General features: G+C 66.3%; 61 protein-coding genes and 1 tRNA gene (2 of these 62 cut by a window edge). 35 read left to right on the top strand and 27 right to left on the bottom strand.

Going from position 1 to position 54,387, the window contains the following annotated elements; all coding sequences use genetic code 11:
- A protein-coding gene (locus tag HF690_RS12275) for an asparaginase domain-containing protein (protein ID WP_113063540.1) crosses the window boundary here: on the top strand, window positions 1-330 show its 3' portion. It extends 165 nt beyond the left edge of the window; only the last 330 of its 495 coding nucleotides appear in the window; its start codon lies off the left edge, out of view; its stop codon occupies window positions 328-330.
- 185 nt (window positions 331-515) lie between these two features.
- Here the strand turns inward: HF690_RS12275 and HF690_RS12270 are convergent, their stop codons facing one another.
- The 4 genes from HF690_RS12270 to sufT form a co-directional block, all read right to left on the bottom strand.
- On the bottom strand, window positions 516-2,879 hold the full coding sequence (locus tag HF690_RS12270; protein WP_168609628.1) for a protease pro-enzyme activation domain-containing protein: 2,364 nt from the start codon (window positions 2,877-2,879) through the stop codon (window positions 516-518).
- Window positions 2,880-3,390: 511 nt separating this feature from the next.
- Window positions 3,391-5,592, bottom strand: coding sequence for a M4 family metallopeptidase (locus tag HF690_RS12265; RefSeq protein WP_168609627.1), 2,202 nt, complete (start codon window positions 5,590-5,592; stop codon window positions 3,391-3,393).
- Window positions 5,593-6,005: 413 nt separating this feature from the next.
- On the bottom strand, window positions 6,006-6,431 hold the full coding sequence (locus HF690_RS12260; protein ID WP_113063543.1) for a hypothetical protein: 426 nt from the start codon (window positions 6,429-6,431) through the stop codon (window positions 6,006-6,008).
- Between the two features lie 59 nt (window positions 6,432-6,490).
- The gene (gene sufT, locus HF690_RS12255) at window positions 6,491-7,048 is read right to left on the bottom strand and encodes a putative Fe-S cluster assembly protein SufT (protein ID WP_113063544.1); all 558 of its coding nucleotides are present in this window, start codon (window positions 7,046-7,048) and stop codon (window positions 6,491-6,493) included.
- 122 nt (window positions 7,049-7,170) lie between these two features.
- Between sufT and HF690_RS12250 the strand changes: the two genes are divergently transcribed.
- On the top strand, window positions 7,171-7,650 hold the full coding sequence (locus HF690_RS12250) for a hypothetical protein (protein WP_240151739.1): 480 nt from the start codon (window positions 7,171-7,173) through the stop codon (window positions 7,648-7,650).
- A gap of 4 nt (window positions 7,651-7,654) precedes the next feature.
- Here the strand turns inward: HF690_RS12250 and HF690_RS12245 are convergent, their stop codons facing one another.
- Window positions 7,655-9,076, bottom strand: coding sequence for an NAD(P)(+) transhydrogenase (Re/Si-specific) subunit beta (locus tag HF690_RS12245; protein WP_168609626.1), 1,422 nt, complete (start codon window positions 9,074-9,076; stop codon window positions 7,655-7,657).
- Window positions 9,073-9,384 carry an NAD(P) transhydrogenase subunit alpha part 2 gene (locus HF690_RS12240; RefSeq protein ID WP_168609625.1) on the bottom strand — a complete coding sequence of 104 codons (312 nt, stop codon included), beginning with the start codon at window positions 9,382-9,384 and terminating at the stop codon, window positions 9,073-9,075. Before HF690_RS12240 ends, HF690_RS12245 begins: the two co-directional genes overlap by 4 nt.
- Before the next feature lie 229 nt (window positions 9,385-9,613).
- Between HF690_RS12240 and HF690_RS12235 the strand changes: the two genes are divergently transcribed.
- From HF690_RS12235 to HF690_RS12225, 3 genes are read left to right on the top strand one after another with little or no spacing between them, the layout of a single operon-like run.
- Window positions 9,614-10,132, top strand: coding sequence for an RNA polymerase sigma factor (locus tag HF690_RS12235; protein ID WP_168609668.1), 519 nt, complete (start codon window positions 9,614-9,616; stop codon window positions 10,130-10,132).
- Window positions 10,129-10,524, top strand: a complete 396-nt coding sequence (locus HF690_RS12230; protein ID WP_113063547.1) for a hypothetical protein — start codon at window positions 10,129-10,131, stop codon at window positions 10,522-10,524. The genes HF690_RS12235 and HF690_RS12230 overlap by 4 nt, the downstream gene beginning before the upstream one ends.
- 4 nt (window positions 10,525-10,528) lie before the next feature.
- The gene (locus HF690_RS12225) at window positions 10,529-11,050 is read left to right on the top strand and encodes a DUF3106 domain-containing protein (protein ID WP_168609624.1); all 522 of its coding nucleotides are present in this window, start codon (window positions 10,529-10,531) and stop codon (window positions 11,048-11,050) included.
- Between the two features lie 27 nt (window positions 11,051-11,077).
- Here HF690_RS12225 and HF690_RS12220 read toward each other — a convergent pair whose 3' ends face one another.
- Entirely contained in the window at window positions 11,078-12,181 is a 1,104-nt protein-coding gene (locus HF690_RS12220; protein ID WP_168609623.1) for an NAD(P) transhydrogenase subunit alpha, read from the bottom strand.
- Between the two features lie 115 nt (window positions 12,182-12,296).
- Here HF690_RS12220 and cdd point away from each other — a divergent pair, with 115 nt between their 5' ends.
- From cdd to HF690_RS12200, 4 genes are read left to right on the top strand one after another with little or no spacing between them, the layout of a single operon-like run.
- The gene (gene cdd, locus HF690_RS12215) at window positions 12,297-12,698 is read left to right on the top strand and encodes a cytidine deaminase (protein WP_240151738.1); all 402 of its coding nucleotides are present in this window, start codon (window positions 12,297-12,299) and stop codon (window positions 12,696-12,698) included.
- A gap of 25 nt (window positions 12,699-12,723) precedes the next feature.
- A complete protein-coding gene (locus HF690_RS15150) occupies window positions 12,724-13,293 on the top strand; it encodes a nitroreductase family protein (RefSeq protein WP_168609621.1) in 570 nt (189 codons plus the stop codon).
- Window positions 13,281-14,207: a 5'-3' exonuclease gene (locus tag HF690_RS12205; RefSeq protein WP_168184653.1), complete on the top strand. Its 927-nt coding sequence runs from the start codon at window positions 13,281-13,283 to the stop codon at window positions 14,205-14,207. The genes HF690_RS15150 and HF690_RS12205 overlap by 13 nt, the downstream gene beginning before the upstream one ends.
- Window positions 14,204-14,755 carry an NUDIX hydrolase gene (locus HF690_RS12200; protein WP_168609620.1) on the top strand — a complete coding sequence of 184 codons (552 nt, stop codon included), beginning with the start codon at window positions 14,204-14,206 and terminating at the stop codon, window positions 14,753-14,755. The genes HF690_RS12205 and HF690_RS12200 overlap by 4 nt, the downstream gene beginning before the upstream one ends.
- A 15-nt stretch (window positions 14,756-14,770) precedes the next feature.
- Here HF690_RS12200 and HF690_RS12195 read toward each other — a convergent pair whose 3' ends face one another.
- The 6 genes from HF690_RS12195 to rsmD all read right to left on the bottom strand — a co-directional run bounded on the left by HF690_RS12195 (window position 14,771) and on the right by rsmD (window position 18,835).
- On the bottom strand, window positions 14,771-15,784 hold the full coding sequence (locus tag HF690_RS12195; protein WP_168609619.1) for a TMEM43 family protein: 1,014 nt from the start codon (window positions 15,782-15,784) through the stop codon (window positions 14,771-14,773).
- A gap of 61 nt (window positions 15,785-15,845) precedes the next feature.
- Complete coding sequence (locus HF690_RS12190; protein WP_113063553.1) at window positions 15,846-16,709, bottom strand: MBL fold metallo-hydrolase; 864 nt, start codon at window positions 16,707-16,709, stop codon at window positions 15,846-15,848.
- Between the two features lie 60 nt (window positions 16,710-16,769).
- Window positions 16,770-17,027 (bottom strand): YfhL family 4Fe-4S dicluster ferredoxin, encoded by a 258-nt coding sequence (locus HF690_RS12185; RefSeq protein WP_113063554.1) that lies wholly within the window; start codon window positions 17,025-17,027, stop codon window positions 16,770-16,772.
- Window positions 17,028-17,096: 69 nt separating this feature from the next.
- On the bottom strand, window positions 17,097-17,603 hold the full coding sequence (locus HF690_RS12180) for a hypothetical protein (RefSeq protein WP_113063555.1): 507 nt from the start codon (window positions 17,601-17,603) through the stop codon (window positions 17,097-17,099).
- 50 nt (window positions 17,604-17,653) lie between these two features.
- Entirely contained in the window at window positions 17,654-18,166 is a 513-nt protein-coding gene (coaD, locus tag HF690_RS12175; protein WP_168609618.1) for a pantetheine-phosphate adenylyltransferase, read from the bottom strand.
- 81 nt (window positions 18,167-18,247) lie between these two features.
- On the bottom strand, window positions 18,248-18,835 hold the full coding sequence (rsmD, locus tag HF690_RS12170) for a 16S rRNA (guanine(966)-N(2))-methyltransferase RsmD (protein ID WP_168609617.1): 588 nt from the start codon (window positions 18,833-18,835) through the stop codon (window positions 18,248-18,250).
- 100 nt (window positions 18,836-18,935) lie between these two features.
- Here rsmD and ftsY point away from each other — a divergent pair, with 100 nt between their 5' ends.
- The 5 genes from ftsY (at window position 18,936) to HF690_RS12145 (ending at window position 22,581) form a co-directional block, all read left to right on the top strand.
- Complete coding sequence (gene ftsY / locus HF690_RS12165) at window positions 18,936-20,030, top strand: signal recognition particle-docking protein FtsY (RefSeq protein ID WP_168609667.1); 1,095 nt, start codon at window positions 18,936-18,938, stop codon at window positions 20,028-20,030.
- 3 nt (window positions 20,031-20,033) lie between these two features.
- Window positions 20,034-21,095: an AsmA family protein gene (locus HF690_RS12160; protein ID WP_168609616.1), complete on the top strand. Its 1,062-nt coding sequence runs from the start codon at window positions 20,034-20,036 to the stop codon at window positions 21,093-21,095.
- Complete coding sequence (mutY, locus tag HF690_RS12155) at window positions 21,092-22,138, top strand: A/G-specific adenine glycosylase (RefSeq protein WP_168609615.1); 1,047 nt, start codon at window positions 21,092-21,094, stop codon at window positions 22,136-22,138. The genes HF690_RS12160 and mutY overlap by 4 nt, the downstream gene beginning before the upstream one ends.
- Window positions 22,135-22,413: an oxidative damage protection protein gene (locus tag HF690_RS12150; RefSeq protein WP_168609614.1), complete on the top strand. Its 279-nt coding sequence runs from the start codon at window positions 22,135-22,137 to the stop codon at window positions 22,411-22,413. Before mutY ends, HF690_RS12150 begins: the two co-directional genes overlap by 4 nt.
- Window positions 22,414-22,505: 92 nt before the next feature.
- A tRNA-Phe gene (locus tag HF690_RS12145) sits at window positions 22,506-22,581 on the top strand.
- A gap of 455 nt (window positions 22,582-23,036) precedes the next feature.
- Here HF690_RS12145 and HF690_RS12140 read toward each other — a convergent pair.
- The 3 genes from HF690_RS12140 to HF690_RS12130 all read right to left on the bottom strand — a co-directional run bounded on the left by HF690_RS12140 (window position 23,037) and on the right by HF690_RS12130 (window position 27,272).
- Window positions 23,037-24,773 carry an endonuclease gene (locus HF690_RS12140; RefSeq protein ID WP_168609613.1) on the bottom strand — a complete coding sequence of 579 codons (1,737 nt, stop codon included), beginning with the start codon at window positions 24,771-24,773 and terminating at the stop codon, window positions 23,037-23,039.
- Between the two features lie 182 nt (window positions 24,774-24,955).
- Complete coding sequence (gene recQ / locus HF690_RS12135) at window positions 24,956-26,809, bottom strand: DNA helicase RecQ (protein WP_168609612.1); 1,854 nt, start codon at window positions 26,807-26,809, stop codon at window positions 24,956-24,958.
- Window positions 26,810-26,933: 124 nt separating this feature from the next.
- Window positions 26,934-27,272, bottom strand: coding sequence for an MGMT family protein (locus HF690_RS12130; RefSeq protein WP_113063990.1), 339 nt, complete (start codon window positions 27,270-27,272; stop codon window positions 26,934-26,936).
- Window positions 27,273-27,318: 46 nt separating this feature from the next.
- On the opposite strand from HF690_RS12130, the gene HF690_RS12125 reads away from it, so the two are divergent.
- Both HF690_RS12125 and HF690_RS12120 read left to right on the top strand, forming a co-directional pair.
- Window positions 27,319-27,723 carry a hypothetical protein gene (locus tag HF690_RS12125; protein WP_113063991.1) on the top strand — a complete coding sequence of 135 codons (405 nt, stop codon included), beginning with the start codon at window positions 27,319-27,321 and terminating at the stop codon, window positions 27,721-27,723.
- Window positions 27,724-27,807: 84 nt separating this feature from the next.
- Window positions 27,808-28,503 (top strand): SDR family oxidoreductase, encoded by a 696-nt coding sequence (locus tag HF690_RS12120; protein WP_168609611.1) that lies wholly within the window; start codon window positions 27,808-27,810, stop codon window positions 28,501-28,503.
- Between the two features lie 76 nt (window positions 28,504-28,579).
- Here the strand turns inward: HF690_RS12120 and HF690_RS12115 are convergent, their stop codons facing one another.
- The gene (locus tag HF690_RS12115) at window positions 28,580-29,704 is read right to left on the bottom strand and encodes an inorganic phosphate transporter (RefSeq protein ID WP_193568477.1); all 1,125 of its coding nucleotides are present in this window, start codon (window positions 29,702-29,704) and stop codon (window positions 28,580-28,582) included.
- Between the two features lie 10 nt (window positions 29,705-29,714).
- The gene (locus HF690_RS12110) at window positions 29,715-30,344 is read right to left on the bottom strand and encodes a DUF47 domain-containing protein (RefSeq protein WP_113063569.1); all 630 of its coding nucleotides are present in this window, start codon (window positions 30,342-30,344) and stop codon (window positions 29,715-29,717) included.
- A 177-nt stretch (window positions 30,345-30,521) separates the two neighbouring features.
- On the opposite strand from HF690_RS12110, the gene HF690_RS12105 reads away from it, so the two are divergent.
- Complete coding sequence (locus HF690_RS12105; protein ID WP_113063570.1) at window positions 30,522-31,850, top strand: hemolysin family protein; 1,329 nt, start codon at window positions 30,522-30,524, stop codon at window positions 31,848-31,850.
- Window positions 31,847-32,446 (top strand): exopolysaccharide biosynthesis protein, encoded by a 600-nt coding sequence (locus HF690_RS12100; RefSeq protein ID WP_168184627.1) that lies wholly within the window; start codon window positions 31,847-31,849, stop codon window positions 32,444-32,446. Before HF690_RS12105 ends, HF690_RS12100 begins: the two co-directional genes overlap by 4 nt.
- Before the next feature lie 13 nt (window positions 32,447-32,459).
- Here HF690_RS12100 and HF690_RS12095 read toward each other — a convergent pair whose 3' ends face one another.
- On the bottom strand, window positions 32,460-33,215 hold the full coding sequence (locus tag HF690_RS12095) for an RNA methyltransferase (protein WP_168609610.1): 756 nt from the start codon (window positions 33,213-33,215) through the stop codon (window positions 32,460-32,462).
- A 402-nt stretch (window positions 33,216-33,617) separates the two neighbouring features.
- Here HF690_RS12095 and HF690_RS12090 point away from each other — a divergent pair, with 402 nt between their 5' ends.
- Window positions 33,618-34,421 carry an inositol monophosphatase family protein gene (locus tag HF690_RS12090; RefSeq protein ID WP_113063573.1) on the top strand — a complete coding sequence of 268 codons (804 nt, stop codon included), beginning with the start codon at window positions 33,618-33,620 and terminating at the stop codon, window positions 34,419-34,421.
- A gap of 48 nt (window positions 34,422-34,469) precedes the next feature.
- Here HF690_RS12090 and hda read toward each other — a convergent pair whose 3' ends face one another.
- From hda to HF690_RS12070, 4 genes are read right to left on the bottom strand one after another with little or no spacing between them, the layout of a single operon-like run.
- Window positions 34,470-35,180: a DnaA regulatory inactivator Hda gene (hda, locus tag HF690_RS12085; protein ID WP_240601713.1), complete on the bottom strand. Its 711-nt coding sequence runs from the start codon at window positions 35,178-35,180 to the stop codon at window positions 34,470-34,472.
- Window positions 35,176-36,315, bottom strand: a complete 1,140-nt coding sequence (locus tag HF690_RS12080) for an AI-2E family transporter (RefSeq protein ID WP_113063575.1) — start codon at window positions 36,313-36,315, stop codon at window positions 35,176-35,178. Before HF690_RS12080 ends, hda begins: the two co-directional genes overlap by 5 nt.
- Entirely contained in the window at window positions 36,305-36,901 is a 597-nt protein-coding gene (locus HF690_RS12075) for a CDP-alcohol phosphatidyltransferase family protein (RefSeq protein WP_113063576.1), read from the bottom strand. The genes HF690_RS12080 and HF690_RS12075 overlap by 11 nt, the downstream gene beginning before the upstream one ends.
- A 24-nt stretch (window positions 36,902-36,925) precedes the next feature.
- Complete coding sequence (locus HF690_RS12070) at window positions 36,926-37,612, bottom strand: DUF2066 domain-containing protein (protein WP_113063577.1); 687 nt, start codon at window positions 37,610-37,612, stop codon at window positions 36,926-36,928.
- A gap of 127 nt (window positions 37,613-37,739) precedes the next feature.
- Here HF690_RS12070 and purM point away from each other — a divergent pair, with 127 nt between their 5' ends.
- Genes purM through HF690_RS12055 form a run of 3 tightly spaced genes read left to right on the top strand, consistent with a single transcriptional unit; the run spans window position 37,740 to window position 40,262 of the window.
- The gene (gene purM, locus HF690_RS12065; RefSeq protein WP_193568476.1) at window positions 37,740-38,825 is read left to right on the top strand and encodes a phosphoribosylformylglycinamidine cyclo-ligase; all 1,086 of its coding nucleotides are present in this window, start codon (window positions 37,740-37,742) and stop codon (window positions 38,823-38,825) included.
- A 25-nt stretch (window positions 38,826-38,850) separates the two neighbouring features.
- Window positions 38,851-39,519, top strand: a complete 669-nt coding sequence (purN, locus tag HF690_RS12060) for a phosphoribosylglycinamide formyltransferase (RefSeq protein WP_168609608.1) — start codon at window positions 38,851-38,853, stop codon at window positions 39,517-39,519.
- 35 nt (window positions 39,520-39,554) lie between these two features.
- The gene (locus HF690_RS12055; protein WP_168609607.1) at window positions 39,555-40,262 is read left to right on the top strand and encodes a DUF3108 domain-containing protein; all 708 of its coding nucleotides are present in this window, start codon (window positions 39,555-39,557) and stop codon (window positions 40,260-40,262) included.
- A gap of 104 nt (window positions 40,263-40,366) precedes the next feature.
- Here HF690_RS12055 and murA read toward each other — a convergent pair whose 3' ends face one another.
- Window positions 40,367-41,626, bottom strand: a complete 1,260-nt coding sequence (gene murA, locus HF690_RS12050) for a UDP-N-acetylglucosamine 1-carboxyvinyltransferase (RefSeq protein ID WP_113063581.1) — start codon at window positions 41,624-41,626, stop codon at window positions 40,367-40,369.
- Window positions 41,627-41,710: 84 nt separating this feature from the next.
- Entirely contained in the window at window positions 41,711-41,971 is a 261-nt protein-coding gene (locus HF690_RS12045; protein WP_113063993.1) for a BolA family protein, read from the bottom strand.
- A 209-nt stretch (window positions 41,972-42,180) separates the two neighbouring features.
- Between HF690_RS12045 and HF690_RS12040 the strand changes: the two genes are divergently transcribed.
- The 12 genes from HF690_RS12040 to ptsP all read left to right on the top strand — a co-directional run bounded on the left by HF690_RS12040 (window position 42,181) and on the right by ptsP (window position 52,274).
- A complete protein-coding gene (locus HF690_RS12040) occupies window positions 42,181-43,197 on the top strand; it encodes a KpsF/GutQ family sugar-phosphate isomerase (RefSeq protein ID WP_168609606.1) in 1,017 nt (338 codons plus the stop codon).
- A 77-nt stretch (window positions 43,198-43,274) separates the two neighbouring features.
- Window positions 43,275-43,823 (top strand): KdsC family phosphatase, encoded by a 549-nt coding sequence (locus tag HF690_RS12035; protein ID WP_113063583.1) that lies wholly within the window; start codon window positions 43,275-43,277, stop codon window positions 43,821-43,823.
- Entirely contained in the window at window positions 43,820-44,404 is a 585-nt protein-coding gene (lptC, locus tag HF690_RS12030) for an LPS export ABC transporter periplasmic protein LptC (RefSeq protein WP_338042914.1), read from the top strand. The genes HF690_RS12035 and lptC overlap by 4 nt, the downstream gene beginning before the upstream one ends.
- A 1-nt stretch (window position 44,405) precedes the next feature.
- Window positions 44,406-45,023 (top strand): lipopolysaccharide transport periplasmic protein LptA, encoded by a 618-nt coding sequence (gene lptA / locus HF690_RS12025; protein ID WP_240601682.1) that lies wholly within the window; start codon window positions 44,406-44,408, stop codon window positions 45,021-45,023.
- A gap of 7 nt (window positions 45,024-45,030) precedes the next feature.
- On the top strand, window positions 45,031-45,750 hold the full coding sequence (gene lptB, locus HF690_RS12020; protein ID WP_113063585.1) for an LPS export ABC transporter ATP-binding protein: 720 nt from the start codon (window positions 45,031-45,033) through the stop codon (window positions 45,748-45,750).
- 102 nt (window positions 45,751-45,852) lie between these two features.
- Window positions 45,853-47,304, top strand: coding sequence for an RNA polymerase factor sigma-54 (locus HF690_RS12015; RefSeq protein WP_168609605.1), 1,452 nt, complete (start codon window positions 45,853-45,855; stop codon window positions 47,302-47,304).
- 219 nt (window positions 47,305-47,523) lie between these two features.
- Window positions 47,524-47,844: a ribosome hibernation-promoting factor, HPF/YfiA family gene (hpf, locus tag HF690_RS12010; protein ID WP_113063995.1), complete on the top strand. Its 321-nt coding sequence runs from the start codon at window positions 47,524-47,526 to the stop codon at window positions 47,842-47,844.
- Between the two features lie 114 nt (window positions 47,845-47,958).
- The gene (hprK, locus tag HF690_RS12005) at window positions 47,959-48,909 is read left to right on the top strand and encodes an HPr(Ser) kinase/phosphatase (protein WP_113063587.1); all 951 of its coding nucleotides are present in this window, start codon (window positions 47,959-47,961) and stop codon (window positions 48,907-48,909) included.
- 8 nt (window positions 48,910-48,917) lie between these two features.
- A complete protein-coding gene (gene rapZ / locus HF690_RS12000) occupies window positions 48,918-49,796 on the top strand; it encodes an RNase adapter RapZ (RefSeq protein WP_113063588.1) in 879 nt (292 codons plus the stop codon).
- A gap of 4 nt (window positions 49,797-49,800) precedes the next feature.
- Complete coding sequence (locus HF690_RS11995) at window positions 49,801-50,193, top strand: PTS sugar transporter subunit IIA (protein WP_113063589.1); 393 nt, start codon at window positions 49,801-49,803, stop codon at window positions 50,191-50,193.
- Window positions 50,186-50,455, top strand: coding sequence for an HPr family phosphocarrier protein (locus HF690_RS11990; protein ID WP_168609604.1), 270 nt, complete (start codon window positions 50,186-50,188; stop codon window positions 50,453-50,455). Before HF690_RS11995 ends, HF690_RS11990 begins: the two co-directional genes overlap by 8 nt.
- Window positions 50,456-50,528: 73 nt before the next feature.
- Window positions 50,529-52,274, top strand: a complete 1,746-nt coding sequence (gene ptsP, locus HF690_RS11985) for a phosphoenolpyruvate--protein phosphotransferase (protein ID WP_168609603.1) — start codon at window positions 50,529-50,531, stop codon at window positions 52,272-52,274.
- Here ptsP and HF690_RS11980 read toward each other — a convergent pair.
- On the bottom strand, window positions 52,249-53,148 hold the full coding sequence (locus HF690_RS11980; RefSeq protein ID WP_168609602.1) for a LysR family transcriptional regulator: 900 nt from the start codon (window positions 53,146-53,148) through the stop codon (window positions 52,249-52,251). The genes ptsP and HF690_RS11980 overlap by 26 nt on opposite strands.
- 91 nt (window positions 53,149-53,239) lie before the next feature.
- On the opposite strand from HF690_RS11980, the gene HF690_RS11975 reads away from it, so the two are divergent.
- Entirely contained in the window at window positions 53,240-54,283 is a 1,044-nt protein-coding gene (locus HF690_RS11975; RefSeq protein WP_113063593.1) for a YeiH family protein, read from the top strand.
- Between the two features lie 71 nt (window positions 54,284-54,354).
- On the opposite strand, the gene HF690_RS11970 is transcribed toward HF690_RS11975, so the two are convergent.
- Window positions 54,355-54,387, bottom strand: the 3' end of a protein-coding gene (locus tag HF690_RS11970; protein WP_168609601.1) for a S9 family peptidase. It continues 2,079 nt past the right edge of the window; the window shows 33 of its 2,112 coding nt (coding positions 2,080-2,112); its start codon lies off the right edge, out of view — the gene reads right to left on this strand; the stop codon is at window positions 54,355-54,357.

Genomic DNA, 54,387 nt, shown 5'->3' with positions numbered 1-54,387 from the left:
GACATGACCGATGACGACCGCCAGCTGATCCGCCGCACCATCGAGGCGCAGCCGCATCGCCACGTACTGGTGACGCACGGCACCGACTCCATGGTCGACACCGCGCGCATGCTGCAGGGCATCGAGGGCAAGACCATCGTGCTGACCGGCGCCCTGAATCCGGCGCGGTTCCAGGGCTCGGACGCGGTGTTCAACATCGGCTGCGCGGTCGGCGCGGTGCAGAGCCTGCCCGATGGCGTCTGGATCGCCATGAACGGCCGCGTATGGGATCCGATGCGCGTACGCAAGAATCGCGACGCCAACCGCTTCGAGGAAATCCCCGCCGCCTGAGACCGACACGCGGACAAAAAAATGCCCGGCTGCGTGGGCCGGGCAACAAGCGTCCTCCATGACGCATACATCCATGTAGCAGGTCTGGGGGTAGACCCGGCGTCCTTGCCGATGCACGCCGGACGGCGTGCAATTGCTCGATAACCCGGGCCGGCGTCATCGCGCGCCGACCCGGGGTTGTGCGCTTACTGCGTGGTCAGCGTGATGTCATCCAGCACGAACGAGGTCTGGTTGGAGTAGTCCTCGGTGCCGGTGAACTTCACGACCACCGTCTGTCCCGCGTAGGAAGACAAGCTGGCGGTGTGAGCGGTGTATCCTGACGCCGCATTCAGGTTCGAATACGTCGCCAGCGTGCCCAGCAGGCTTCCCGACGTGTTGTAGACCTGCACCTTCAGCGTGTCGTAGGCGTACGAAGACGTGCCTTCGGCCGTGTCGATGTGCAGGTAGTACTTCAGTGTCGCCGAGCTGATGCCGGACGGAATCGAAACGGTCTGCGATACGGTGTCGGTGTGCGAGGAACCGTAGCCGTCCAGCCACGCGAACCACGAACCGGCATGCGCGGACTGGCCCGAGCAGGTGCTGTTGCTGCACAGCACGCCGGAGCTCAGCGACCACGGCGAGGCCGAGCCGCTCTCGAAGCCGGTGTTGCCCAGCAGCTGGCTGGAACCGCCACCACCGCCCGACACCGTGACCGAAGCCGTCTTGGTATCCGTCGCACCACCGTTGTCCGTCACCGTCAGGGTCACCGTATAGGTGCCGCCCGCGGAGTAGGTGTGACTCGGATTGGTGGCGGTCGAGGTCGAGCCGTCGCCGAAGTTCCAGGAACGCGAGGCGATCGAACCATCGCTATCGCTGGAAGAATCGGTGAAGTTGACGGTCAAGCCGTTCACGGAATCACTGAAGTTCGCGGTCGGTGGGTTGTTGCCACCGCTGCTGCCACCGATGTCATTGATGGCGTTGCTCAGGATCAGGCTGCCGCGGCCGCTAGCCAGGTCATAGCCAGTGCTGGCCGTGGAACCGCCGTTGTTGCCCGACGTGATGTCATGGAAGTCGGAAGCCGGCAGGTTGTACAGCAGCGGACCGGCAAAGCCGACGCCGGTGCCCTTGGTCGCGATCACGCGGGCCCACAGGCCCGAGAAGATCGGTGCCGAGAGGCTGGTGCCGCCGACCTGGGTCGTGCTGCCGTTGACGATGATCTTGGCGCCCGAATTCGGATCGCCGTCGAAGGCCACGTCAGCCACGCCACGATAGGTGCCGCTGTACAGCGTCTGCCAGCTCGGCTTCGGCTCGAAGGTGCTCTCGCTGCCGCCGCTGCTGCTCCACACGGTCTCACTGTTCCAGGTCGTGGTGGACGCATTCAGCGTCGTGCCCGCCACCGCGATGACATACTGCGAGGCAGCCGGCCAGCTTGGCGTAGTCCCACCGTTGCCGCACTCATCCGCACCGGAGTCGCCGGTCGAGATGGAGAAGGTCTGCCCCTGCGCCACGGCCTGCTGGAACGCTTGGTCCTGCGCCGCCGCCGAGCCGTCGCTCTTCGCCGAGGTCTCGCACTCGCCCAGCGACACATTGATGATCTTGGCCGCGTTGGCGCTGACCGCCGTGTTGATGTCCGCGGTCAGATTGGTGTTGGACAGGGTCGGGATGTTGTAGAAGATCAGCTTGCCGACCTGACCGCCGGCCGCGCCGACGACGTCCTGGCTGTCCAGATTCCATTCGTCGACACCGCTGGTGTCGGTGCTGGTGCCGTTGGTGTTGACCGTCTGCGTGGTCACCGTCGGCAGACCGTTGTTCGACGTGAAGGTGTTCAGGTCGGTCTTGGTCTGAGCCAGGCTGCCCTGGGTGATGATGCCGACCGTCACGCCCGCACCGGTGGCGACACCGGTGCCGCCATAGATGGCGGAGAAATCGGTCGGGTTGTGGCCGGTCACGCTCTGCGTGCTGGCACCGGCCATGACATGCGCGAACGTGTGCGGACGATAGACGTCCTGCAGGCCGATCACGGACAGCACCGAATCGCTCAGCGAAGCCGGGATGTGCACATCCGAGGAGTTCGCGAACGCGAGACGACCGCTCTTGGTACGTACGCGCTGCAGCGAGGTGTGAAACACTGCCTGCACGGTGCTAGCTGGCGCATCACCCGAGACCAGCATGTTGTTGCCGGCGATGGTGACGTTCTGGAAGCCGTAGCGACGCAGGTAGTTCGCCACCTTGTTCGCCTGGGCCGTGGTCGGGCCGTAGCTCTGCATGAACTGCGCCTTGCTCAGACGCGTATGCGCCAGCGGCGACAGGTGTTCGTGAGCGGCGGCGATGAAGTTCTTCAAGTCCTGGTGGTTGCGCAGCTTCAGCGCCACCGAAATATGCATCATCTGACCGGAGTCCATCGCACCGATCGCCGCCTGGTGGGCGTTCAGGTGCATGGCATGACCGACCACCGGCGACTGCGCGGTCGCCATGTCCGAGGCCTGACCACTGGCGGCCATGGCCGTACCAGCTGCGGCCAGTCCGACTGCGGCCGCCAGCATCTTCAATCGTGGAAAACTGCTTCGCATTGCTACTCCTCCGAATATAGAGCACGAGCGAACCTGCAGCGGCCCGTGCGTGCCACTCTGTAATGAGCTCAATCGCTCTCGACTTATCTACCCACCCAAATTCCCGCGACCCGATTCATTGCCACTCCCCCAGCCTCCATGACTGAAGCAATGCACGGGCACTGATGCCATTCATTGATGCATCGCGGAACATGTCGCCAACATCCCTTGGCTTATTTAAAAACGCTTATCCTCAGCATGAGGATTTAATAAAGATAAAAATATGCGTTAATTCGCATTTTTTATCCCGCGAGAAACCAAGTATTAATTCTTCCTGCACTTGCCTTTATTGTTGTATCACGCAGCAAATATGTCGAATACACGAATTCGGCAAACCACTGTCAGAATAGAAAGACCCGACCGCTAACCGCGGCCGGGTCTTCATGCGAAACGCCATGTAAGGGCTTCGCCGGCAGGTCTCAACCCACCCTTGCCTCGAACGAAACCCGCACCTCCCTGTGCGGGCGGAGCCTCAGAACTGCAGGCTCCAGTCGTCGATGTAACCGGTATCGCCGGCATAGACATCGTCGACCTTCAGACGCCACTGACCGTTCGGGTTCAAGCTGGACGCGTTGACCGTGTAGGTCTGATCGACGTTGTCGGTGCCGTCCGAACCGCTGGGGCTCTTCAGCACGACGCTGGATCCGCTCGGCGAGTACAGCGTGATGCGCAGATCGCCACGGTAGGTATGGACGATCTTCACATGCACCTGCAGGTCGCTCGGACCCGGGTTGGCTTCACCGCTGACGCTGATGTAGCTGCTCGCGGTGCTCTGGTCCGGGATGTTGACGTTGGTCGAGTTCTCATAGAACCCACCGCCGCCACCGCCACCGCCGCCGCTCGGCTCGGTCCAGGTCGCCTTCAGGGAGACGCCCGAGTAGCTGCTGTAGCCATACAGCTTGACGTAGTAGGTGCTGGTCGACGGCGACGAGAAGCTGCAGCTCTCGCTGTTGCCGTTCTTGTACGGGCGGCAGTCGTAGCTGCTCAGGGTCGGCTCCGAACCCAGTTTCACGTAGAGGTCAGCGTCACCGCTGCCGCCGGAGGTGGAGATCACCAAGTTGCTGGAACCCGAAGGCACCTGCACGGTATAGGTGTTGCTGAAGGCGCCCGAGCTGCCGGACAGCGATACGGCAGTACCGTTCTGCAGCGAACCGCCGGTGCCGCCACCACCGCCGCCGCCACCGCTCGGGCAGCTCACGCCGACAGCATTGAAGGCGCTGACCACGTCGCTGGTGGTGTAGCCCAGATCGTCCGAGGCACTCTCGACGCCGCAGGCGCCGCTGTTGAACGTCGCGGTCGAACTCCAGTACAGCGCATTGGCGCGCTCGAACACCTCGAAGGCCTTCTTGGTGTTCCAGCCGGAGGTCTTGGCCAGGGTGCAGAACGCCTTGTTGTAGACGCCGCTGGAGTAGTGCACGTTCAGACCGCTGTAGTAGTCCGCCGCGTTGTCGATCGACGAACCGTCCTGGGTCGGATTGCACATGTAGCGCAGCGCGGTGCCGCTCTTGATGATCTCGGCGCCCACCAGCCAGTCGTTGCTGCCGCGGTCGTAGTACTCGGCCGCTTCACCGGCCATGTCCGAGAACGCCTCGTTCATGCCGCCGGACTGGCCGGAATACTGCAGGTTAGAGTGCTGCTCGGTGAAACCGTGGCTGATTTCGTGACTGGTCACATCCAGCGAGGTCAGTGGGTAGAACGTGCTGGCGCCGTCGCCGAAGTTCATCGCCGAGCCGTCCCAGTACGCGTTCTCGTAGTTGCTGCCCAGATGCACCTTCATGACCAGCGTGAAGTTCAGCGGCGGTGCGCCGAACCAGTTGTTGTACATGTCATGCACGACCTGGCCGAAGTGATGCGCGTCGTTCTCCGGCGAGTAGGCGCCGTTCACGCCATCGCCCGTGTGCGTGTAGCACGGGAAGCTGACCAGCGTGCCCGAGCCGGACATCGCGTTGTTCATGTCGTAGGTCTTCACATCCGAGTTCGACAGCGAGCAGGTGCTGCCGGACGCGGTGACGACCAGCGCCGGATAGTCGGTGCCGTACTGATACTGACCGGTCTTCTGATTGCCGCCCGGGCCGTAGCCGTCGGCGGTGGTCAAACCGTCCCACTGCTCGATGATCTCGCCGGTGTTGGCATCGATGATCGCGGTCGGACGCGCCGGCTGGTTACCCGCCGCGAAGTACGAGGTTAGATAGACCAGACGCGCCTGCCCCTGCGACTCGGGATACACGTACAGGTCGGCCTTGGCGTTGTGGATCGACTGCCCCGGCGCCATGAACGGATTGTGACGCCCGCGCAGGACTTCCACCGCACGATCGCCGGTGAGCTTGGCGCGCATGTCCGAGGCGCTCAGGTTGAAAGACTGGGCGACGGGACCATTGGCCACCAGGGCCTGTCCCTGCGCGTTCTGCTCCACGGCGATGCTGCGGCCGTAGACGGGAACGCCGTTGTACATCTGCTGCATGCGAACCGTGTCGGTGCCGTGACGCGTCGGACGGCTGAAGCGCGCCTTGAACGACATGCCGTTGCCGAGACCGAGCGTGTGCGCGAGCTGGCTGGCCGGCGTGACGCCGAGCGTCCGTGCATGCAGATGCTCCGTGGTCGCGGCATTGGCCGTCGAGAACGCGGCCAGCCCCATGGCTGCGACCAGGATGTTCAAACGAAAAGTACCAGGCATTGGGTACAACCTCCTCCTAGGTGCCCGATGGCGCAACGCGTCCTCGTGACGGCATGGCCATCAAACGTGAGTGAACCGCGATTGCCGCGGTCGATTACCTTGCTGCCCCGAAGTCGTTCGAAATGCATAACGCGCTCTCCCCCTGCATCCCCGAGAGAGCGTTACTGAACGTTGGTTACATCGGTGACGGCATCCCCCAAGACGCCGTTTCGGAGCACCGCATTTACGTCTCCCCACGAAATGCGGCAAGGACAACCTAGAGCAGCCGGGAAAATGTCGTCAAGCCGGCTTTAGGAGTTTTTCCGATTTCATATTCATGAGTGATTAATTATTCATGAATCACACGCCGATGACTTCACATTATCGAAGCCACCGCGAAATGTTTTCCGATTATGTGTATCTAAAATGCCGATTCAATGATTGCCCGAACCCATCACATGAACCCGGCGCGGACGAAGCGCATAACCGATCGCGGCCAGCAGCAGGAAAAGCGGCGCCCCCCAGTACATGGGCGCGAGCAAGGCGTGCACCACGCCATGCGATGCGTCCCCGAGTTCGTACAGCGCCAATTCGGGATGTTCGCGAATCGGGACGAACGCGTCACCCCATACGGATTCGGCCAGGCGCATCGCCGGATCGCGCATGAAGGGCGTCCACTGCAATGCATGAGCACCAGCGACCAGATAGGTGTGTCGAAGCGGAGCCTGCAGACGCGCCTGGGACGCAACCGCTGCGCCGACAACAGGCTGCGCGCGCAGACCGGCGTGCGCGTAGACCTCGACCAACAACATCGCAACGCCGAGCATCGCAGCCCAGGCGTACCAACGGATCTTCTTCATGGAGGCCTCCAGTCAGATACCGGCAGTGTCGAGCCGCCGAACCGGGACCGCGCATCGAATCAGAGCATGCCGGTCTCGAGCTTGGCGGCGTCTGACATCATGGACTGATTCCACGGCGGATCAAACACCATATCGACATCGGCCTCGGACACGGTGGGAATCAGTTCCAGCTTGGTGCGCACGTCATCGACCAGGATGTCGCCCATGCCGCAGCCGGGCGCGGTCAGGGTCATCTTCACATAGACCTTGCGCGAACCATCCTCGTCCGGATCCAGGCTGACGTCGTAGACCAGCCCCAGTTCGACGATGTTGACCGGGATTTCCGGATCGAAGCAGGTGCGCAGCTGCGACCAGACCAGCTTCTCCACATCCTCATCGCTGGCGTCCTCGGCCAGCTCGATCGGTGCCGGAGGCTCCTTGCCCAGCGCCTCCGCGTCCTGGCCGGCGATGCGGAACAGATTGCCTTCCACATACACCGTGAAGCTGCCGCCCAGAGCCTGGGTGATGTAGCCGATCTGCCCCGCGGGAAGCGTGACCGTCTCGCCGACGGGCACCATCACCGCCTCGCAATCGCGCTGCAGGGTGAAAGGTTCGCTGCTGAGACTGAAACCGGACATGAGAATCGATGCGTGGAATGGATCGGTCATTATGACATGCGTCCGGCTCGCGCCCATGCCAAGGCGAGGATGCGCGTTTCGACACAGGCGCTATCATGCGCCCCTTGCCGAGGAGGATGCCCATGGGCCGAGCCACACCCGACCCGATGTCGAACCATTCCCGCGCCGTCTCGATGACGACGCTGCTGTTCTCGACGTTCAGCGCCGCCATGATCGCGCTGGCCGCAGGCGCACTGTGGCTGCTGCTCAACCTGTTTATGCCGAGCTGGCATACCGCCGTCTGGCTGGCGCTGCCAATGGGCCTGTTGATCGGCCACGTCATGCGGCACTGGGTCATCGACGAGCCGCTGCCCGCTGCCGTGCTTGCCGCCCTGGCGACGTTGCTGGCCTGTGCCTACATGCGCTTCCTGTTCGCTGCCGCCGATCTGGCCGGCACCTTCGGCATGAGCTTCATGCAGGCCCTGCGCCGCGCCGGCAGCGGCATGCTGGCGCATCTCGCATGGGCTTCGCTGAGCGCAGGCGCGATTGCGATCTACATCTTCGCCGCCCTGCTCGCCGCCGTGCTGGCATGGCGAGGGCGTCGACGACGCGGCGCGGACTAGCGCCCTAGGCGTCCAACCCCTTCAATTCGCTGACCAGTTGGGCGGCCATCGCCTGACCGTCGCCAAACAGCATGCGCGTGTTGTCGGCATAGAACAGCGCGTTCTCGATGCCGGCAAAGCCCTTGCCGCGGCCGCGCTTGATGACAATGGTCTGCTTTGCGGCCACCACGTCCAGCACCGGCATGCCGTAGATCGGCGAGGACGGGTCCGTCTTGGCCACCGGATTGACCACGTCGTTGGCGCCGATCACCAGCACCACGTCGGTGTTGGGGAATTCCGGATTGACGTCCTCCATGTCCACGATCAGGTCGTAGGGCACGCCGGCCTCGGCCAGCAGGACGTTCATGTGACCCGGCATGCGACCGGCGACGGGATGGATGGCGAAGCGCACCTTCACGCCGCGCTCGATCAGCTGATGCGCGAACTCCCAGACCTTGTGCTGCGCCTGCGCCACGGCCATGCCGTAGCCCGGCACAATCACCACACGCTCGGCGTAGGCCATCATCACCGCGGCGTCGGAGGCCTCGATCTCCTTCTGCGCGCCATCGATGGCCTGCCCCTCACCGGTCGCCGCACCGAAGCTGCCGAACAGCACATTGCCCAGTGAGCGATTCATGGCCTTGGCCATCAGTTGCGTCAGCAACGTGCCCGCGGCGCCAACGACTGTGCCGGCGATGATCATGGCTTCGTTCTGCAGCACGAAGCCCTCGAAGGCCACGGCCAGACCGGTCAGGGCGTTGTACAGCGAGATCACCACCGGCATGTCAGCACCGCCGATCGGCAGTGTCATCAGCAGACCGAACACCAGCGCCGCGAGCAGGAACCCGCCGATCACGGCCATCGCCGGCGGCGCGAAAATCAGCACGCCGCCGAGCACGATCGCCAGCAGCAGGATCAGCACATTGAAGACCTGCTGGCCCGGAAACACGAAGCGACGGTCCATCCAACCCTGCAGCTTGGCGAAGGCGATCAGCGAACCGGAAAACGACACCGCACCGATCAACACGCCCAGCACCGCCAGCACCAGCGCTGCCGGCGCCATGGGCGGTGCGCTGTCGAGCATCGCCTCGCGCGCGGCGACCACGAGTTCGAACACGCCGATGGCAGCAGCCGCGCCGCCACCCATGCCGTTGTACAGCGCCACCATCTGCGGCATGTCGGTCATCGCCACGCGCTTGCCGGACCACCAGGCGAGCCCGCCGGCCACGACAATGCCCAGCACGACCAGGCTTCGATGATGCATGTCCGGCAGCAACATGGTCGCCAGCACCGCCACCAGCATGCCCACGCCGGCCCAGACCACACCGCCACGCGCGGTGCGCGGCGAACTCATGCGCTTGAGCCCGAGAATGAACAACAGCGCCGCCAGCAGATAACAGGCGCGAATCACGCCCGGAAGCCAGCGCAGCAAGAGATCGGCGCTCATGAGCGTTTCTCCTCGTTCGCGCCGCCCGGCCGACTGGTCTTGAACATCTCCAGCATGCGCTCGGTGACCACATAGCCGCCGACCGCGTTGCCGGCGGCGAGCAGAACCGCAATGAAGCCGATGGCGATATCCAGCGGCCCGTCGGCGTGTCCCAGCGCGACCATCGCGCCGACCAGCACAATGCCGTGAACGAAGTTGGAACCGGACATCAGCGGCGTGTGCAAAATCACCGGCACGCGCGCGATGATCTCGTAGCCAGTGAACGCCGCCAGCATGAAGATGTACAGTGCTACAAACCCGTCGATCATCGGTGCCCCCGGAGCGTGGATGCGGATCGGACTGCCGGACCATCATACGGAAACCCGCCCATCGGGCCAGCCCAAGCGGCGTTTCGCCAGTCAACCCCGATCGCGCCTCATGCGTTAACGGATACAAGCAGTGAACACGGATCCAAAACATGATGCCGAGGAGCTCGTGGACGTGAACGCATCGGCCTCGCTCGCCGCGGACGACCGCGCACCGTCGACACCGGTGTCGATGGATGCCTTCCTGGTGCAAATCGAGCGCCGGGCCTGGCGCATGGCGAAACTCGCGCTGGGCGACCCGGAAGAGGCTCACGACGCGGTGCAGGACGCCATGCTGCGCCTGGTGCGCAGCTACCGGAACAAGCCAGCGGACGAGTGGACACCGCTGTTCTGGGGCATCCTGCGGCGACGCATCACCGATCTGCAGCGCCGTCGCAAGGTGCGCTCGATCATGGTGAACTGGCTCAGCGGCCGTCGCGACGACCACGGCGAAGACATGCCCGCCTGGGAGCCGCCTGACCACGGCCCGGGACCGCAGCGCCAGGTCGCCGACCGACAGGCCTGGGACGCGGTCAGCGAAGCCGTGAAGCAACTGCCGCAACGCCAGCGCGAAGCCTTCATGCTGCGTACGCTGGAACAATTGAGCGTGGCCGAGACCGCCGCGGCCATGGGTTGCTCGGAGGGCAGCGTGAAGACCCATCTTTCCCGCGCCCTGCACAGCCTGAGAGATCAACTGGAGGACTGGCAATGAGTCCGCAAACCGAACGTGAATTCCAGGATCGGCTGCGTGCGCTGTACCGGCGCACCGGCGACGAGGTCGACACGGCCACCGCCGCCCGTCTCCGCGACGCGCGCCGCAAGGCCCTGGAGGCAGCGGAACGCCCGTACCTGAGCCGCTGGCTGGTGCCGGCTGGTGCTGTCGCCGCCTGCCTGCTCGCGGTCGTGATGATCTGGCCTTCCGCCCCCCATCCATCGCGGCACGCCGTCACGCCCACCGCGGTGACGGCCAGCGACAACGACCCCAGCGACGCCCTGCCGCCGGACCCCGACAGCACCGATCCGGCGCTGTACGAGGACATGGATTTCTACGCCTGGCTGGCCCAGCAACCGGCCACGGCCTCGCACACCCCTCGCGGAGGCTGACCCCATGCTGCGCACGACCTGGATACTCGCGGCCCTGCTGCTGATCGGCTCAACCCCGGTCCTGGCCGCACGCGGGCCGCTCCCACCACCACCGCCGCCAAACCATGCGGATGCGCCGTCCCCGGCGCGCCCCGTGCCGTGGAGTCGCCTCGACCCCGACACCCGCCGAATGCTCGCGCCGATGCGTCCGCGCTGGGACCGCATGTCGCCGCGCCACCAGCAGCACTTGCTGCGCCGGGCCGAGCGCTGGAAGCATCTGTCGCCGGAACGCCGCGAACGCATCCGTGAACACATCGCACGCTGGGAGCGCATGACGCCCGAACAGCGCCGGGAGGCCCGCGCCAATCACCGTCGCTATGAACACATGTCCCCGCAGGAGCGTCGTGCACTGCATCATGCCTACGAGCGTTTCCAGTCGATGTCGCCGCAACAGCGAGACAAACTACGGCGCGAGTGGCGGCGCATGACGCCCGAGCAGCGCAAGCGCTGGATGCACGACCACCCGCCTTCTTCTGGCGGTCGCTGAGCAATCGCAGCGCGCGGCTGTCTCGTTTCAGCCGGCGGTGAAGCGAACCTCGCCGCCGTGCGCCACGCAGCTGCGCGCCAGCAACTCGTCGTCGAAATCGAGAAGCACGCCGTCCTCGCCGAGCAGCAGCGCCGAGAAATGCTGCAGATTGCGCGCGAACATCTGCGAAGCGTGAAAGGCCGCGCCGGACGCCAGGTTCAGCGGACCGATGACAGTGCGTCCCCGATGATCGATCTGTTCGCCGGGATGGGTCAGCTCGCAGTTGCCGCCACCCTCGGCGGCCAGATCCACGACCAGCGCGCCCGGCTTCATGCCCTCGACCATCGCCTGCGTCAGAATGCGCGGCGCCGGACGCCCCGGCACCGCAGCCGTGGTGACGACCACATCGATGCCGGCCAGATGATCGGCCAGCGCCTGCTGCTGCGCCGCCCGCTCTTCGGCGGAAAGCTCACGGGCGTAGCCGCCCTTGCCGGCCGCGTCGACACCCAGTTCGAGAAACTTCGCGCCGAGCGACTGCACCTGCTCGCGGGTCTCGCTGCGCACGTCGTAGCCCTCCACCTGCGCACCCAGCCGGCGCGCCGTGGCAATGGCCTGCAATCCGGCCACGCCGGCGCCGATCACCAGCACCCGGGACGGGCGGATGGTGCCCGCTGCCGTGGTCAGCATGGGAAAGAATTTCGGGCAATGCTCGGCCGCGATCAGCATGGCCCGGTAACCGGCCACCGCCGCCTGCGAACTGAGGATATCCATGGCCTGCGCGCGCGTGGTGCGCGGCAGCAGCTCCAGCGCGAACGCGGTGACGCCCTGCCCGGCCAGTCGCTGCAGGGATTCGGCATGGCGATGGGGCTGCAACGCGCCGATCAGCACGCTCCCCCGCCGCAAGCCGGCCAGACGCGAAGCCTCCGGCATCTGCAGGCACCACAGCAGGTCGGCGCGCGCCAGAACCGCCTCGGCATCGTCGAATGTCGCGTCCTCGTAGGCATCATCCGGAAATCCCGCGGACACGCCGGCGTCGCGCTCGAGCAGGACCTCAACGCCACTCGCGCGCAGCTTCTTCACCACTTCAGGAACGATGGCCACGCGACGCTCGCCGGCAGCGGTCTCGCGCAGGGCCGCAACTGTGACAGTCATCCTCGCCTCCCGTACGGTCTTGCCGCATCGTACACGATGCCGCGATGCCAACACGCAACGGCAAGACATTGCCGATACACTGGCGGGACAAGACCACTTCGGGGGCGGGAAGCCGATGAATCCAGATCAACTCATGCAGCAGGCGCGGCAGTCACGGGATCGGGCCTACGCGCCCTACTCGAACTTTCACGTCGGCGCCGCCGTACTGACGCATGACGGCCAGGTGTTCGGCGGCTGCAATATCGAGAACGCTTCCTACGGCTTGTGCAACTGCGCCGAACGCACGGCGCTGTTCAGCGCCATCGCGGCAGGCTGCAAACCCGGGGATTTCGCGCACATCGCCGTCATCAGCGACACCGAAGCGCCCGTGACTCCGTGCGGCGCCTGCCGCCAGGTCATGGCCGAACTGGCCGCCGCCGATACGCCGGTCACCCTCGCCAACACAAAGGGACAGCAGCGCCGGACCACGGTCGCCGCCCTGCTGCCCGACGCCTTCCGTTTCGACGGAGGCGCCTGAACCACTTTCCAGGAATCAACGATTCATGTCCGACGACGCCCTCCACGTTCTGCTGAACCGCTGCTCCGTGCCCTCGCGCCAGCTCGAAGCTCCCGGCCCCGACGCGAGTGAGCTGGAGCATCTGCTGACCGGCGCCATCCGCGTGCCCGATCACGGCAAGCTCGAACCCTGGCGGCTGGTCACGCTGCAGGGCGATGCGAAACTGGAGTTCGGCCGCCGTCTGGCACAGCGCGCCGTGGAACGGGACCCGGATCTGCCTCCTGCCAAGCGCGAGAAAGAGACGCTGCGCTATACCTTCGCCCCGCTCGTGGTCACGGTGATCGCCCGCATCCAGGAAGGCCGCATCCCCGAACAGGAACAACTGCTGTCGGCCGGTTGCGTCGCCTACAACCTGCTGCTGGGCGCACAGGCCATGGGCTACGGCGCGCAATGGCTGACCGGATGGGCCGCGTACGATCCCGAAGTCGCCGGCATCCTCGGGCTCGCCGCACACGAACGTGTGGTGGGTTTCGTGCACATCGGCACGCCGAAGCTGGACGTTCCTCAGCGCGACCGCCCCGACCTCGCCGACATCGTCAGCGCCTGGACGCCGTGAACACCGCAGCCCGCCGCGCCGCTCCGGCCTACCTGATCGACGGCAGCCTGTATGTGTTCCGCGCCTGGCATTCGATGCCGGACGACTTCGTCGACCGCGAAGGCCGGCCGGTCAATGCCGTGCACGGCTACACGCGCTTCCTGTGCGACCTGATCGAACGCGAACGCCCCCTGCACCTGATGGTGGCCTTCGACGCCGCGTTGACCACGTCCTTCCGTAACACGCTCTATCCGCCCTACAAGGCGAACCGCGAGTTGCCGCCACCCGACCTGGAGCGACAGTTCGAATTGTGCCGCGCCGTAACCGAGGCCATGGGCGTCACCGCACTGGCCCATCACAGCTACGAAGCCGACGACCTGATCGGCTCGATGCTGTGGACACTTCGGGCGCAGGGGCTGGACAGCATCATCGTCTCGGCGGACAAGGATTTCGGACAGCTCCTCGGCGAGCGCGACCGGCAATGGGATTTCGCGCGCAATCGCCGTTGGGGGCCGGAAGGCGTGCAGGAAAAGCTCGGGGTGCAGCCGCACCAGGTCGCCGACTATCTGGCACTGACCGGCGATGCCGTGGACAACATCCCCGGCGTCCCGGGTGTCGGCGCCAAGACCGCCGCCGCGCTGCTGAGCCACTTCGGCGACCTGGAAAGTCTGCTCGAACGTGTCGACGAAGTACCCTACCTGCGTCTGCGCGGTGCCGCCGCCTGTGCGACACGATTGCGCGAACATGCCGAATCCGCACGCCTGTTCGCACGCATCACCCGCATCGCCCTGGATGCGCCCGTGCCCGAGACCGCGGCCGAACTGCATCGCGAACGCTGCGATGCGGAACGCCTGGATGAACTTTGCGACCAGCTGCGCTTCGGTCCGCTGACGCGCTCGCGCCTGAAGGCGCTGGATGGAGAACCGCACGCATGACTCGAACCGCCGAAGACACAACGGCGCAGACGCTGTATCACGGCCAGTGGCTGACCCTGCGAAAACGCGGCCGCTGGGAGTTCGTCGAGCGCAACAATCCAGGCGGCGCTGCGATCATCATTGCAGTGACAGACGAAGACAAAGTGCTGTTCGTCGAACAGTACCGCGAGCCCATCCAGCAGCAGACCATCGAGATGCCGGCCGGCCTGATCGGCGATCTGAAGGAGCACGACGACGAAGACGCTTGCCTGGCGGCCCGACGCGAACTGGAAGAGGAAACTGGCTACGCGTGCGAACACGTGCACGTCATCCACGCCGGCCCTTCCTCGGCCGGCATGAGCACGGAAATGATGATCTTCGTGCGCGCCACCGGACTGCGCCGCACCGGACCGGGCGGCGGCGACGAGAGCGAACAGATCGTGGTCCACGAAGTGCCTCGACAAGAAGCCGGCGCATGGCTGCTTCGCATGAGCCGCGAGGGCTACTCCATCGACCCGAAGCTGTTCGCCGGGTTGTGGTTCCTCGAACACCCCGAAGCCTTCGGCTGAAGGCGTCGCCGGGATTCAGGCCGGCGACGACCGCTCGTACATCTGCCAGGCGGTCACACCGAGCGCCAGCACCGCGATGCCGAGCAGCACGCCGCCCAGGTCGGTGCGTTCGGTCACCCACATCACACCGCCCAGCCCGGAGGTCAGCGCCACACCCACGCCGAGCGCGGCCAGCGGCGCGCCTCGCCGGGACGGAGACATGCCGTGCAGCAGGACATACGCACCGACCGTGGCGACCACCAGCGAGAGCACGCGCCAGAGCCACGGCAGCCACGGCTGCGGCGGCATGTCCGGCTGCAGATCCATCACCTCGCGCTGTCCCACCTGCAATTCGAAGCCCGGGTTGTCCTCGACGCCCTCCGCCGGCACCAGAACGCCATCGCGATTACGCGCAATCACGGTCACCTCCTGCAACGGTGCACTGCGCCAGCTCACGCGCAGATCGCCGAGCTGGGGTGAGTTCGGATCCTCGCTGGTCATCAGCGTGTCGTTCACCACCCGGAAGCTGGCAGCCATGTTCGGGCGAAGCGTTCCGAAATCGGGCGCGTAGTCCGTGCGTCCCGGCATCGCAGCGACGATTGCTGGACTCAGCGTGAAACCACCCAGTCGCACTTCACCGGCCAGGTAGCGCGCGCCGCCGAACGGCAACGCGGAAGGATTCTCGTGTCGCGCGCGTTCCCTGAAGATGTTCGAATTGACCGGATGATCGACCCACTGCAACTCGTAGCTGGCGCTGCCGCCGTAGTCGATCTCGCGCCACTGGAACATTTCGGTCACGCGCCACAGGATCGGCACGTCCGCGCGAATGCCGAACTGCTTGTCGACCGCCGGCTTGACCACGCGCGGCGTACCGGCGACCCGCACCATGTCGCCGTCATTGGCTGCTGTCGGACCGCTGCGCGTGGCATCGACCACGACGCCGCCGTGCCGCGCCGCGGCTGTGCGGTAGGTCATCACGCTGCTCTCGTTGCTGGCGAGCATGGCCATCGCCAGCAGCAGCAGCAGACTGCCGCCCAGCAGCTTCCACATGGCCGTTCCCCTTTCCTGCATCATCGAAGCGTCTGCCTGCCCGGAGCCTCCGGTCTTCCGATCACCATACCTCGCCGACCAGACGCTCGCGAGCGTCCGTGCACACAAAGCGGCCGCGCTCGTCACGATCCACGCTGGCCATGGCGCAAGCGTGGTCATGCGTGAAGTACAGACGCACGCCGCGTGCCAGCATGTCCTCGAGGAACGCACGCTTCTCGTCGATCACGCATTCCGGATAGCGGTCGTAGCCCATGCTGATCGGCACGTGCACCCAGGCTCGCCCCGGAATCAGATCGGCACAGAACACCAGCCCGCCGTTGTCCGCCACGACCTCGGCCAGCATCAGGCCTGGGGTGTGACCCTGCGAATAGTGGAAGCGCACGGACTCACCCAGGCACTTGGAATACTCTCCTTCGACGAGTTCCAGGCGTCCGCTCTGCTCAAGCAGTCCGGGCAGTTCGGGGATGAACGAGGCGCGATCGCGCGGATGCGGATGGCAGGCCCGCTTCCAGTGCTCGGCGCCGACCAGGAAGGTCGCGTTGGGAAACAGCAGCTCCGGCTCGTGGCCTTCCCGCCACGGCGCGAGTAGACCGCCGGCATGGTCGAAATGCAGGTGTGACAGAACCACCGCATCGATATCCTCGTGGCGGACCCCAGCCTCTTCCAGCGACTGCAGCAGCACGTGCTCGGACTCGACCACACCGTAGCGTTCACGAAGCTTCGGTTCGAAGAACGCGCCGATGCCCGTTTCGAAGAGCACGGTCCGCCCGTTCAGATCCTTCACCAGCAAACAGCGGCAGGCCAGCGGGATGCGATTGTGTTCATCCGCCTCGACCCAGCGCGTCCACAACGCCTTGGGCGCGTTGCCGAACATCGCGCCACCGTCGAGTTTCTGGGAATTGCCTTCGATCGACCAGAGCTGCATGAAAAGCCTCGAAAATTGCCGTGTGAACCACGAGGCCTGCAGCGGCGAGTCCGGATCGCGTCAGTCGTCGGACTTGCGCATCAGCGCCTCGTATTTGAGCTGCAACTGATCGGTCGTCTCGACGTGGTCGGGATCCTTGGGGATGCACTCGACCGGACAGACTTCGACGCACTGCGGCTCGTCGAAATGACCCACGCACTCCGTGCACAGGTCGGGATTGATCTGGTAGTACTCCTCGCCCAGCGAAATCGCATTGTTCGGACAGACCGGCTCGCACACATCGCAGTTGATGCAGGTGTCGAGGATTTTCAGTGCCATGGGATCTCGTCGGAGCGGATGCCGTCGGCGCCGCGGAGGCGAATCCGCCGCGGCGCCGGGGCATGGAACTTACATCTGCGCGAAACGGAAGGTCGCGCCGGTCGGCTTGATGACTTCGGCCACACGCTGCTCGTCGGCCTGATCGCCGATGAACACCACGATGACCTTGTCCAGCGAACCCGCCTTGGTGTCCTGGAACGCGGAGATCATCAGATCAGCGGTCTTGGACGAGTCAGGACCGGCGAAAGCCATCAGATTGCCCGGCAGGACGCCACGGGCCAGCGTGTCGCTGACGTTGTCCAGCTGACGCTGACGCTCGGCGGTGTCGTTGTCGTCATCGGAGGGCGACACGTAGTACACGTACGGACGATCGCCCGTCATGCCCTTCATGTTGTCGCCGCTCTGCAGCACCTGCACCAGATAGGCCTGCCACGCGGACTTGTTGCTCATGTCCGTCGGGCGGGTCAGCTTGGCTGCCTGCTGGGTCTGCTGCCCTTCATCGCTTTTCTTGCCACAGGCCGTCAGGCCCAGCGTACCGGCCAGGGCCAGCATTGCGATGATTGCCAGTTTGCGCATTGTCGTCACCTTGGATTGTCGAACACAGTGGGCAAGCATAGCGCGACTGTTCAGCTCGCGGTATGCCAACGCGCCCGCATGGCCTTCTGCACCGAAGGATGCACGAAGCCGCTCACATCGCCGCCCAACCGCGCGATCTCGCGCACCAGCGACGAGGAAATGAAGCTGTATTGCTCCGCGGGCGTCAGGAACAGGGTCTCGGCCTGCGGAATCAGATGGCGATTCATGCTCGCCAACTGGAACTCGTACTCGAAGTCCGACACCGCGCGCAGACCGCGCAGAATCACCCCCGCGCCGATTTCCTTCACGAAGTGCGCGAGCAGTGTGTCGAACCCGCGCACTTCGACATTGGGCAGGTCCGCCAGCGCCTCGCGCGCCAGCCCGATCCGCTCCTCCAGGTTGAAACTCGGCCCCTTGGTGTGGCTGTCGGCCACAGCCACCACGACACGATCAAACAGCGGCGCGGCACGCGCGACCAGATCGGCGTGGCCGTTGGTGATCGGATCGAAAGTACCCGGATACACGGCCACGCGGGCCGCGGCGGGATCGGTTTTGGCAGTCATCGGATGCACCTTGCGGCGCGCGGCCGCGTTGGCGTGAGGTTGATCGACGGCGCGGCGCGGGCGGCTGCCGTACGGCTCTTTTCAGTCTAACGGATCGGCTGCAGCGCGGCGATAAAGCGCATGCCGCACCTGCCCGGCGCAACGCTCACGGTGCAATTGCCAATTCGCCGGCAGCGCGGGCATCTGCTCCACGGGGGACTCGACATGGATCAGCGCATTGCGGGCCAGCCAGCCTCCCGCCTCCAGCTGCCGCGCCGCATCGTCCCACAGCGCCTGTGCGAACGGCGGATCGAGGAACACGATGTCGAACGGCGAGGCCGTACCGCGCAGGTAATCGAAGGCATCGGCACCCCGCACGTCGCCCTTGTCCTGGTTCAACCGTTGCAGATTGGCCTGCAACGCCCGCGCGGCGGCGGCGTCGCGCTCGACGAACGTCACCGCACGCGCGCCGCGCGACAGCGCCTCCATGCCCAGCGCACCCGTGCCCGCGAACAGGTCCAGGCAACGCGCGCCGGCAATGAACGGCTGCAGCCAATTGAACAGGGTCTCGCGCACGCGGCCCGGCGTGGGCCGCAGACCCGGCGCATCCGCCACGCGCAGCACCGAGCCGCGCAGCGAACCGCCGATGATGCGCACCTGCCCGGCCGCAGCGCCTTTCGCACGCTTCATGCAGCGTCTCCTTGCCGGTGCGCGGCGCCGCCGCGCTCAGCTCTGGTGTGGGTTGCGGGTGATACCATGATGGCCTGAATTGTCCTCATTTCCGCGCCTCATGCTCAAGTTCTGGAAAAAGAAAAACGACCCCACCGCCCCCAAGCGCGAGGCCGCACAAGACGATGTCGACGCCAATGCGCCGCAGAACGCCGATGCGCCTGCGGAATCTGTAGCGCCGGAACCCACGCGCGAAGCGCCATCCGCCGCGCCGGAAGAAATCGCCGCGCCGGAGGAAAAAGCACCGCGCAGCTGGCGCGAGCGGCTCGGCGGCAGCGGCATCGCCCGCGGCCTGGGCGGTCTGTTCAAGCGCAACCCGCAACTCGACGATGCGCTGCTGGACGAACTCGAGACCATCCTCATCACGTCCGATGTCGGCGTCACCGCCAGCACGACGCTGGTCGAGTCGCTGCGCCAGCGCGTGCGCAAGCGCGAATTCGCCGACGCCGCAGCCCTGCGCAATGCGCTGCGCGAGGCGCTGATCGAACAGCTCCGCCCCGTGCAGCAGTCGCTCGACGTCACCACGCACACGCCGTTCGTGATGCTGGTAGTCGGCGTCAACGGCGTCGGCAAGACCACCACCATCGGCAAGCTCACCCACCATCATCTGGCCGCCGGCCGCAAGGTGATGCTGGCCGCCGGTGACACCTTCCGCGCCGCCGCCGTCGAGCAGCTCAAGACCTGGGGCGAACGCAACCAGGTGCCGGTCGTGGCGCAGGGCCAGGGCGCGGATTCGGCCAGCGTGATCTTCGATGCTCTGCAAGGCGCGCAGTCGCGCAAAGCCGACCTGCTGATCGCCGACACCGCCGGGCGTCTGCACACCCAGGGCGGTCTGATGGACGAACTCGGCAAGATCGCCCGCGTGCTGAAGAAGCTCGACGCCGATGCGCCGAATGAGGTGCTGATGGTGATCGACGGCACCACCGGCCAGAACGCCGTCAGCCAGGTGCGCCAGTTCCACCAGGCCATCGGCGTCACCGGCCTGGTCGTGACCAAGCTCGATGGCACCGCGCGCGGCGGCGTGGTCTTCGCGCTGGCGCGCGAATTCGGCCTGCCGATCCGTTACGTCGGTCTCGGCGAGGGCATCGCTGACCTGCGTCCCTTCGACGCCGAAGCCTACGTGGACGGCCTGCTGCCCGTGGAAACGGACGCCTGACGCATGTCGCGGCGCCTGCGCATCACCCTGCTCTCGGTCGCCGGCGTCGCGCTGGCGCTGGTGCTGGCGGCGCTGGTACTCACCTACGTGATGCTGCGCCCGGCACGCTTCACCGAAACGCTGCGCAGCGCGGCTCGCAATGCCGGCCTCGAACTGACCCTCACCGCGCCCGCGCGCCCCACACTGTGGCCGCGTCCGGGCGTCCAGTTGCAGGGACTGCAGGTCTTCGCCAAGAACCAGGCCGACCCGATCCTGATCGCCGATCACGGCCAGATCGTGGTGCCCTGGCGCGCCCTGTTCGGCGGCCCCACCGCCATCAACAAGCTGGAACTGGATTCGCCACGCCTGGATCTGGACCAACTGCAGTATGCCCTGAACGAGCTGCCGACCAAGAGCACCGGCCAGCCGAGTCTGCCCAGCATCGACGCAGGCGTTTCCATCCGCAACGGCACCCTGGTGCGCGACAACAGCGTGCTGCTGCAGGACGTCAGCCTGCAGACCGGCGCACTGTCCTCGGGGCGCACCTTTTCGCTGAATGCCTCGGGGCAATCGGCGTCGGGCAAGAATCTTCGCCTGACGCTGATGTTCACCCCACTCGAGACGGCGCGGGGCGCCATCGAACTGAAAGATCTGAAGCTGAGTGGATATGGCGGAAAGGATTCGCGCATCCAGCTCGCCGGCAACGCAACGTGGCTCGGCGGACCGAAGCTGGCCATCGCGCTGCATGGCGAGATGGCCGTCAAGGGCAGCGATAGCTACCGCATCGATGTCGGCTCCGATACTCCCGACGCCCGCCTCGGCGGCCGCCTGCACGTGAAACTCGAAGGGCCGCAGACATCGGCCGACCTGCACCTTTCGCCGCTGGAGCTGGCCGCGTGGTGGAAGCGCATCGCCGGCGACCATGCGCCGGGTCCGCTTCCGCCGCCGCCGATCGATGGCACCGTCGATGCCGATGCGCTGACGTTCGGTGACGTGCAGATCAAGGGACTCAAGCTGCGCTCCGGTTCGGCCCTCCCGGCCGCCGCGAGCAGCGCGGCGCAAGCTGAGCAGAACGAAGTCAAGTGACGCCGCTCGCCGAACCCCTCCTGGCCTGGTTCGACCGCCACGGCCGCCACGACCTGCCCTGGCAGCACCCGCGCAGCGCCTATCGTGTGTGGCTGTCGGAGATCATGCTGCAGCAGACCCGCGTGGAAACGGTCATCGACTATTTCCAGCGCTTCGTCACGCAACTGCCGACACTGGCGGATCTGGCGCGCGCGGACGAGGACGAGGTGCTCGCCCTGTGGTCGGGACTGGGCTACTACCGCCGCGCGCGCTTCCTGCATCGTGCCGCGCTTCAATGCATGCGTGAGCACGATGGCGAACTGCCGCGCGATTTCGATGCGCTGGCCGCCCTCCCCGGCATCGGCCGTTCCACCGCAGGCGCCATCCTGGCGCAGGCGCACGGGCTGCGTTTCCCGATCCTCGACGGCAACGTGAAACGCGTGCTCACCCGCCTGCACGGCATCCATGGCCATCCCGGCCAGCGCGTCGTGGAGAAGCAGCTCTGGACGCTGGCCGAGCAACACACGCCGCACGAGCGGCTGGCCGACTACACCCAGGCCATCATGGATCTCGGCGCCACCCTGTGCACACGCAGCCGCCCGCGCTGCGACGACTGTCCGCTGCAGTCACGCTGTGTCGCGCATGCCGAGGACCTGACCGACGCACTGCCGACGCCGAAGCCTTCTCGCGCCATCCCGACTCGACACACCCTCATGCTGCTGCTGAGAGATCATGAGCGACGCGTGCTGCTGCAACGCCGCGGCCCCGAAGGCGTGTGGTCCGGTCTGTGGAGTCTGCCCGAAGCCGAGAACGAGACCGACGCCCTGCAGAAAGCGAAGCGGCTCGCCGAAGTCGACGACGCGCAGACGCTGACGGCGTTCATCCATGTCTTCAGCCACTATCGCCTGGAAATCCGGCCGCTGCTGTTCGAGGCCGCGACAGCGGCCAAACGAATCGCCGATAATGACGACCTTCGCTGGTGCGATCCCACGCAGATCCAGACCCTCGGCCTGCCCGCACCTGTACGCAAACTCTTGAACGACACCTGGGAGTCCGACGCATGACACGCACCGTGCACTGCGCCAAGCTCGACACCGACGCCGAAGGGCTGGATTTCGCCCCCTGGCCCGGCCCACTGGGCAAGCGCGTCTATGAACAGATCTCGCGCCAGGCCTGGCAGCAGTGGATGGCGCACCAGACCATGCTCATCAACGAATACCGCCTGAATCCGCTCGACCCGGAAGCACGCAAGTTCCTGGAAACGCAGATGAAGAGCTTCCTGTTCGACGAGGGCGAAGTCGCCCGGCCGGAGGGCTACGTGCCGCCCGAAGCGGACTGATTCGCACGCATGGCTTGACGCGGCACCGCGCAATCGATTTAATACGCGGCTTCGCGCAGTGCCCAACGCAGCATGACGCGAGTCCAAAATCAGGCCGGGTAGCTCAGTTGGTAGAGCAGGGGATTGAAAATCCCCGTGTCGGCGGTTCGATTCCGTCCCCGGCCACCATGATTCGACGACCTGCCCCTCGGCAGGTCGTTTTTTTTTTGCGCAAACCCCGCTTCGCTCATCACCTATGCGGTGACCGCACGTCACGCGCAGAACGGCACCCACACCACACTGCTGCGCGCATGCATCCACCGACGGCGGTACATCCCCACCATGCGCCGGGCCGCATCGAGCGCCACCACATTCTGGGGCTCCTTTACACGCATGCCCCGCACGCATTCGCCTGAGGCGAGGACGGCATCGTGGCATGCAATGGCTCGGTTTCTTCAGCCTGACGATCTGCAGGGTGACTCCCATCGCGCAATACGTCGTACCCGGCAGCCCGGCCGACACCGTCACGATGCGGCACTCCATCGGCATGTAAAGCAGAAGGCCCGCCTCCAAGGAGACGGGCCCGGTTGGTTTTCCTGCCGACCGAGTCCCGCAGCGGAGCACGGGACCCGCTCAGGCAGCGATCACTGCGTACATTGGCTCTGGAACACGCAGGCGATCCATTCCGGATGATCGACGAACGGATTGCGGTTGCCCTGGTACGACTCGACCGTGTCGTTCTGCAGCCGCTCGTAGTCGGACACCGGGTCCTGCTGCGCCCACTGCAGCAGCACCGACAGCTTGCCCATGTAGGCCTTGCCGGTGGTATTGCCGCCGGTGGTGACGATCTTGGAGGTGTCGTCAGTCAGCACCAGATCCGGTTCGGCGTAGCCGGTATACGGATTGGTACCGCCTTCGAAGCGCACGTCCATGTACAGCAGCGCACGCGCCACATCGCCGCGCTTGCCCATCCAGACTTCCCAGATGATGCCGTCGGTCCAGTTCGAGTTGCCCGGATAGGTCCCGGTGCCGCCGCCGATGCCATCGTTGGCCACGGTCGGATACTCCGTGCACGACGCGCTGCAGGTGCCGTAGGGCTTGTTGCCGCGCGCGCTGTTGTCGGCGATGTTGGCGATCATCAGCATGTGCAGGTCGGTGTAGGCGTAGTTGTCCGAGCCGTCGTCCGGGAAACCGTAGGAATTGGGCCAGGTGTGCTCGCGGTTGTACTCGGTGTTGCCGCCGGTCTCCTTGGGCACGCTCTTGTTGGTGTACAGCTCGATGACATTATTGCTGTTCCACGGGTCCTGCTCGGCCGCGGCCATCACGTCCCAGGTGTCGGTGGTCGAGGCGGTGTACGGAATCTTGGTGACCTGCTCGATCAGCGTGTGCAGCGAGTTGCGCAGCGCCGTCGGACTGCTGGTGTCGACGTTGGCGTAGTAGCCGCTGCCGCCACCCGAACCGCCTCCGGTACCGCCGCCGCTGGGCGCCGTCCAGGTCGCCTCCAGCGTGACGTTGCTGTAGCTGTTGTAGCCGTACAGCTTCACGTAATACGTGCCGGCCTGCGTGGTCATGGTGCAGGTTTCGTTGTTGCCGGAGGTGTACGGACGGCAGTCGTAGCTGCTCAGCGTCGGTTCGGAACCGAGCTTCACGTACATGTCGGCATCGCCGGAGCCGCCGGACAGGGTGATGACCAGGTTGCTGGCGCCCGACGGGATGTCGACCGTGTAGGCCTGCGAGAACGCGCCCTGGCTGCCGGATATGCCGCTGACCGGAACACCGTTCTGCAGACTCGTGCCGCTGCCGCTTCCGCCCGTGCCGCCGCCGGAGGCGACGAAGGTCTCGCCCGGATTGCACTGACCGAAGCTGGACGTGTCCGGCGCCAGCCAGGTGAAGTCGCTGGCATAGGAACCGCTACCGGACAGCTGCAGCGACTGCCCCACCGGCGTGGCACTGCCTTCGCTGACACCGATGTCGGTGCTGGTCACGCCCGAGGCCGGCCCCGAGGTCGCGGTGAACGATCCCTCGTAGCTGAGGAACTGGCGCACGATGCCGCTGCCGTCGATGAGCGCGATGCCGTCGGGCGAGCCGTTCTGGATGCCCGGCGTCGACACCGTGGTCACGCCGTAGCCGCTGCACTGGTCGGACAGCGTGCCCGACAGCGTGTAGGTGGCGTAGCTGGAACCGTTGCTGCCGTTGTACAGCACCACCTGCCAACCGGACAGGTTGGTGCCCGCCGGACCGGCGATCTCGACCGCTTCGCCGGTGTCGGTGCCGCTGTTGTCGTAGTGGATTTCGTTGATGAAGGTCTGCGAGTCGGCAAACGCCGGCGCGATCCAGACCAGTGCGGCGATCATCGCCAGCACGCGAACGTATGAACGCATGTTGCTCCCCTCCCTGAATACAAGTCTTTTCAGACTAGCGGGCGAGATGCGTCATGCGTGTGACGGCAGGCGGTCGAAACTGTGACGCGATTCATGCCTGCGCGTACGGATGGGGAATTTCCGCACCGCAGGCCAACGCCGCATGGCACCGCACGTGCACGGATTCGGCAAAACGCGACGTGTCAGTCCGTCGCGTTCAGCACGTCGAGGAACTGCTCGCCGTAACGCTCCAGCTTGCGCGCGCCGACGCCGCTGATCGCCGCCAGCGCTTCGCGATCGCCGGGGCGTTCGCGCAGCATGGCGTACAGCGTGGCGTCGTGGAAAATCACATAGGCGGGCACGCCCTGCTCCTTTGCCAGTCGCGCGCGCGCATCGCGCAACGCATTCCACATCACTTCCTCATGTGGCGCGATATCCAGACTGCGGCGTTCGCCCGACACGCCCTTGCGGCTGGCGCGGCGCTGCGCACGATCCGGCTCGCGCCGCAGATGCAGCGCGCGCTCGCCGCGCAGCACCGGCTTGGCCTCGGTCGTCAGATGCAGCGTGCCGTAGCCCTCGGCATCGGGAGTCAGCAGTCCGTGCGCGACCAGTTGGCGGAACACGCCTCGCCACTGCCGCGCGTCGAGATCGGTGCCGATGCCGTGCACGTTGAGGTGGTCGTGCCCCTGCGCCTGAATCCGTTCGTTGTCCTTGCCCAGCAGCACATCGACCAGATAGCCCACACCATAACGCTGCCCGGTGCGGTAAACGCAGGAGAGCGCCTTCTGAGCCGCTTCGGTGGCGTCCCAGGTCGGCGGCGGATCGAGGCAGTTATCGCAGTTGCCGCAAGGCTGCTCCAGCGTCTCCCCGAAATAGCCCAGCAGCTGCTGCCGACGGCAGCGCGTGGTCTCGGCGAACGCCAGCAGCGCGTCGAGCTTGGCGCGCTCCAGGCGCTTGCGTTCGTCGCTGGCCTCCGAGCGCTGGATGAACTGGGCCAGCGTGACCAGATCGCCGAGCCCGTAGGCCATCCAGGCGTCGGCGGGCAGCCCGTCGCGGCCGGCGCGGCCCGTCTCCTGGTAGTAGCCCTCCAGGCTCTTGGGCAGGTCCAGGTGCGCGACGAAACGCACGTCCGGCTTGTCGATACCCATGCCGAAGGCGATGGTCGCGCACATCACGATGCCGTCCTCGCGCAGGAAACGCTGCTGGTGCGCCGCGCGCGTCTCGGCGTCCAGGCCGGCATGGTACGGCAGCGCGTTCACGCCCTGCCCCTGCAGCCATTCGGCGGTCTCCTCGACCTTGCGCCGGGACAGGCAGTACACGATGCCCGACTCGTCCTCGTGACCGGCCAGGAACGCCTTGAGCTGCGGGCGTGGCTGGTCCTTGTGCACGACGCGATAGCGGATGTTCGGACGATCAAAGCTGGAGACGAACTGCTCGGCGTCCTGCAGCGCCAGACGCTCGACGATCTCGCGCCGCGTCGGCGCATCCGCGGTCGCCGTCAGGGCGACCCGCGGCACGCCGGGGAAGCGCTCGTGCAGCACGGTGAGCTGCCGGTATTCCGGGCGAAAATCGTGGCCCCACTGCGAGACGCAGTGCGCCTCGTCGATGGCGAACAGCGACAGTTCCACGCACCCCAGAAGCTCCAGGAAACGCCCGGTGAGCAAGCGCTCGGGCGCCACGTACAGCAGCTTCAGACCATCACTGAGAAAACGCCGTTCGACCTCGGCCTGCGCCGCACCGTCGAGACTGGAATTGAGAAAGGCCGCCTCGACGCCGGCCTGGTTCAACGCTTCGACCTGGTCCTGCATCAACGCGATCAGCGGCGAAACAACGATGGCCGTGCCCGGGCGCAGCAGCGCCGGCAACTGGTAGCACAGCGATTTGCCGCCGCCGGTCGGCATCAGTACCAGCGCATCGCCGCCGTGCGTGACGCGGTCGATGATGGCCTCCTGCTGCCCGCGAAACGCGGTGTAGCCGAACACGCGGCGCAGGGTTTCCAGGGCTTCGATGGACGTCACAGCCGGAACGGAAGCGGCGACGGCGGAAGAGTCGGTCATGAATGCAGGGACATGGGAGTGGAAGTGGGGACGACGCGTGTCGCCACCCGGCGATGCTAGCAAAGCGCTCCGCCCGCACCCAGCGCGCAGATGCTTGCGACGCTGTGCGCACACGCCACGCAGGTCAGTCGGGGATACCCCACAATTCACGATCGAGGTCGTGGTCGAGACCGAATTCCTGCATGCGAATGCGCCCGTTCTGTACGACCACACCCTCGGCGCGCAGTCGCTCGGTCTGTTCGCGAAAGCCCCGGCTGCCCGGCTCGAAGGCGATGCGCCCGTCGGCCCGGAGCACGCGGAACCACGGCAATTTCATACCCTCCGTGCGATAGCCGAGTACCTTGCCGACCATGCGCGCGCGGCCCGGCAGACCAGCGCGGGCCGCGATCTGCCCATAGCTGGCCACGCGGCCGGGTGGGATCGCGGCCACGGCCTGCAGGATGCGTCGATATTCTTCCTTCATCGGCGCTACGCTACCATTGCCGACGAACTTCACGGGAATGCACGTCATGCAGCACTTCGAGGCCATCCGCTCGCAACTCGGCAGCCAGTATCCGTTGCGCCACAACGACCCGTACCTGATCAGCTTCGATGTCCGCCTTCCCGACGGCCGTCACCAGGGTATCTACCTGGCCGAGCTCGAGGACGAGCAGGAACGCAAGTACCTGCGCATCTCCACCCCCGTCGGCCCGCTGGTCGGCACCGACGCGCGCCGCTGCCTGCGCTTCAACTGGGCCCAGCGCGTGGGCTATCTCGCGGTCAGCGACCTCGACGGCTCGCCCTACATCCATCTGTGCGAGAACCGTCCCTACGACCTGCTGACCAAAGACGAGCTGGAAGGCCTGATCATCGAGCTTTCGACCCTGGGCGACCAGCTGGAGAAAGCCATTTCCAGCGAAAGCGACGCCTTCTGAGACCGCCCGCCGTACACCGTCGGTTCGAGCCGGCCACGGTCCCTGTGGGATAATCCGCGACCGAATTCGTTCACGGAGCACTTCATGTCCCAGCACACCGCGATCATCACCGGCGCCGGCGGCGCCATCGCCGGCCATGTCGTCGACGCCTTCGCCAAGGCCGGCTGGAAGCTCGGCCTGGTGGCCTACGACGAGGCCGAGAAGACGCGCCTGCAGCGCGACCACGGCGATGCGGTCACGGTGCAGATCGACCTCGTCGACGAAAACCGCGCCAACGAGGGCATGGCCGCGCTGGAGAAGGAGCTGGGCCACGTCGACGCCCTGCTCAACATCGCCGGCGGCTTCGACATGAGCGGCGCCACCGAAACCAGCCACCAGCAGCTCGAAGCGCAGCTGGACATCAACTTCCGCACCGCCTTCAACGCCACCCGCGCCGTGCTACCGGGCATGCTGAAGAAGGGCTCTGGCTTCATCCTTGGCGTGGGCGCGGACGCCGCGCTCGACGGCGGCGCCTCGAAGGGTCCGTACGCGGCGGCCAAAGCCGCGCTGATCGCATGGCTGAAGTCGGTGCACGCGGAAGTCGCGCCGCAGGGCGTCAACGTCGCCGTGATGTACCCGATGGGCGCCGTGGACACCGCCGGCAACCGCGGCGCGATGCCGGATGTCGACCCATCCTCCTGGATCGATCCGCGCGAACTGGCGGCGACGGCCCTGCATCTGGCCTCGCGCAGCCCGCGCGGCCGTATCCTCGAAGCGAAGGTCTACCCTCCGGCCGCCTGAAGCCGGACACACGCGACCTGCGAATCGGCGAGCCGGCCAAGCTCGGCTCGCCCGACGTTCCCGGCCTCACCCGCGATCAGAACAGCCATGTCGCAGCCTGGAACAGGGCGTAGGCAAGCAGCGCTGTGATCGGCAAGGTCAGGATCCATGCCCACACCATGCGCTCGACCACAGTCCAACGGATCGCGTTGAAGCGCTTGGCCGCGCCCACGCCCATGATCGCCGCCGACACGTTGTGCGTGGTCGACACCGGGATGCCGAAGATCGAGGCGATGATGATGACCACGGCGGCGCTGCTCTCGGCGGCAAAGCCGTTGATCGGGTGCAGCTTGACCATGTTGTGGCCCAGCGTCTTGATGATGCGCCAGCCGCCGCCGGCCGTGCCCGCCGCCATGGTCAACGCGCACACGGCCGCGACCCACGCCGGCACCGGAAAGCCGCCGTTGGCGTCTTCCGGGATCTGCAGGAAGTGCAGCCAGTGCGGCAGTTGATCGAGGCTACCGGCCGCCGTCGCACCGGCCAGCGCCAGAGCGATGATGCCCATCGACTTCTGCGCGTCGTTCAGTCCGTGCGACACGCCCATCGCCGCGGCCGAGACGATCTGCGCCTTGCCGAAGAAAGCGTTCACGAACGGCGTGCGTCCGTAGCGATGCAGGCGACCCTTGCGATTGTTGAACCACGAGAACAGCGCGTACAACAGCCCCATCACGGTGATGCCCAGCACGAAGCCCATGATCGGCGACACCACCATCGGCACGATGACCTTGGGAATCACGCCATGTCCCTGCCACCAGTGCGCGCCACCGCGGAACCAGATCACCGCATCGAACTTTCCGCTCGACGCCGCGATGGCCGCGCCGACCAGACCGCCGACCAGACCGTGACTGGAGCTGGACGGCAGCCCCCACCACCAGGTGACAAGGTTCCAGATCACCGCGCCCAGCAGCGCGCAGATCAGGAATTCCGGCCCCACCGACACCACGCCCGAATCGACCAGGCCCGAGGCGATGGTCTTGGCCACCGCCGTACCCCACAGCGCACCAATCAGGTTGGTGACGGCGGCCAGAATCACCGCCTGAGCGGGCGTGAGCACCTTCGTCGCGACCACGGTGGCGATGGAGTTGGCGGTGTCGTGGAAGCCGTTGATGTAGGTGAAGGCGAGCGCGATCACCATCGTCACGATGAGCATGTCCAGGCTCATGGCGGCGACCTCAGGAGTTCTTCAGCACGATGGAATACGTCACGTTGCCGACGTCGCGGCACTTGTCGATGGCGCGCTCCAGTAGTTCGTACAGATCCTTGGCCAGCACCATGCGCACCGGATCGGTGCTGTTGACGTACATCTCGCGGTACGGCTCCAGAAGCAGGCGATCGGCCTCCGATTCCAGCGCCTGCAAGCGATCCTGAAGACGACGCATGGCGTCGACGCGCATGCCCTTGCGCAGCTGCCCGATCATCTCGCGGACCACGTCGGACGCGCGCACCAACAGCTCGGTGCGCTGGGTGAAGTCGATGCCGTGCAGGCGGTCGCTGATCATCGCGTAGCGCTCGGCGAACTTTTCCACCGTTTTCGGAATCTTGTACAGCGCGGCGTTCAGCGCCTCGATGTCCTCGCGGTCGAGCGCGGTGACGAAAGTGTTCACCAGTTCCTCACTGATCTGCTGCGCCAGGTCCTTCTCGCGCTTGCGTGCGACCGAGAACGCAGCGATGTCGGGGCTACCGCCACCGGGGCTGACCAGCTTGTGTACGGCGCGTGCGCTCTCGCGCGCGGCGTCCGCGCTCTGTTCCAGAAGCCCGTAGAACTTGTCGCCCTTGCCGAAGATGGTTTGCAGTGAGAACACGGTGGAACCGCTCCTGTCGAAGTGGAGGCGTGCCCGACAGGCACGCGAATCGGACCATTGTAACCCCACTGTCACATTTCTCCGCATCGCTGAACGAGGGCCCGGATGGCACTGCGTGCGCCGGGCAAACCCGGTTACACTGCCGGCAGACTCCACCGAGATGCACACCGAGCGCGCATGCTGACCGAACTGGGACTGATCCTGCTGTTGTCGATTCTCAACGGCTTCTTCGCCCTGTCCGAAATGGCCATTGTGGCTTCGCGAAAGAGCCGCCTGAAGCAGATGGCCCGGCACAGCGCCCGCGCGCGGGTGGCGCTGCAGTTGGCCGAGCATCCGGACCGTTTCCTGTCGACGGTACAGGTCGGCATCACGCTGGTCATGCTGATCACCGGTGCCGTCACAGGCGCGGCACTGGGAGTGCGCTTCAGCGCACTGGTGCAATCGTTGGGATTCCCGTGGCTGACTCCATACGCCACCGCGGTCGGCTGGCTCATCGGTTTCATCATCGTCACCACCGTGCAGATCATCATCGGCGAGCTGGTGCCCAAGCGCATCGCGCTGGTCGCGCCGGAACGTCTGTCTTCGGTCATCGCGCTGCCGATGCTGGTGCTGTCGCGCCTGTGCGCGCCGTTCGTGTGGGTGCTCAACGGCGGCAGCACGCTGCTGCTGAAACTGTTCCGCCTGAACAAGGCACGCCGCTCGGCAGTGAGCGAAGAGGAAATCCGTCTGCTGGTCGCCGAAGGCGCCGAACAGGGCATCCTCGACCCCGATGAACACAACATGGTCAACCGCGTACTGCGCCTGGGCGACCGCCCGGTCGACAGCGTGATGACCCCGCGCACGCGCATCGCCTGGCTCGACGCGGCCGCCTCGCGAGAGGAGAACCTGCAGGAACTGCAGGCGCACTCGTTCTCGCGCTTTCCGGTCTACCGCGGCGACGAAAGCGAGGTGCTCGGCGTGGTCGAGGTCAAGCGCATGCTGGACGGCATGCTGCGCGGCGAAACCGATCTGTTCCGCGACCTGGTCAAGCCGCTGTACATCCCGGAGACGGCGCGCGCGCTGGATCTGCTGGAATCGTTCCGCGACGCCGACACACAGATGGCGCTGGTGGTCGACGAATACGGCGACATCGAGGGACTGGTCACACTCAACGACGTGCTCTCGGCCGTGGTCGGCCAGAGCCAGCCGGGCGAAGGCAGCGAGCAATCACCGATCATGCGCCATGCCGACGGCAGCTGGCTGATCGAAGGCAGCCTGGCTACCGAGGACTTGCGCGAGCTGCTGCGCCTGGACCACCTGCCCAACGAAGACGAGCACGACTTCAACACCGTCGCCGGCATGGTCATGACCGCCTTCGCGCGCATTCCGCAGGTAGGCGACGCCTTCAGCTGGCGCGGCTGGCGCTTCGAGGTCGCTCGCGTGGACGGCGCCCGCATCGACCGCGTGCGGGTGGTGGCCGTACCCGGCAAGGGTCATACCGCCACCACCCAGGCCGAACACGCGTGAATCCCGGCGAACGGCGCACCACGCGCATTCTCGCCGAGACCTTGGCGGCCCACGAGGACACGTTCATCACGCTCGACACCCTGCTCGCGCCCCTGCGCGCACGCGCTTTCGGCTGCGTGCTGCTGTTGCTGGCAATCCCCAATTTCATTCCCGCTCCGCTCGGCATCGGCGGCATCATGGGATCGATGATCATCGTGCTCGGCCTGCAGATGATGATCGGCATGGAGCAGCCGTGGATGCCGAAACGGCTGCGTGAGCGCCCGCTTCGCTGCACGTCCGTGCACAAGTTCCTGGATCGCACCCTGCCGATCCTGCAGCGTCTGGAACGCATGTGCCGACCGCGGCTGGAGCTCCTCACGCAGCGGCCCGTGAGCATCGTCACCGGCGTGTTCCTGACCCTGCTCGGCATCCTGCTCGCGCTGCCGATCCCGTTCACCAACTACTTCTTCGGCCTCATCATGCTGGCCTACGCCATCGCCCTGATCGAGCGCGACGGCGCGCTGCTGGTCGGACTGTGGGTGCTGTCGGTGGCGATCCTGGTGCTGTCGGTGGTGTTCAGCAGCGTGGTGCTCGACGCCATGGCCAAGATGTTCTGAGACCGGTGCCGGCTCAGCTCTCGCCTTGCGCGCGCCGCTGCACGCGCTGTGCCTCGGCCAGGATGCCATGCAGAATGCGCAGCTCGCGCTGATCCGGCTCGGCGCGCAAGAACAGTTTGCGCAGACGCAGCTCGATGGTGCGCGGCGAACGTCCCTTGTGGAAATCGATGTCATGCAGCGTCTGCGACAGATGCGTGAAGAACTGCTCCATCTGCGCCAGATCGGCCGGCGGATCCTTCGCCTCGGGCAGGTCCGGCGCCGCGCCCTGCAGGCTGGCCAGTCGCATCTCGTAGGCCACGACCTGCACCGCCTGCGCCAGGTTCAGCGAGCTGTAGTCCTCGACACTGGGAATGCGCACCATGGCGTGGCAGTGCGCCAGTTCCTCGTTGGCCAGACCGCTCTGTTCGTTGCCGAACACCAGCGCCACCTCGCGCCCTTCGAGCGCAGCCTTCCACGCCTGTTCCGCGGCCTGTTCCGGCGTAAGTTCCGGCAGTGTCACGCCGCGCCGGCGCGCGCTGAGACCGAATGCCAGGCTGCAACCGCTCAGCGCCGTCGGCAGGTCGTCGTGCACGCGAGCGGCCTCCAGCACGCCGGGCGCACCGGCCGCCAGCGCATCGGCTTCGGGATCGGGGTAGCGATGCGGTGTGACCAGGTCGAGACGATCGAAACCCATGGTGCGGATCGCGCGCGCGGCACTGCCGATGTTACCGGGATGCGAGGTGCGCACCAGCACATAGCGGACACGTGCGAGGGCCTGGGAATCGATCATGGCGACACCGGAATCAGTCGACGGACAAACGGCAGAGTGTACAGGGATGCGCCTGCCGGTTCCCTGCAGGCCGCATGCCGCATGGGCACCGACACCGAGACCGGACAGCCCACTGAGCAGGCAGGCAGACCGTCAGGCGGTCACACCGTATGCGGCAACGAATTCTTTTTAATAAGAAATTTCATCGATCCGCCTGCACACCGGCTCCTGCGTGATACGGGCATTCCAGCGGGCGACGAACAGGACCACATCTTCGCGTACTCCAGATCGCAGAGCGGGATGGCCAGGACCGGCCGGAAGTGGCGCATGCACACGAGGGATTGGGCGCAACCTCTTGGCTCTGCTAAGCTTGCGCGCCTTCGCGCCCGTATCGCGACCCCGTTCTTTACAGCCCAGACGACCATGCCCAGACCCGCAGTCAATGTGGCGGCCCGCGCCGCACGTGCAGCAGGAAACGTAATCCTGCGCTACATGAACCGCCTCGACAGCGTAAACGTGGTCGAGAAACAGCGCATGGACTTCGTGTCCGACGTCGACCGCGCCGCCGAGGCCGAGATCGTCCGCGAGCTGAAGCGTGCCTACCCGCGTCATGCCTTCCTCGGCGAAGAGTCCGGCCAAATCGGTCGGGGCAATCTGGTCTGGGTCATCGACCCGCTGGACGGCACCCACAACTACCTGCGCGGCATCCCGCACTTCTCCGTATCCATCGCCATGCTGGACAAGGGCGAGCCGGTCTACGGCGTGATCTACGACCCGCTGCGCGACGAGCTGTTCACCGCCAGCAAGGGCGACGGCGCCTACCTCAATGACCGCCGCATCCGCGTCGGCAAGCGCGAATCGCTGGACGGCGCCATGCTGGCCACCGGTTTCCCGTACCGCCAGCGCGCGCATCTCGATGCGCAGCTGGACATGACCCGGCAGCTGCTGACCCAGGCCGAGGACCTCCGCCGCACGGGTTCGGCCGCACTCGATCTGGCCTACACCGCAGCCGGCCGTTTCGACGGTTATTTCGAGATCGGACTGAAGCCATGGGACATGGCCGCGGGCTGTCTGCTGGTGCGCGAAGCCGGCGGCAGCTTCACCGATTTCGCCGGCCGTGACGGCTTGCCCGAAAGCGGCAACCTGATCGCCGGCAACCATCACCTGGTGAGGGCGATGGTCGAGATCGCCGGCAACACGCTGACGCCGAAACTGCTGCGCGGTTGATCCGCTGTCACCGCTCCCGCGTCACGGCACCGTGGCGCGAGCCGACAGCTAGGCCGCGGAATCGCGATTCTTCAGCAATTGCCGCACGAACGGCACGGTGACGCGCCGCTTGGCCGCCAACGAGGCGCGGTCGATGTCCTCCAGCAATTCGCCGAGCGCACCCAAGTCGCGGGCGTGATGCACGAACAGCCAGTCCAGCACCGCGTCATCGAGTTCGATACCGCGCGCCTGCGCGCGCGTGCGCAGCACGTCGCGGCGTTCCGCCTCGCTCAGCGGTCGCAGCATGGCCAGCGTGCACATGCCCAGCCGCGAGCGCAGATCGGGCAGCGTCAATGGCAGTTGCGAAGGTGGCTCGTTGCCCGCGAACAGCAGCGTCGCGCCTTCTGCGCGGCACCGGTTGTAGAGGTCGAACAGCGCATGCTCGGCCTCGCGCTGCCCCGCCAGTGCATCGACATCGTCCAGCGCCAGCAAATCGCAACCGCCGCTGCCGCGAATGGCGCGTTCGGCCGGACCACGCAACGCGCGCAACGGCAGGTATTGCACCCGCTTGCCCGCCTCGCTAGCCGCCTGACAGGCCGCTGCCAGCAGATGCGTCTTGCCGCTGCCCGCCGGGCCGGCGAGGTAGATCCAGGGTGCCTCGCCGCCCTCGACCGCGCGCTGCACGGCGGCGACGGCGGCGGCGTTCTCGCCGGCATGGAAATGTTCGAAGCGCTGACGGCGTGGCCAGCGCAGGGCGAGCGGAAGCTGATTCACGTCAATCGTCCGAATCGGGTGCGTCAGGGACGGACGATGCCTGCGATACGCCCCCTTCGTCCAGCGCCGGCGGCGGTTCGTGTCCGTGGCCATACAGGTCGCTGACCTGATAACGCTCGTAGCCGTAGCGCAGCAGCACCATGATGATGGCCGCCGCGGGCAACGCCAGCAGCACGCCGAGAAAACCGAACAGATGGCCGCCCGCCAGCACGGCAAAGATCACCGCAACCGGATGCAGACCGATCTTGTTGCCGACCAGACGGGGCACCAGCACATAGCCCTCCAGCACCTGGCCGATGCCGAACACCACCAGCACCAGTGCGATGTGCATCCAGTCGCCGTACTGTACCAGCGCCGCGATCAGACTGGCGCCCAGACCGATGATGAAGCCGAGGTACGGAACGAAGCTGAGCAGCCCCGCGATCATGCCGATCAACGGCCCCACCGACAGCCCCATCAGGGTGAGACCGGTACCGTAGATCACGCCCAGCGCCAGCATCACCAGCATCTGACCGCGCACGAAGGCGCCCAGCACTTGATCGGATTCTCGCGCCAGGCGACGAATCACCGGGGCCTGACGGCGCGGCAGCATGCGCTCGATGCGCTCGATCAGCACGTCCCAGTCGCGCAGCAGATAGAACGTCACCACCGGAATCAGAATCAAGTTCGCGAGACCGGCGATGAGGCCGAATCCAGAGCGCGAGACCTGGCCCAGCACTGCCGCTGCCACACCGCTGACCGAACCGATGTGCTCCTTCAGTGTGTCGACCAGCTTCTGGCTGTCGAACGAACTCGCGCCCAGATGCAGATGCACCTGCAGCCAGGGCATGGCCACGCCACGCACCCACTCCACATAGCGCGGAATGTTGTCGATCAGGTTGCGGATCTGATGCTGCAACAGCGGCACCAGTAGCAGCAGCGCACCAGCCACCACCAGGATCATGCAGGCGAACACCAGACTGACCGCCACCGTGCGGCTCAACTTCCAGCGTTCGAGCCGGTCGGCGATGGGGTCGCCCAGATAGGCAAAGCCCGCAGCCACGGCGAACGGCATCAGCACCGGCGCCAGCAGCCATAGCACGGCGAACAGAACGAGAATGATGGCCAGCCCCTGCCAGCGGCGTGCAACGTCAGGCGTCATGCGGCGTCTCCTTCGAATGGCGTCGTCCTGCCCGTCCCTCGCGCCGGGCGCGAACCGCCCAGCGCAGCACATAATCCAGACCACTGGCCACGGTCAGCAACGCGACCAGCCATTGCATCGGCTGCAGATGCAGACTCGGCAGGGCGCTGCTGCGCAGCAGGACCAGCAATACATAGACAATCTGCAACATGGTGCAGAATTTGGCGATACGGCTGGGCTGCGCCGTGAACGGCCCGATCAGCAGTCGATAACCCAACGCGCCGCCGAGAATGACCAGGTCGCGGCCCAGCACCAGCAGCGCCAGCCACCAGGGCAGTTTCGCCATCAGCGCCAGGACGAGGTAGCTGGTCATCAGCAGCAGCTTGTCGGCGGCCGGGTCCAGGAATGCGCCCAGACGGCTGCGCCATCCGAAATGCCGCGCCATCCATCCATCGAGCGCGTCGGACAGACCGGCGACGAGCGCCAGCCACAGCGCGCTGCCGTAACGATGTTCCAGCATCAGCCACGCCACCGGCACGACCAGGGCAATGCGCAACAACGAGATCAGGTTGGGCAGGTGCCGCCAGATCGTCGTGGTGGAATTCATCGCCGGCCCATGCCTCCGTCGTCCTCACCGCAGCCAGCGCAGGCTGACGTCGGCGCCGGGGTGATCGACGGCATCGCGCTGCAGGTGGCCGCTGGCCTGCAGCGACGGCAGCACGGTGGAGATCGCGCTGCGCGCGTGCAGTCGAAGCATCACGCCGTCACCGTCCGCACCGATCGGTTCGACCGAAGCCACCTGCGGATTCGCGCGCAGCACGGACAGCAACTGCGGAAGATCCAGTCCGGACTGCATTGGTGCGACCCAGAGCGTGGCGTCCTGACGACTCATGGCGGATGCACCGGGCATCGCGGCCGAGGCCGCGGACGTGGGCGCGACCGCGGAGGCATTCTGCGCCGCGAGCTGCTTCTGCAAGCTTCCGGCCAATTCCTGCACGGCAGCGGGATCGAACTGCACCTGCAGCAGGAACGGACGCGAAGCGCCCGCGGCGGCCCGCAGATAGCGATAGTTCTGCACCAGGCTCGATGCGGTGCCCAGCGCATCGGTGTAACCCGATGCACCAGTGATCGACGCGCCGGCCGTGCGCGTGAGCACATCGCCCAGCGCCACGGCGAACGCGTGGTCGCGTTGCGCATCGGACGTGTCGCTGACCGGAACTGTGACGCCGTAACCGGCATTCTGCGCATGCGCACGCGGCGGGACGACGACGGCGCAGACCAACGCCAGGGCAAGAATCAACAAGGAACGGATACGCATCGAGGCACTCGCAGAGCGGAAAATCACGGCCGCCTTCGTGGCGACTCTTCCCGAAAGTCTGCCCAATTGAGGCTGCAACGTCTATCATGGGCGCTCTGAGACCCGCGTCGGCACGACCTGCCACGCGATGATTCCCGACCCCGCGACCGGATACGAACGCATGTCCGCCGAAAACGACGCCCTCACCTATCGCGCCGCCGGCGTGGACATCGACGCCGGCAACGCGCTGGTCGAACGCATCAAGCCGATGGTCAAACGCACCATGCGCCCGGAAGTGATGGGCGGCCTGGGCGGTTTCGGCGCGCTGTTCGACATGGCCGGCCGCTACCGCGAGCCGGTGCTGGTCTCGGGCACAGACGGCGTGGGCACCAAGCTGAAGCTGGCGCAGCAGCTGAACCGTCATGACACCATCGGCATCGATCTGGTCGGCATGTGTGTCAACGACATCCTGGTGCAGGGCGCCGAGCCGCTGTTCTTCCTCGACTATTTCGCCACCGGCAAGCTGGACGTGAACGTGGCCGCCGCCGTGGTCAGCGGCATCGCGCGCGGCTGCGAACTGTCCGGCTGCGCGCTGATCGGCGGCGAGACCGCGGAAATGCCGGACATGTACCCGCCCGGCGAATACGATCTGGCCGGCTTCTCGGTCGGCGCGGTGGAGAAGTCCGAACTGCTCGACGGCAGCGCGATCCGCAAGGACGATGTCATCGTCGGCGTCGCCTCGTCCGGACCGCACTCGAACGGCTATTCGCTGATCCGGCGCATTCTCGAGCGCGCAGGCGTCACACCCGACAGCGACAAGCTGGGCATGGACCTGGACGGCACCCCGCTGGTCGACGCGCTGATGGCGCCGACCACGCTGTACGTCAAGCCGATGCTGGCCCTGCGCAAGCAGATCGCGGTGCACGGCATGGCACACATTACCGGCGGCGGCCTGCTGGAGAACATCATCCGCGTGGTGCCGGACGGACTGGGCATCGAGCTGGACAGCAGCACGTGGACCCTGCCCGCGGTGTTCGACTGGCTGCAGCGCGAAGGCAACATTGCGCGCGAGGAAATGTGGCGCACCTTCAACTGCGGCATCGGCTTCACGCTGATCCTCGCCGCGGACCAGGCCGACACCGCCATCGACGCGCTGCGCGCCCACGAACTCTCCGCACAGGTCATCGGCCGCGTGACCGACGCATCGGACGATGCGCGCGTGCACATCGCCTGATGCGGCAGCGACTGCGCATCTCCGCATGACCGAACGTTCGACCTTGCCCGTAGCCGTGCTGGCGTCCGGCCGCGGCAGCAACCTGCAGGCATTGATCCGCGCCCGCGACGCAGGACTGCCCATCGATCTGCGTCTGGTCGCCAGCGACCGCGCCGAGGCCCCCGCCCTGCGCCATGCGGAAGCGGCTGGCATCGCCACGCTCGCCTTGGACCCGGCCGGCTACGCCACGCGTCGCGACTACGACCTGGAACTGTTCCGCCGCGTCGCCGAAAGCGGCGCGGAGCTGCTGGTGCTGGCCGGTTTCATGCGCATCCTGGACGCAGACGCCGTGAATCCATGGCGCGGCCGCATGATCAACGTGCACCCTTCGCTACTTCCCAAATACCGCGGTCTGCACACGCACCGCCGCGCACTGGAAGCCGGCGACGCCGAGCATGGCGCGAGCGTGCATTTCGTCAGTCCCGAGCTGGACGGTGGCCCGGTCATCGCCCAGGCCCGCATCGACGTGCGTCCCGACGACACCGAAACCACACTGGCCGAACGCCTGCTGCCGCTCGAGCATCGTCTTCTGCCCGCCGCCGTGGCCCTGATCGCCAGCGGCCGCCTGCATCTGGGCGAACGGGGCATCGTGTTCGACGACGTCCCGTTGACGAGCCCCCTGCGGCTCGAGGATGCCTGCCTGAAACCGGCGTGAGCCGCGATTCAGGATCGTGCGCTCACACTGATCGCATGCATACGCCGAATATTCTTCGTTCCCTGCTCGCCACCGCACTACTGTGCTTCACGGGTTCCGTCCTGGCCGCCGGCACGCCCGCGCCGTTCACCGCGACCTACCAGGTTCTGCGCAACGGCTCGCCGATCGGCGAATCGACGCTGCGCCTGACCCGCGACGGCAGCGACTGGACCTACGTCTCGCACATGCGCGGCACGTCCGGTCTGGCCAGCCTGCTCGGCGCCAGCGTCGACGAGACCTCGCGCTTCCGCTGGCATGACGGCAAGCCCGAAGCGCTCAGCTACGACTACCGCATGGAGGCAGCCATCAAGAGCCGTCAGCGCCGCGTGCAGGTGGATTGGGTGAAAGACACCGTGCAGGTCACCGACGGCGGCAAGCGCTTCGACTACGCCGCCAAGCCGGGATTGGTCGAACGCCACAGCATGCCGCTGGCGCTGGGCTACGCGCTGGCCGACGGCGCAAGGCACGTCGCGCTGCCGGTCGCCGTGAAGGATCGCGTCGAGATCCAGCGCTACGCGATCACAGGCAAGAGCGAGGTGAACGTACCCGCCGGCCGCTTCGACGCCGTGCGCGTGGACCGCACCGACGACAGCAAGAACTTCTCCGCCTGGTACGTACCCAAGCGCTACCCGGTGCCGGTGAAGCTGGCGCAGCGCGCCGGCGGTCACCTGACTCTGCTGCTGAAGAGTTTCCGCCGCGACTGAAGATTCACGGGCTCGGTCGGCGACGACCATCGTCGCCGACTTACCGCCCGTCCGGGCAGGAGCGTCGCGCAACGGCCGCGAAGGCCGCGCAAACGAAGACGAGATCAGTTGGGCAGACGGCGGATCTTCGCGCCCAGCGTGCCCAGCTTCTCCTCGATATTCTCGTAACCGCGGTCGATGTGGTAGACGCGATCGACCGTGGTGTCGCCACCGGCGACCAATCCGGCCAGCACCAGGCACGCCGAGGCGCGCAAGTCGGTCGCCATGATCGGCGCGCCGCTCATCTGCGTGACGCCCTTGACGATCGCGGTGTTGCCTTCCAGGCGGATGTCGGCGCCCAGACGCTGCAACTCGTGCACGTGCATGAAGCGGTTCTCGAACACCGTCTCGGTGATGACACCGACGCCCTCGGCCACGCAGTTGAGCGCGGTGAATTGCGCCTGCATGTCGGTCGGGAACGCCGGATACGGTGCGGTGCTGACGTCGACCGCACGCGGACGGTTGCCGCGCATGTCCAGTTCGATCCAGTCATCGCCGACGTTCATGTGCGCGCCGGTCTGCTCCAGCTTCGCCAGCACCGAATCCAGCGTCGCCGGGCGCGCGTTGCGGGTGCGCACCTTGCCGCCGGTGATGGCGCCGGCGATGAGGAAGGTACCGGTCTCGATGCGGTCCGGCAGCACGTCGTAATGGCAGCCGTGCAGGCGCTCGACTCCGTGGATGACCAAGTTGGCGCTGCCCGCGCCCTCGATCTGCGCGCCCATGGCATTGAGGCAGTTGGCGAGGTCGACGACCTCCGGTTCCTGCGCGGCGTTCTCGATGACGGTGGTGCCCTCGGCGAGGGTCGCCGCCATCATGATGTTCTCGGTACCGGTGACGGTAACCATGTCCATGACGATGCGCGCGCCCTTGAGGCGCTTGGCGCGGGCCTTGATGTAGCCGTTCTCGACCACGACGTCGGCGCCCAGCGCCTGCAGGCCGCGGATGTGCTGATCGACCGGTCGCGAGCCGATCTGGCAGCCACCCGGCAGCGAGACCTCGGCTTGGCCGTAGCGCGCCACCAGCGGCCCCAGCACCAGGATCGACGCGCGCATGGTCTTGACCAGATCGTACGGCGCGAAGAAGCGGTCAATGGTGCGCGGGTCGACCTCGATGGTCATGCGGTCGTCCAGCACCAGCGACACGCCCATGCGGCCGAGCAGCTCCATGGTCGTGGTGACGTCGTGCAGGTGCGGCACGTTGCCGATGGTGACCGGCTCGTCGGCCAGCAGGCACGAAGCGAGAATGGGCAGTACGGCGTTCTTGGCGCCGGAGATCTGGATTTCGCCGGAAAGCGGATCGCCGCCGGAAATGACGATTTTGGCCATGGTTCTATGTGTTCCTCGTGGGGCGGCGTGCGCCGCGCCGGCAAGCGCGGGTCCGCCGGACCGGTTGCGGGCGCGCCCGAACCGTCATGAATCTCCGGCGACGTCGAGACCGCGCTCGCGCGCTTCCTCGGGCGTCCAGGTATTCAGACTCAATGCGTGGATCTCCCCGCCCATGCGTTCGCCGAGCGTCGCATACACCAGGCGATGACGCGCCAGCGGCAGCTTGCCCGCGAAGGCGGCGCACACCACGTCGGCCTCGAAATGCACGCCGTCGTCGCCGCGCACGTCGGCGCGCGCGTCTTCGAGGCCGCTCTCGATCAGGTTCTTGATGCTGACTGGATCCATCATGGATAAAGGGTTCTTCGATACGGTGATGCACGGGCCGGCAGACGAAACGGCTGCTGAATGCGCAACGGCGCACATGCCCGTCAAGAAAAGGTAAAATGCAATCATGGCATGGTAATGGAAAACCTGCGGCACAGGAACGACAGAAACCACGCCCGTCGGCCCCGGTTCAGGGCCACATTCGCGCGCTGTCCCGTCCGGAGAGACCAATGAGTACCGAAACCGCCCCGGCCACGCTGAGCCCGGCGCCCGTCACGGCCGACAGTCTGGCCCGCAGCGCCCGCACCGTCATCGCCACCGAAGCCGCCGCGATCCGTTCGCTGGAACCGCGCATCGACGGCGATTTCAGCGCCGCCTGTCGCACCATTCTGGCCTGTGAGGGCCGCGTGGTGGTCACCGGCATGGGCAAATCCGGCCACATCGCGCGCAAGATCGCCGCCACCCTGGCCTCGACCGGCACGCCCGCCTTCTTCGTGCATCCTGGCGAAGCCAGCCACGGCGACCTGGGCATGATCATGCCGCAGGACGTGGTGCTGGCGCTGTCCAACTCCGGCGAGACCGACGAAGTGCTGTTCATCCTGCCGGTCATCAAGCGCCAGGGCATCCCGCTGATCGCCATGACCGGCAATCCGAAGTCGTCCCTCGCCCAGCAGGCGGACGCGCATCTGGACGTCAGCGTGCCCGCCGAGGCCTGCCCGCTGGGCCTGGCGCCGACCGCCAGCACCACCGCAGCGCTGGTCATGGGCGACGCCCTTTCGGTCGCGCTGCTGGAAGCGCGTGGCTTCACGGCCGACGATTTCGCCCGTTCGCACCCTGCCGGCAGCCTCGGCCGCCGCCTGCTGCTGCACATCGCCGACATCATGCATCGCGACGACGGTATCCCGCGCATCTCGCCGCGAGCCAGCCTGACCGAGGCGCTGATGGAGATGACCCGCAAGCGCCTGGGCATGACGGCCGTGGTCGACGACGATCAGCGCCTGCTCGGCGTGTTCACCGACGGCGATCTGCGCCGCGCCCTGGACGACCACAACGTCGACCTGCGCGCCGCGAACGTCGAAAGCCTGATGACCCGCGGCCCGAAGACCGTGACGCCGGACAAGCTGGCGGTCGAGGCCGCGCAACTGATGGAAAAGCACCAGATTCACGCCCTGCTGGTGGTCGATGCCGACAACGTCGTCGTCGGCGCGCTAAACATCCACGACCTGCTGCGCGCGCGCGTGGTCTGAATCCGCCTTCCGCAAGGCGTCCACGGCGGCGGCTCTGGTAGCATGCCGCCTGTCGTTTTCACTGCCGATCCGATCCGATGCCCTTCGATTTCCTGACCGATGTTCCCGATGCGGTGCGCGAGCGCGCGGCACGCGTGCGGCTGGTCGCCTTCGATGTCGACGGCACCCTGACCGACGGCCGCCTGTGGTACGGCGCGGATGGACGCGAGACCAAGTTGTTCCATGCCCACGACGGTCTCGGCCTCAAGCGCCTGCACGCCCACGGCATCGAGGTGGCCTTCATCACCGCGCGCATCAGTCACGCACTGGCCGAACGCGCCAACGATCTCGGCATCGCCCACCTCTATCAGGGCCAGAGCAACAAGCGCGAGAGCCTCGACGAGCTGCTCGATGCGCTGTCGCTGAAACCCGAGCAGGCCGCCTTCGTCGGCGACGACTTGCCCGACCTGGCGCCGATGCGCGTAGTCGGTCTGGCCGTGGCCGTGGCCAACGCGCACGCCTGGGTCGCCGAACAGGCACACTGGCAGACACGCCTGCGCGGCGGCGAGGGCGCGGCCCGCGAAGTCTGCGACATGATCCTCGCCGCGCAGGGCAAGTCCGCCGCCGAATACGAGCGCTGGTCGTGAGCACGCGCCGCCTGATCGCGAGCATGGTCGCGCTGGCGCTGGCGATCGGCGTGGTGCAACTCCTGGTGTGGTGGCTGCAGCCGACGCGCAACAACCGCATGGACGCCGGTCCTCCGCGCTCGGGCTACACCCTGCACGACTTCACCCTGTACGGCTACGGCGACAACGGCAAGCTGAGTTATCGTCTGCAGGCTCCGCGGCTGGAACGCCGCGAAGGCGACGACTCGCTGTACCTGAACCAGCCGAAATTCCTGCTGCCGCCGAAGCGCGAGCCGGGCGAACCCTGGACCGGCCACTCCGACTACGGCTGGGTCAGCGCCAAGGGCGACGAACTGAAGCTGCAGGGCGCGGTCAAGATGCGGCGCAAGGCCTATGCCGGTACGGCCGCCGCCAGCATCGACACCAGCGATGTCACCGCCTGGCCCAAGAAGAACAAGGTGCAGACCGACGAGCATGTCGTCATGCACCAGGGAACCGCTACGATGACGGGAATCGGCATGCGCGCCGATCTCGATACCAAGCATATGGAGCTTCTGAATGACTTCCATGGCACCTTCAAGCCCAGCACCTCGAAGCGCTGACGTGCGCCGCGTCTGGCGTCCCGCGCTGCTCGCCCTGCTGGGCGTGCTGCTGTGCGCTACGGCGAACGCCAAGCAGAGCGACCGCTCCAAGCCGGTCAACGTCGACGCCAAGTCGGCCGATGCCACCGCGCAGCCCAACGGCGTCAGCCACATCAAGGGCGATGTCGTGATCACGCAGGGCACGCTGAAGGCGACCGGCAACCTGGCAACCATCCACTTCGATGGCCAGTCGCAGGTCAAGCGCGTGGTGCTGACCGGCCACGCGCACATCCAGCAGCTGGACGACCACGACAATCTGATGACCGGCAACGCCGACAGCATCGACTACAACGTGCCCGGCGGCGTCGCGATCCTTACCGGCAGCGCACACGTCAAGCAGGCCGGCCGCGGCAGCGCCAGCGGCGACCGGCTGGTCTACGACACCAAGACCAGCACCATGACTGCGCACAGCGACGGCGACAACCGCGTGCACCTGGTCTTCCAGGCCAAGCAGAAGCCCGCCAAGAGCGCGCCGCCGAAGCCCTCGGCGCCCGCGACTTCAGCCAGCGCGGCAACGCCGCCTGCCGCCTCCTCCACGCCCGCGCCGGCTGCCGCCGCCAGCGCCGCAGCAGGGAACTGATCGCCGCATGCTTACTGCGCAAGGCCTGCAGAAACGCTTCCGTCAGCGCCAGGTGGTCCGCGACTTCGGCTTCTCCATCCGCGAGGGCGAAGTCGTCGGCCTGCTCGGCCCCAACGGCGCGGGCAAGACCACCTGTTTCTACATGGTGGTCGGCCTGATTCCCGCCGATGCCGGCAGCATCCGCCTGGACAAGACCGACATCACCGGGCAGCCCATGCACGAACGTGCGCGCATGGGTATCGGCTACCTGCCGCAGGAGCCGTCGGTGTTCCGACGCCTGAGTGTGGCCGACAACATCATGGCTGTGCTGGAACTGCGCGACGATCTCGACGCACGCGAACGCGGCAAGGAACTGGATTCCCTGCTGGACGAGCTGAAAATCAGCCACATCGCCACGCAGAAAGGCATCAGCCTGTCCGGCGGCGAACGCCGGCGTGTGGAGATCGCCCGCGCACTGGCCGGCCGTCCGCGCTTCATGCTGCTGGACGAACCCTTCGCTGGCGTCGACCCGATCTCCGTCGGCGAGATCCAGCGCATCGTGCGCCACCTCAAGGACCGCGGCATCGGCGTGCTGATCACCGATCACAACGTGCGTGAAACGCTGGGCATCTGCGACCGGGCCTACATCCTCAACGAAGGCGAAGTGCTGGCTCGGGGCAACCCGGCGCACATCCTCGCCGACCCGAAGGTTCGAGAGGTCTACCTGGGCCACGAGTTCAAGCTCTGACGCCGCAGCGAGACCGCCTTCACCGATTGCATGCGTAGGCGCTGGTTCGGGCCGACGCATAGGGTTAGGATGAACCTGACACCCCAGCACTTGCATTAACGGATGAAACCTGGGCTTCAGCTTCGCCTCAACCAGCAGCTCGCGCTGACGCCGCAATTGCAGCAGGCCATCCGCCTGTTGCAGCTGTCGCAACTCGAGCTCGAAACCGAGCTGCGCCAGATCACCGAAACCAACCCCCTGCTGGAGTTCACCGACGACAGCGAGGAGCCGACGCTCGACGTCGACGGCAACCCTTCCGAACCCGCTGCGGAAGCCGAGCCACCGGCCGAGAACGCGACCGAGACCAAGACCGACGACTGGGAGAGCGATCCCTCCCGCGAAGCCGAATCCTACGGCCCCAGCGGCGGCGGAACCGTCAACGGCAGCGGCGGTGGCGAGGAGGACGACTTCGAACCCCAGAACGCTGCGCCCGAGGGCCTGCGCGAACACCTCGTCTGGCAGCTCAACCTCGAATCGCTGTCACCGCGCGAGCAAGCCATCGCCCTGGCCATCATCGACGCACTGGACGACGACGGCTATCTGCACGAAGGCCTGGCGTCGGTGCTCGCCGCCCTGCCGCCGCAGCACGGTGTGGACGAAGCCGAAATCGATGCCGTGCGGCGACGCCTGCAGCATCTCGATCCGACCGGCGTCGCCAGCCTCGATTTGCGCGACTGCCTTCTGGCCCAGTTGCAGCAGCTGGAACCGGATACACCGCAACTGGCGCTCGCCTGCGGCATCGTCGAGATCGGCCTGGACCTGCTGGCCAAGAACGACCTGCCGCGCCTGGCCAGCAAACTGAAGTCGCCCATCGAGGACATCGCCGACGCCAGCGCACTGATTCGCAGCCTCGACCCGCGGCCGGGCGCGCGCCTCGACCCCACACCGACCGAATACGTCACGCCCGACGCCTATGCATGGCGCGACGGCACGCGCTGGCGCGTCAGCCTCAGTCCCGACTCGCAGCCGCGATTGGGCCTCAACCAGCATTACTGCAGCCTCATCAAGCAGGCCTCGCGCGAGGACGCCGCGTACCTGCGCGGGCGCATGCAGGAAGCGCGCTGGCTGCTGAAGAGTCTGCAATCGCGCGCCGAAACCATCCTCAAGGTCGCCGAGGCCATCGTGCGGCGGCAGAGCGCCTTCCTCGACTACGGCCCGGAAGCGATGCGCCCGCTGGTGCTGCGCGAGGTCGCCGAGCAGGTCGGCATGCACGAGTCGACCATCTCGCGCGTGACCACGCGCAAGTACCTGCACACCCCGCGTGGCACCTTCGAATTCAAGTATTTCTTTTCCTCCGGCGTCTCCACCGACACCGGCGGCAGCGCATCGGCCACGGCGATCCAGGCCATGCTGCGCAAGCTGGTTGACGAAGAGGACACCAGCCGGCCGCTGTCGGACAAGGCGTTGGCCGAACATCTCAACGAACGCGGCATCCAGGTGGCTCGCCGCACCGTCGCCAAGTACCGCGAGCAATTGCGCATTCCCAGCTCGAATGAACGTCAGCGTATCGGCTGAGAAACTTGAGGGAACCCTTTCACGCCCCCAACGTCAGAATCAAGGAGGTATGGAAAACAGGCACCACACACCAGGCAACCCGATCGCGCCCAGGCTCCGACCACGAACTGCGCGACTGGCATGAAGCATGGGTTGCCCTCGCGAGGGATTGCCCGACACCGGACTTCCGGCGTCATGCCGCCATGCGGCAAATCCAATCATTCCTTTCAGGAGGCGACCATGCACGTTCAACTCAGCGGCCACCAGATCGACGTCACCCCGGCATTGCGCGATCACCTGCAATCCAAGCTGGACCGCCTCACGCGACATTTCGACAACATCACCTCGCTCAACGTGGTCCTGAGCGTGGAGAAACTGGAGCAACGCGCCGAGGGCACCGTCAACGCGGCCGGCGCCACCGTGCATGCCGAAGCCTGCGACAGCGACATGTACGCCTCCATCGACGTGCTCATCGACAAGCTGGTCGCACAGTTGCGCAAGCACAAGGAAAAGCTGACCGATCATCACCGCGCCGAAGTGCGCCAGATGCGCGCCGGCTGACGCCGCCGCACCGCCGGGCCGGTCCATCCTCGACCGGCCCGGCGCGCAATGAACGGGCGACGCACTTCCCGCAAACTGGCACAATGACCGCCATGCCCCGCATGAGTGGCCCACGTGGAACAGCTGACCGCCCGACAACTCTTCGATGACGTGGAAGACCGCATGGCGCTGCGCTGGGTCGCCGGCCTGCGTGGCGAATCGCGCGTCGTCAAGATCGACCGCTCGCAGTCGCGCCGGCCGTCACTGGTCGGTTATCTCAACATCATCTATCCCAACAAGGTGCAGATCATCGGCACCGAAGAGCTGCGCTATCTCGACAGCCTCGACTCGCGCCAGCGCTGGAAGACCATCCAGAAGATCATCGCCAACGCGCCCATCGCGCTGATCATCAGCAAGGAACAGAGCGTCCCTTCGGACCTGCGCGATGCGGCCGAGGAATCGGACACGCCGCTGTGGCTGAGCAGCAAGCGTGGCCACGAATTGCTGACCTGGCTGCAGTACCACTTGGCGCGCAGCCTGGCGCGCTCGATCACGCTGCACGGCGTGTTCATGGAGGTCTACTCCATCGGCGTGCTGATCACCGGCGAACCCGGCTCGGGCAAGAGCGAACTGGCGCTGGAGCTGGTCACGCGCGGCCACCGGCTGGTCGCCGACGACGCCACCGAATTCACCCTGATCGCACCCGACGTGATCGACGGCACCTGCCCGTCGCTGATCCGCGACCTGCTGGAAGTGCGCGGTCTGGGCGTGCTCAACGTGCGCGAGATGTTCGGCCACACCGCAGTCAAGGCGTCCAAGTACCTGCGCCTCATCATCCACCTGAAACCGATGCGCGAAGGCGAGGAGGCCGACGCCATGACGCGCATCACCGGCGACGTCAGCCATCAGGACGTGATGGACGTGAAGGTGCCCAAGCTGACCATTCCCGTCGCGCCCGGCCGCAACCTCTCGGTGCTGGTCGAGGCCGCCGTGCGCAGCCACATGCTCAAGAGCCAGGGCATCGACCCGGCACAGACCTTCATGGACCGTCAGGCCCACCAACTCCGCCACATGCCCCCCTGGTAATACCGACGATGAACGCACCCGGCCCCCATCAGGAAGACGTCCACCTCGTCGTGCTCACCGGCATGTCCGGCGGCGGCAAGACCATCGCCCTGCGCGCAATGGAGGATCTGAACTTCTATTGCGTCGACAACCTGCCCGCCCCGCTGCTGACGCAACTGGTCAAGGCGGTCGACAGCAACGCGCGCGAAACCAACGCACGCATCGCCGTCGGCATCGACGTGCGCAGCGAGGATCTGGCCAGCATGCCCGGCATGCTGTCCGAGCTGGCGGCCGAGGGCGTGGTCGTGCATCTGGTCTTCGTCGACAGCCGGGACGAGGTGCTGCTGAAACGCTTCTCTGAAACCCGCCGCCGCCATCCGCTGTCCACCGGCGGCATGTCGCTGGCTGACGCCATCGCCCGCGAGCGCAAGCTGCTGCGTCCGCTGATGTCGATCGCCGAGCATGTCATCGACACCAGCGACCTCAACGTGCACCAGTTGCGGCGCATGATCGCCACCGAGTTCGCCGCCGCCGCCGAAGGCATGACGCTGCTGTTCGAGTCCTTCGCCTTCAAGCACGGCCTGCCACTGGATGCCGATTTCGTGTTCGACGCGCGCTGCCTGCCGAACCCGCACTGGAATCGCACGCTGCGCCCGCTGTCCGGCAAGGACGCACCGGTACGCGAGTTCCTCGAGACCCAGCCCATGGTTGGCGAGTACCTCGACGACATCATGCGCTTCCTGGACACCTGGCTGCCGCGCTTCAAGCACGCCGACCGCAGCTACGTGACCGTCTCCATCGGCTGCACCGGCGGCCGTCATCGTTCGGTGTATCTGGCCGAACGCCTCAGCGAGCACTTCCACGCCGGACGCGACGAAGTGCTCACCTTCCACCGCGAGCTGGACTGAACCGATGAGCGTTGGAATCCTGCTGATGACGCACGAAGGCGTGGGCGCCGCCCTGATCACCGCGGCACGCCACGTCATGCCGCAGCTACCGCTGAAGGTTGCCGCGATGGAAGTCCCCGCCGACGCCGACGTGTCGGACACGCGCGAGGACACCACCCGCTACCTGCGCGACCTCGACGACGGCGACGGCGTGCTGGTGCTGTCCGACCTGTACGGCGCCACGCCGTGCAACATCGGCCTGTCCATGAGCAACCTGGGCGCCCACGTGCGCTGCGTTTCCGGATTGAACCTGCCGATGCTGCTGCGAGTCATGAACTACGCCGACAAATCCCTGCCCGAATTGGCCGAAATCGCTGCCAGCGGCGGCCGCCGAGGAATCTTCATCGACCATGCTTGAGAAGGACATCGTCATTTCCAACCGTCTGGGCCTGCATGCCCGGGCCTCGGCCAAGCTGGTGCAGCTGGTCAACGGCTTTACATCCTCCGTGATGCTTGTCGGCCAGGGCCGCGAGGTCAACGCCAAGTCGATCATGGGCGTCATGATGCTGGCGGCCGGACTCGGCAGCACGCTGACCATCCGCACCAACGGCCCGGATGAAGACGCGGCGATGACCGCCGTCGTCGATCTGTTCGAGCGCAAGTTCGACGAGGGTGGCTGAGCATGCGTTCGCTGACTCCCTGCAACCTGTCGGCGCGTCGCGCACAACCGCCCTGCACGGAGGCCGACGAGCGATGAGAATCGTCCTCTCCGGCACCGCCGCCTCGCGCGGCATGGCCCTGGGCCGCGCCCGGCTGGTCAAGCCGAGCAAGTTGAATGTGGACAATCGTCCGCTCGAGGACGACGAGGTCGAAGCGGAAATCGAACGTCTGCACGACGCCATCGAGACCGCCCGCGCGGAGCTGGTTGAACTGCGCGAAAAACTGCATGGCGCCCTGGCCCGCGACGTCGGCGAATTCATCGACGCGCACAGCCTGCTGCTGGAAGACCCCGAGCTGGTGCATGGTCTCGACGACATGATCCGCAAGGGGCACTACCGCGCCAGCGCCGCGCTGAAGATGCAGGCCGATCGTCTCGGCAAAGTCTTCGAGGCGATGGACGATCCGTATCTGCGCAGTCGTCGTGAGGACATCGACCAGGTCATCGGCCGCGTCATGAGCGTGCTGTCGCGCCAGACCAGCCAGGAAGAACGCAAGCTGGCCGCGCGCGTCGGCGAGATCCTGATCGCCGACACCATCGCGCCCGGCGACATGGCGCACCTGGCCGGCCACGGCCTGCTCGGCATCGTCGCAGCCGGCGGCAGCGTGTATTCGCACAGCGCCATCCTCGCGCGCAGCCTGAACCTGCCGATGCTGGTCGCCACCAGCGACGCCCTCGGCACCATCAGCGACGAAGACCTGGTGCTGGTCGACGCCGAAGCCGGCGAGGTGGTGATCCATCCGACCGCCCAGGACCTGACCCGCTACCGCAACTGGCAACGCGAGGCCGCCCGCGAGGGCCGCCGCCTCGCCGCGCTGGCGAAGGAACCCACGCGCACCCGCGACAACGTCGACATCCGCCTGTTCGCCAATGCCGAGCAGTCGCCGGACGTGGCCCAGGCGCGCGCGCTCGGCGCCAGCGGCATCGGCCTGTACCGCACCGAATTCCTGTTCCTGCGCAGCAAGGGCCTGCCCAGCGAGGACGAGCAGTTCCACGCCTACCGCGACCTGGTGCTGGGCATGGGCGGCCTGCCCTGCACCATCCGCACCCTGGACCTGGGCGCGGACAAGGCCGACAACGCCGGCATCGCCCTGCGCGAGGAAGAAAACCCGGCGCTCGGCGTGCGCGGCGTGCGCTTGTCCCTGCGCCATCCGGCGGTCTTCGCCTCGCAGCTGCGCGCGATCCTGCGCGCAGCCAGCTACGGTCCGATCCGCATCCTCGTGCCGATGATCACCACGCCCGACGAACTCGGCGCGGTGCGCTCGCTGCTGCAGATCTGCGCCAACGACCTGCGCGATGCCGGCCACACGCTGAGCGAACTGCCCGAGGTCGGCGCGATGGTCGAAGTGCCCGCCGCTGCGATCGGCATCCACACCCTGCTCGACGACGCCGACTTCTTCGCCATCGGCACCAACGACCTGGCCCAGTATGTGCTGGCCGCGGATCGCAACAACGATGCACTGGGCACCCTGTACGACCCACTGCAACCTGCGCTGCTGCGCCTGATCGCGCGCGTGATCAGCGTCGGCCGGCGTGCCGGCAAGCCGGTCAGTCTGTGCGGCGAGATGGCCGGCGATCCGCTGCTGACGCCGCTGCTGCTGGCGCTCGGCCTCACCGACTTCAGCATGCACCCGGGACAGATGCTGGAAGTACGCGACCGCATCGGCCAGCTCGAACGCGCGCGCCTGCGCAAGCTGTCGCCGCAACTGCTTCGCGCGCGCTCCAGCCAGGAAGTCGCCGCACTGCTGGACAGTTTCAACCCCGACCTGAAACTGCAGTGAGCACGCGGTCGAGAAACGCCTGCATCACCGGCCCCCGATAGCGGGTGCGGTGCATGACCAGGGACAGCTGACGGTGCATGCGCAGGAACGGCGTCGGCAGCACCACCAGACGTCCGGCCGCAAGCGCATCGCCCAGCGCCACACGCGGCAGGCATGCCAGTCCGAGTCCGGCGCTCACTGCCTGCTTGATGGCCTCGATCTGGCCCAGCTCCAGCACCACGCGCGGTTCCGGCAACTTGGCCAGAATGCGCTCGCTCATCGCGCGCGTGGCCGAACCCGGTTCGCGCACGATCCAGCGCGTGCCGCGGAAATCCTCGGCGCGCAGACGCGCGCGCTCCGCCAGACGATGATCCGGGCGCGCGCAGACCACCAGGGCATCTTCGCGCCACGGCCTCGTGTCCAGTTGCGGATGCGTCACCTCGCCCTCGACACAGCCGAGATCGAGACGATGTTCGAGCACGCCGGCGACAATGGCGTCCGTGTTGTTCACGGTCAGCTGCACCGCGACATCGGGATGCGCGACGACGAAATCACCCAGCAAATCGCCGACCAGATAGTTGCCCACGGTATTGCTCGCGCCCAGACGCAATTCGCCGCTCAACCGATCCGCCGCGGTGCCCGCGCGCTGCTGCAGCGCCTGCATGCGCTGCAGGATTTCCTGCGCCATCGGCAGCAGCTCACGCCCCTGCGCGCTCAGATGCAGCCGCCCGCGCTCGCGGTCGAACAGCGGCGTTCCCAGCTGTCGTTCCAGCTCGGCCAGCGCCATGCTCAGCGCCGGCTGGGTGAGGTGAAGCGTTTCCGCCGCACGCCGCACACTGCCCTGGGCCGCCACGGCGACGAAGGCCTGCAACTGGCGAGGGGTGTAGGAAATCATAAGTAAAACTTATTTCATGGATAATTATTAATCAATATATCTTTCGACCCCAACGCGCCAGAATGACTTCACCGTCACCACGAACCCAATCATGAACGCCGCTTCCGAGATCACCGCCCCGCAAACCGAAGCCGCCACGCCACGCATGCGCAGCACGATCTGGCCCGGCCTGCTGCTCACCGCATGCATCGCCGTTGCCGCCCTGGGTCTGGGCCGTCTCTGGCCGCTGATCGGCGGACCGGTGTTCGGCATCGTGCTCGGCATCGCCGTGCGCAATATGCGCGCACCGGGTGCACTCTTCCAGCCCGGCATCCGTCTGGCCGGCAAGCAGGTCTTGCAATGGTCGATCGTGGCGCTCGGCCTGAACCTCAGCCTGCACCAGGTGTTGCGCACCGGTGCATCCTCATTGGGCGTGACCCTGGTCACCATCACCGCCGCCTTCGTCTCGGCCGCCCTGCTCGGCAAGCTGCTTGGCATTCCGTCCAAGTTGAAGACGCTGATCGGCATCGGCACCGCAATCTGCGGTGGATCGGCCATCGCCGCGGCCACACCGATCATCCAGTCGGACGAGCACGAGACCGCGTTCGCGATCTCGACCATCTTCCTGTTCAACGTGGTCGCCGTGCTGCTGTTCCCGGCACTCGGACACCTGATGCATCTGAGCGCGCACGGCTTCGGTCTGTGGGCCGGCACCGCCATCAACGACACCTCGTCGGTGGTCGCCGCCGGCTACACCTACAGCAAGGCCGCCGGCGACTACGCGACCATCGTCAAGCTGACCCGCGCAACGCTGATCATTCCGGTCTGCCTGGTGCTGGCCGTGATCGAGATCCGTCGCCACCACAAGCACAACCGTTCCGACTTCAGCCTGCGCCGCATCTTCCCGTGGTTCATCCTGTGGTTCGTGGTCGCCTCGGCCCTGCGCAGCAGCGGCGTGGTGCCTGACAGCTGGGGGCCGATCATCCACGCCGGCGCGGAATTCATGATCATCATGGCGCTCACCGCCATCGGCCTCTCCTCGGACCTGCGCCGCATGCTCTCGACCGGCGTGCGCCCGATCCTGCTGGGGCTGGGCGTCTGGGCCGCCGTGGCGCTGAGCAGTCTGGGCGTGCAGCTGTTGATGCATCAGCTCTGAACGCGGCTCCACCCGACACAAAAAAAACGGCGCCCGACTTAGTTGTCGGGCGCCGTTCTCGTATCGGCTCGTTACATCAGGCTGCGGAGAAAACTTTTCTTCTT

Origin of the sequence: Oleiagrimonas citrea, from assembly GCF_012395255.1 — a bacterium.
Classification (GTDB): Bacteria; Pseudomonadota; Gammaproteobacteria; order Xanthomonadales; family Rhodanobacteraceae; genus Oleiagrimonas; species Oleiagrimonas citrea.
Note: the sequence above shows the minus strand (reverse complement) of the source record. Positions and strands in the feature narration are given on the sequence as shown.

What these genes read in the sequence shown, in the direction of transcription:
- HF690_RS12270 (WP_168609628.1), bottom strand. Translation starts at nt 2,879, where the DNA reads ATGCGAAGCAGTTTTCCACGATTGAAGATGCTGGCGGCCGCAGTCGGA.
- HF690_RS12265 (WP_168609627.1), bottom strand. Translation starts at nt 5,592, where the DNA reads ATGCCTGGTACTTTTCGTTTGAACATCCTGGTCGCAGCCATGGGGCTG.
- HF690_RS12260 (WP_113063543.1), bottom strand. Translation starts at nt 6,431, where the DNA reads ATGAAGAAGATCCGTTGGTACGCCTGGGCTGCGATGCTCGGCGTTGCG.
- sufT (WP_113063544.1), bottom strand. Translation starts at nt 7,048, where the DNA reads ATGTCCGGTTTCAGTCTCAGCAGCGAACCTTTCACCCTGCAGCGCGAT.
- HF690_RS12250 (WP_240151739.1), top strand. Translation starts at nt 7,171, where the DNA reads ATGGGCCGAGCCACACCCGACCCGATGTCGAACCATTCCCGCGCCGTC.
- HF690_RS12245 (WP_168609626.1), bottom strand. Translation starts at nt 9,076, where the DNA reads ATGAGCGCCGATCTCTTGCTGCGCTGGCTTCCGGGCGTGATTCGCGCC.
- HF690_RS12240 (WP_168609625.1), bottom strand. Translation starts at nt 9,384, where the DNA reads ATGATCGACGGGTTTGTAGCACTGTACATCTTCATGCTGGCGGCGTTC.
- HF690_RS12235 (WP_168609668.1), top strand. Translation starts at nt 9,614, where the DNA reads ATGGATGCCTTCCTGGTGCAAATCGAGCGCCGGGCCTGGCGCATGGCG.
- HF690_RS12230 (WP_113063547.1), top strand. Translation starts at nt 10,129, where the DNA reads ATGAGTCCGCAAACCGAACGTGAATTCCAGGATCGGCTGCGTGCGCTG.
- HF690_RS12225 (WP_168609624.1), top strand. Translation starts at nt 10,529, where the DNA reads ATGCTGCGCACGACCTGGATACTCGCGGCCCTGCTGCTGATCGGCTCA.
- HF690_RS12220 (WP_168609623.1), bottom strand. Translation starts at nt 12,181, where the DNA reads ATGACTGTCACAGTTGCGGCCCTGCGCGAGACCGCTGCCGGCGAGCGT.
- cdd (WP_240151738.1), top strand. Translation starts at nt 12,297, where the DNA reads ATGAATCCAGATCAACTCATGCAGCAGGCGCGGCAGTCACGGGATCGG.
- HF690_RS15150 (WP_168609621.1), top strand. Translation starts at nt 12,724, where the DNA reads ATGTCCGACGACGCCCTCCACGTTCTGCTGAACCGCTGCTCCGTGCCC.
- HF690_RS12200 (WP_168609620.1), top strand. Translation starts at nt 14,204, where the DNA reads ATGACTCGAACCGCCGAAGACACAACGGCGCAGACGCTGTATCACGGC.
- HF690_RS12195 (WP_168609619.1), bottom strand. Translation starts at nt 15,784, where the DNA reads ATGTGGAAGCTGCTGGGCGGCAGTCTGCTGCTGCTGCTGGCGATGGCC.
- HF690_RS12190 (WP_113063553.1), bottom strand. Translation starts at nt 16,709, where the DNA reads ATGCAGCTCTGGTCGATCGAAGGCAATTCCCAGAAACTCGACGGTGGC.
- HF690_RS12185 (WP_113063554.1), bottom strand. Translation starts at nt 17,027, where the DNA reads ATGGCACTGAAAATCCTCGACACCTGCATCAACTGCGATGTGTGCGAG.
- HF690_RS12180 (WP_113063555.1), bottom strand. Translation starts at nt 17,603, where the DNA reads ATGCGCAAACTGGCAATCATCGCAATGCTGGCCCTGGCCGGTACGCTG.
- coaD (WP_168609618.1), bottom strand. Translation starts at nt 18,166, where the DNA reads ATGACTGCCAAAACCGATCCCGCCGCGGCCCGCGTGGCCGTGTATCCG.
- rsmD (WP_168609617.1), bottom strand. Translation starts at nt 18,835, where the DNA reads ATGAAGCGTGCGAAAGGCGCTGCGGCCGGGCAGGTGCGCATCATCGGC.
- ftsY (WP_168609667.1), top strand. Translation starts at nt 18,936, where the DNA reads ATGCTCAAGTTCTGGAAAAAGAAAAACGACCCCACCGCCCCCAAGCGC.
- HF690_RS12160 (WP_168609616.1), top strand. Translation starts at nt 20,034, where the DNA reads ATGTCGCGGCGCCTGCGCATCACCCTGCTCTCGGTCGCCGGCGTCGCG.
- HF690_RS12150 (WP_168609614.1), top strand. Translation starts at nt 22,135, where the DNA reads ATGACACGCACCGTGCACTGCGCCAAGCTCGACACCGACGCCGAAGGG.
- HF690_RS12140 (WP_168609613.1), bottom strand. Translation starts at nt 24,773, where the DNA reads ATGCGTTCATACGTTCGCGTGCTGGCGATGATCGCCGCACTGGTCTGG.
- recQ (WP_168609612.1), bottom strand. Translation starts at nt 26,809, where the DNA reads ATGACCGACTCTTCCGCCGTCGCCGCTTCCGTTCCGGCTGTGACGTCC.
- HF690_RS12130 (WP_113063990.1), bottom strand. Translation starts at nt 27,272, where the DNA reads ATGAAGGAAGAATATCGACGCATCCTGCAGGCCGTGGCCGCGATCCCA.
- HF690_RS12125 (WP_113063991.1), top strand. Translation starts at nt 27,319, where the DNA reads ATGCAGCACTTCGAGGCCATCCGCTCGCAACTCGGCAGCCAGTATCCG.
- HF690_RS12120 (WP_168609611.1), top strand. Translation starts at nt 27,808, where the DNA reads ATGTCCCAGCACACCGCGATCATCACCGGCGCCGGCGGCGCCATCGCC.
- HF690_RS12115 (WP_193568477.1), bottom strand. Translation starts at nt 29,704, where the DNA reads ATGAGCCTGGACATGCTCATCGTGACGATGGTGATCGCGCTCGCCTTC.
- HF690_RS12105 (WP_113063570.1), top strand. Translation starts at nt 30,522, where the DNA reads ATGCTGACCGAACTGGGACTGATCCTGCTGTTGTCGATTCTCAACGGC.
- HF690_RS12095 (WP_168609610.1), bottom strand. Translation starts at nt 33,215, where the DNA reads ATGATCGATTCCCAGGCCCTCGCACGTGTCCGCTATGTGCTGGTGCGC.
- HF690_RS12090 (WP_113063573.1), top strand. Translation starts at nt 33,618, where the DNA reads ATGCCCAGACCCGCAGTCAATGTGGCGGCCCGCGCCGCACGTGCAGCA.
- HF690_RS12080 (WP_113063575.1), bottom strand. Translation starts at nt 36,315, where the DNA reads ATGACGCCTGACGTTGCACGCCGCTGGCAGGGGCTGGCCATCATTCTC.
- HF690_RS12075 (WP_113063576.1), bottom strand. Translation starts at nt 36,901, where the DNA reads ATGAATTCCACCACGACGATCTGGCGGCACCTGCCCAACCTGATCTCG.
- HF690_RS12070 (WP_113063577.1), bottom strand. Translation starts at nt 37,612, where the DNA reads ATGCGTATCCGTTCCTTGTTGATTCTTGCCCTGGCGTTGGTCTGCGCC.
- purM (WP_193568476.1), top strand. Translation starts at nt 37,740, where the DNA reads ATGATTCCCGACCCCGCGACCGGATACGAACGCATGTCCGCCGAAAAC.
- purN (WP_168609608.1), top strand. Translation starts at nt 38,851, where the DNA reads ATGACCGAACGTTCGACCTTGCCCGTAGCCGTGCTGGCGTCCGGCCGC.
- HF690_RS12055 (WP_168609607.1), top strand. Translation starts at nt 39,555, where the DNA reads ATGCATACGCCGAATATTCTTCGTTCCCTGCTCGCCACCGCACTACTG.
- murA (WP_113063581.1), bottom strand. Translation starts at nt 41,626, where the DNA reads ATGGCCAAAATCGTCATTTCCGGCGGCGATCCGCTTTCCGGCGAAATC.
- HF690_RS12045 (WP_113063993.1), bottom strand. Translation starts at nt 41,971, where the DNA reads ATGGATCCAGTCAGCATCAAGAACCTGATCGAGAGCGGCCTCGAAGAC.
- HF690_RS12040 (WP_168609606.1), top strand. Translation starts at nt 42,181, where the DNA reads ATGAGTACCGAAACCGCCCCGGCCACGCTGAGCCCGGCGCCCGTCACG.
- HF690_RS12035 (WP_113063583.1), top strand. Translation starts at nt 43,275, where the DNA reads ATGCCCTTCGATTTCCTGACCGATGTTCCCGATGCGGTGCGCGAGCGC.
- lptB (WP_113063585.1), top strand. Translation starts at nt 45,031, where the DNA reads ATGCTTACTGCGCAAGGCCTGCAGAAACGCTTCCGTCAGCGCCAGGTG.
- HF690_RS12015 (WP_168609605.1), top strand. Translation starts at nt 45,853, where the DNA reads ATGAAACCTGGGCTTCAGCTTCGCCTCAACCAGCAGCTCGCGCTGACG.
- hpf (WP_113063995.1), top strand. Translation starts at nt 47,524, where the DNA reads ATGCACGTTCAACTCAGCGGCCACCAGATCGACGTCACCCCGGCATTG.
- rapZ (WP_113063588.1), top strand. Translation starts at nt 48,918, where the DNA reads ATGAACGCACCCGGCCCCCATCAGGAAGACGTCCACCTCGTCGTGCTC.
- HF690_RS11995 (WP_113063589.1), top strand. Translation starts at nt 49,801, where the DNA reads ATGAGCGTTGGAATCCTGCTGATGACGCACGAAGGCGTGGGCGCCGCC.
- HF690_RS11990 (WP_168609604.1), top strand. Translation starts at nt 50,186, where the DNA reads ATGCTTGAGAAGGACATCGTCATTTCCAACCGTCTGGGCCTGCATGCC.
- ptsP (WP_168609603.1), top strand. Translation starts at nt 50,529, where the DNA reads ATGAGAATCGTCCTCTCCGGCACCGCCGCCTCGCGCGGCATGGCCCTG.
- HF690_RS11980 (WP_168609602.1), bottom strand. Translation starts at nt 53,148, where the DNA reads ATGATTTCCTACACCCCTCGCCAGTTGCAGGCCTTCGTCGCCGTGGCG.
- HF690_RS11975 (WP_113063593.1), top strand. Translation starts at nt 53,240, where the DNA reads ATGAACGCCGCTTCCGAGATCACCGCCCCGCAAACCGAAGCCGCCACG.